Source organism: Pedobacter sp. MR2016-19, from assembly GCF_014947265.1.
Classification (GTDB): domain Bacteria; phylum Bacteroidota; class Bacteroidia; order Sphingobacteriales; family Sphingobacteriaceae; genus Pedobacter.
The window spans coordinates 1-57,671 of the sequence record NZ_JADCNK010000019.1; the positions used below are offsets into that span (position 1 = coordinate 1).

A 57,671-nucleotide genomic window follows, 5' to 3' on the forward strand; every position below is an offset into this window, starting at 1 on the left:
ATGAGCGAGGACTTGGAGGGAGAGCAGGACTTTCATAACCTAAAAGCACCGAACCCAGCTTTTCCAAATAATATTAAACACCTTAAAGCGGGTTTAAACCTGGCACCAGCAAAAATAATTTAACCACAGATAAAAAGGATGGACACAGATATGAAAATCCGTGAACAGTGATTTCTAATTTACAGCAAGGCGATAATCATTAACCGGTTGGCCTGGCGAATCATGGCCAGAAAATTTGGCTATATTTTACTGCTGTTTAGTTGATCTTAACCAAATGAGCTTATTGTGATGGGAGAAACTGTAAATATCATTCCACCAGGTTGCCCCTCCCCGGCATGAGGACATTAATAGCCGATTCTTTTTATCCAGTACCACATCACAAAAGCCTGAACATTTCGCCTGGGGTGCATTGGGCTCAGCAAGTATGCTAAAACGCTTCGATTTGGGATTGTACAGATAAATACTAAAAGTGCGGTAAACCCCCATACCTGCGTCTGGTATGGAAAATGCAACATCTTCAAAACCATCGAAATTGTAATCGGCAATCGTGCCATGCCGCTGTGGATCTGGATGATCAAATCCTGGAAGCTGGGTTTTAATTGTATTACCATCGCTATAACTGAAGGTGAGCAGGTTGTCGGATGTATGCCTGAAGGAAATCAGTACGTCATGAAGAAGATACTTGTCAATTCTTACTTCGTCTCCGGGTGCTATGATCTGCTCCAACTGAAAACGTCTGCCATCTTTAGCCCGTTTGTACCATACACCTGATAATTTTCCAGCCTCCCGGGTAAGTCCGTAACTGCCGGTTGCCTTTCCTCCAATCACCTCATCCCATACATAAGTTATTTTGGATTGCGCTGACTTTTCCTGGCTGCTTAAGGTTTTTAGCTGTAAAGCGATAAGGCCTTGCTGACCATGATATTGGACAAATGCGCCCTTACCATCAGTACCAAAGTAAATATCCAGCCTGAAAGGTTTCGTTTCATTTGTGGATTTAAGCGAAAATGGCTGGGCTAATACCCGGAAAAACAGTAACACGAACAGGGTTACGGAGAGCAACTTCTTAAGCATCTTTTTTTAGTTTTATATCTCTCTTTGGAATTATTGTGCCATTAATTTTAAACAACTGAGCACTAAAATAATGAATCCTTTTCATGATCTATAAATTATTAGCAATGCAAAACCAGCAAATTTATGCTTCCAATACACTCGATTATATCATAAATTGATATGCTAACTGCTGTTTTCTACAATCGTGTCTCTTAAAATCAAACTTTAGTCTTTCTTAAATGTTAACCATTAAATCTAATTAATGGATTATGACAGAAGAGCAAAAAACAGAAGCTATAAAATTAGTGAAACAAGGCCTTGAAACCATACAGGCACGTGAATATAGAGAAATTGCAGAGATCCCTACAGAAGGCAAACAACAATTTGAAATAAAGTATAGCTTTGTTAACGAGGGAGTAGAAGGGATTTTTAATATTATTGGAAATACCGAGGCTAATGGCGCTGAAGCGGAAGTTAGTTTAGTGAGCGAATTTACAGATGATCCACTGCATTCAATTTCTGATTTAACCAAGGAACAGATTAACACCGATTTAAGAAGTGCGCAGGATTTCTTGAATAAGAATTTAAACATTGTCTAGTCGCCAACCATATATAATCCCACACATTAATGCTAATGTCTCAAAATATGCGTAGAGAAAGTTGCGCTATTTTAGGAAAAGTGGGAAAAGGCATAGACAAATAAAATACGCCAATTGAGGAACAAAGGCTCTTCATACCTAATAATTAAGTAGTTCCACCAGCATTACTTGCAAGGTCTCCACCAACATCTTCCTCATCATCTGTTTTGCCGGTAAGGCCACGCTGTACTTCATTGTCATCAACTTGTTTTTCCTCATTCGGACTTATTTGCGACTGGCCATTGCGGTCTTCAGCATCCGTGTCTCTTGGTTCAATGTTATCATTCATAATAATGTTATCATTCATAATCGTTTTTCTTAATAAAACATGCAAATGGCGATAAGGTTTAAACAATTAAGGCAATTTTAGATCATGGGGTTAAAACAGGTGTGTATTATCAAAATCCAATCTTTTTTTTATGCTGTTAAGCATTTCTTTTCAGCTTTTGCGAACCATTAGTCGCTTAAACTTGTTATCTGTATATACTAAAATCCGAAAAACATGAAAGATCCAAAAGAACAAGAAGAGGAAAATGTAGAACAGCAAACTGAAAATACACAAGATTCCAATTGGGATGAACACCAGCGTGTAGATGAAGAAGGTAATGAACTTGATCCTGAAGACATAAAATAATAATACATTATGAAAAGAATATTAATGGTGATGACTTCTCATCGCGACATGCAGAACACTGAAGATAAAACCGGGGTATGGCTTGGCGAATTTACCGATCCCTATTATGAATTTATTGATGCAGGCTATCAGGTAGATCTGGTGAGCCCTAAAGGAGGACGACCGCCAGTAGACGCAATGAGTGAGCTAACTGAAAACATTACCGGATCTAACCGTAGATTTCAGGATGATGATCATGCAAAAAACGCCTTTTCGCATACCAGCACCTTGAACGGGATCCAGGCTAGTGACTATGATGCGGTGTTTTATCCCGGCGGGCATGGGCCACTTTGGGATTTAGCAGTCGACAATAATAGCGGTATCCTGATTCATGACTTTTTAGACGCTGGCAAACCCGTGGCAGCGGTATGTCATGGTCCGGCAGCATTGCTTAGTGCCGAAAACATACGTCCTGGTTTTTTAAAGGGCAAAAGGATTTCGGCTTTTAGCAATACAGAAGAAACGATGGTTGGCCGTGGTGACCATGTTCCTTATCTGCTGCAAACAAAAATAGAAGAACTGGGGGCTGAAATAAAAAATAGTTTAGTGCCCTTCCTTTCCCATGTGGAAATTGATGGGTTGTTAATTACCGGACAGAATCCATTATCATCAGGGCCTGTTGCTAAAGCACTTATTGAACGGCTTGCAGATAATCCACAACAGCAATCGGAATAATCGCCAGAAACAGTACTACCAGAAAACAATGGAGAACATTGATTACACCTATAAAACATAAGCAATGGAAAACATTAATGGCATTGCTGGCGAGGAAACATATTAAAATTTAGCAGATACAAAATTAAGAAAGAAAAGCTTGGTGAGGATAGTGAATATCCTGGAGGCATAAGACTTTTTTTTAAGAAGGGTGATCGTTTTATCACCCTTCTTTTTGACAGGAAAAACCTCCTTAAATTTTTATCGATAACAAATGAGATCATCGGTTCCTCCATCAATTGATTTGGCATGCTTATATTATATAAAAAGGTCGAAGAGAATATTCCGACCTTAATATAATTTATTCCTGATTATTTAATGACTTACGATGGAACGATGACATATAAACATATTGATGACCAAGTACTAGCTGCCTCATATAATCCCCTTCTGTAATCCTGGTTTCCCATCAAAGGGTTTTCAGATCTATCATAGTAAACCTGAATCATTCGCAATAAATCATCATAGGCAGGACCGGAAATCTGTAAAGATTGCTTAGCTACTGTTTGTGTTTTCCCATTAACAGTTTCTTGTACCCATACAGTCCCTACATCAGCCAAATATGTAGTAAAAGCATCAATATCGTTAAATGCAGATTTGAAACCAGCATTGTAATCGGCACTTTCCAAGGGCCACCACACTGTTGTAACCTTGCTAAATCCTAATCCAAAAATGGAATTTCCAGTTCCGCCACCTGGACCAACTTGAGCAGAAACGCTATTTGTATGCAACATTCCAATACAGATAACAAAAGCGATAATAAATAATTTTTTCATAGTAATTTTAATTTACATAAACATATCTAAATCTAATTATCAAAACAAATCTGTACATGTAAAATTCATGATATGAATTAAAATAATACAATTAACACAAACTAATATGTAAATATTAGAATAGTTGTTCCTCACTGGCGCAAGCATTAGTTCTATCAATAAAGCACTATCCTTGCAACCAAAACTCAATTAATAAGCTGCTTTTAAATATCTATAGTGGACTTTACGATTCGCCATCTTCACCTGTAGTGTAGATTAGACTATAAAGTAAATTTACTTTTAAGGTATATCGGAAAAATGTTAACCACAATTATTTATTAGGCCTTTAAATAACCAAGTTGTGAAACCTTATCCTTTTTATTTTAATTAAAATCAACAGATAAGCTTATACCCCACTCCTCTTAAACTGATGATCTGTATTTCAGGTTCGCTTTTTAAAAGCTTGCGCAGGTGTGCCATAAAAACATCCATGCTACGGCCATTGTAAAAACTGTCTTCTCCCCATATTTTGATCAAAGCATCCTGCCGTTCCAAAATGCTATTGCGATTTTTCAACAGTAATTCGAGCAGAACGGTTTCTTTATAAGAAAGTGAATATTCACCTACAGAAGTTTTTAATCTTTGGGCAACCGGATCGAGTTCACAATTCATGAACTGGTATTTTCTAACGAGTTCATTTTCTTCCTTTTGCGTATGTCCAAATCTCTTTAAAAGAGATTCCATGCGTACCAGCAGTTCATCAATACTAAATGGTTTTTTAAGGTAATCATCTCCACCACTTTTAAATCCCATCACCACATCTTCAGTAAGGGCTTTTGCGCTCGAAAAGATAATCAGGATATGGGATCCGATTTTCTGATTTCGGTAGCCAGCTTATAGCCGTCTTTTTGCGGCATCATGATATCTAGTATCCAGATATCGGCGATGAATTCCGGGTTGACTTTGAAGGGATTGAATACGTCATGGACCAACACCTTGGATAAAAGCCATGATAATGGCGCTTTTACGTCATCAGCTGTGGCGGATGATGCGCTAATCGTGATTTATCATGATCGGTTTATAGCGATTAGCCAGCAACTTATTTAATGGGTAAGATTTATATTTCGTTTTTGTTAACAAAAAATATTGATAGGTTTCATCCTGGCATTGTAATTCAGCCCCGATCTTTTTAGCTGTACGTAATGAATTTTCGTTTCCAGGGAGGATACGTATCTCTAAGTTTTGGAAATGCATTTTATGAAAAACATAAAATAAAATCCCTGTTAGCAGCTTGCTGGTAAGTAGCATTTTTTTTGTGTCTATAGTATCAGCAACCATTATACCGAGTTCTGCAGAATCATTGGTAAGATTCTTGATCAATGCCACGCCCAGCGCCTCGTCATTACTTATAACCATAAAAAGATGAACCTTGCTGCTTTCAATCAGGTTCTCCTTAACCCAGTTAAGATGGCTTTCGTAAGGAATTTTGGCGCTATCACTCATCCCCATACGAACCTCCTGACGATTGATCAGGCTGTACAGCATGTCAGCATGCTGCGCCTTGAAACAATGTAGAACTGTATTACCAACAAGAATGCTCATAAGTATCGCTTGACTATTTGGCAGGCATTGATCAGCTGTTCCAGATCAACCTGGTAGTTAGGGAATAACCGGATATATCTATCATAAAAGCTAACGATAATTTTATTAGCCAAAAGCTCGTTGACAACCGCGCTCATATTATCAGGAGACCCCATATCAATGTTCCATAACGCGCCCTTACCGGATAAGCCATGTGCAGGCAAATGCTTTAAAATACAATCTTCTATGCGGGCGATATGTAAAGCCACATCAAGTTGGTTAAAAGCATTCAGGGTGGCGATTATGGATGAACATGCCAGGGGGTGGTTAAAATAAGTACCTCCTCCACGAAACTGTTGAAGAATAACAAAATCGTCTTTTAGTAAAATTGCGGAAACCGGAAAACCGTTACCCATTGCTTTTCCGGTTAAAACAATATCGGGTTTCAGGCCATAGGTTTTATGGAAAAAGGGAGTGCCTGTTCTGTAAAACCCGATGAGGATCTCATCATATATTTGGATCACACCGTAATGCGCAGCTAACTCCTCTAAACGACAATAAAATAACGGAGACGCTTTAAAACCGCCCCCACTCATCTGGATAGGTTCTATAATCACAGCTGCAACATTGCCAGATCGCATATGTTCTTCGCAAATGTTGAGTATATCGCTTTCGTCTTTTTCACCAACAAAAGGGATCTTAATTATTTGATCCGGTGTACCTGGATAGGAGTCAAAACCGAGCTGGCTTGCAAACAAGGTTTTGCCATGCATGCTCTTAGCAAAGCTGATGATCTTAGGCCGCATTTTTGAAGTCAGAGCCATCTTTACTGCGATTTCAACTGCGTTTGCGCCTGAATTATAAAATCCGTAAACATAATAACCATCCATATAGTTTTCCACTACCTGTTTCGCCTGCGCAAATATTTCCGTTTCAACAAAGCCCGGCGAGCTGTAATTCTGAAGCTGCTTTACTTGCTCTTCCATAACGCCGGCAAAATTATGTCCGAGGGAAACGGAACCATAACCCATGCAGAGGTCAAAATATTTTTGTCCGGAAGCGTCAACCAGGAAGTCGCCGTAGGCGGCTATAATTTGCATTTTTGGCTCATTCATTGATTTGTGGGTTAAGGTTTATCAGGTCATAGGTTAGGATCAGATCATATTCAAATTACTAGAAATTTGGTTTATCATTCTCAAAGTCATACATCCATATCGGCCTGAAATATTGTTGCTGGTCTGATGTTAACGAGTTTAATACCGCCGTGTTGAAACCCGGTTTATGAAACTGCATACCAAGATGGTTGTAAGAAAAGAATGCAGATACTCTCGGCTTACCTTCATTTTGCCAGATTGGACCGCCATGGGCCACATTTTCTGTAAAGATGATGGCAGAGCCCTTTTTGCATGTTATGTGGTGTAAAAATGGTGACTGTTCTCCATTTTTCAGCGAAACCATACTTTGTGGTACATTATAATTTGATTTATGACTGCCGGGTAAAAAGCATGTTCCACCGTCTCCTGCTTCAACATCATTGAATTCATATACTACGCGCAGCATCCCTGAATAAATATTGCCGTTGCTGTTAAAATACCGGAACATTGGCTCGGGTGTAGGCCCCCCATGATGAAGGTCCATTGGATGCCGGCCTCCTTTCTCGCGCCATATTACATAACCATAATCCATTCTTACATGTGGACCCAAAAGAGTATTCAGCACGGCGACAACTTTCGGAGGGTTGATCAACTGTGCTAAATGTCCGCCCGGTACGCAACGCTCTTCTTCCGGAAGAAGCTCTGGAGTAAATTTCATTTTAAATATCTGGTCCTTAATTTGTTCGCATTCATGAGCGGGGATTACGTCTTCAAGAACTAAAAAGCCGTTAAGGTCAAAAAGAAATTTTTGTTCGTCAGTCATGTTTATCATTTAGTTCGCAAATTATTTTGTTTATGTCCAGGCCTGCCAAACTGCCGGTTTTCATTGCATTTAATACATGTGCTTTAAAAGGATGATCAGCAAATTGACTTATATAGACATAAATAAGCATATTATAAAAATCCATCAGCAGCATCAGAGAAGCGGTGTCTACTACAGTTTTGCATTGCTTTTTATAGCCTGTCAGAAAGTTTTTGATAAAGTTCTCACCGGATGTTTGATAGTTATCTTTGCCCGCTAAACTAAGAAGCGTTACGTGGATAGTTATGGCTATATCGTATAAATATGGGGCCAGCATACACTCATCAAAATCAAACATATAAAGCTTGTTATCATAAAAGTGCATGTTCGATTGCGTAAGATCGCCGTGTATTACGCCCCATTCATTTTGAATAAGCTGGCTTGACTGTATTTCGGCCCATTTATTTTTCAGCAATTCAAGAATATGTGGTTCTTTTTTTATCCGTTGTTTGGCAAAATTTATCAGCACATCTCCGTCTAATCTCCGGTAATAATGTTTTTGGGAATCATATTGCCTGCTAAAGTTACGGAGCGAACCCATCGTTTCACCCCAAAGCTGAATAATGTCTGTTTGCGCAATTATATCCCGGTTTAAAGGCAGCCCTTTAATCAGTTCAAACATGCACACAATTACCTGTTGACCGTCTATCCAGAGTTGTTCAGCCAACTTATTATCAGCAGATCGGATCACTTTTGGAACAGGCACTTTGCCCCGCATAAATTGCATAAATTCAATCTCACCCAGTACAGAATCCATATCGCGGTGCTCAACCGGGGTAACACGCATTACCGCCGGTTCTGCATTGATCGTCACCTTATAAATATCATGGTTGGTACCATTTAATTTATGTTGCGGTTCGGCTCCCCAGAGTGAGGCTGCCGCATTGATCACCATATCAGAAAAATTAGAATTCATTAATCATGATTTGTTTATCGGTATAACCCGGTTCAAGTACTTTGTGTGATATCATTGCGCGGCGAAGATGTTTGTCCACCTCCATTCCGATATGGGTTATATTGTATTTTTCAACCACTGCTTCCCTTGCCTGCTGCGACATCGCCGCCAGTTTTTCAGGAGAGAATGCTATTTCATGCATGCACTTATAAAACCCTAACCAACCATTTCCGCCACGGTTAAGCAATCCATTTTTTTGATGATTGACAATCTCACTTAATCCGCCAGTATCATTGGCAATAACGGGTAAGCCCGCTGCCATGCCTTCCACAGCGATCATCCCAAAGGGCTCATACCTTGATGGCACCAGCATCACATCTGCAATCGTAAACAAATTCGCTAGATCTTCCCGTGTTTGCCACTCTAGAAGATGATAGTTTTCCTTAGGAACATCTTTAAGTAAGAACTCAAACTTTTCGGTAGGGCCGATAGCGATAAGATAGACGTCTTTTTTATCACATACCAACCTTCTGAAGGCACGGAACGCAATGTCGGCACCTTTGATATATTCAGAAAAGCGGCCGGATGTTAAAAAAACAATCGGTTTGCAACCATTGATCAACGGGATCTGAAACGTGGGATTGCTCCTGTTAACCTCAAGCCCCCTTATTTCGATGCCATTGCTGATTACGGCTACCGCTGATGAAAGTTTAAACCCGTGATTAAACGCACTGCAAAGCTCATTAACTGAGATAAAAATATTGAGAGCGGCACCCGAAGCAGCTTCTACTTGCGGTTTAGAAAGCAGGTTTTGCTTTGCAACCGACATTTTTTCGATGCCCCCATAAGGCGCAAACAATAATTGAAAATGGTTTACAATGGTCAATCCCGGCAATTGCTCTCTCAAATATTTTACGATAAAGCAGCCAAAGTGTAGCCCGCCAAGATTGTAGATGATATCGAAGTCGTATGGGTTGACATTGGTGATCAGGAAGTGCTTCAGGTTATCCACCGTGTTGTATATGTCATCAGGTACAGCAATGTGCAATCCCGGATCAGCATCATCAGTAGCGCGTGCCAACAAGGTCAAATCGTGAATTTTGCAAAGTTCATGGATCAACAAATGCGCAAACACTTCAGACCCGTTCCGGAAGAAGCTTCTATAATATTCGGTAATAACAAGTATTCTCATCAATTCGCAGAATTTATTTGCTTAAAAAGATCTTTGTGATTGCCCCATCGTTGAACAAACCGCTGATAGTTTTCAGCAAAGCGATCGTTTCTTTGATTATTATAGTGCAACACACTGGCATTACCGGCATAAACACATTTAAAATCCCGGCGACGGGCCTTCAAACAGAGATCTACATCTTCCATTTGGCTTCCTTCATACATTTCATCAAAACCGTTTACGGCAATCATTACTTCTCTTTTTACGATTAGAAATGTGGAGGGCAGCCAGGTCACTTCTGAAATATATTGATATCTGCCGTCGTCACTTTCTCCAATTCCGCGGGGTACCGGCCGTTGCTTTTCGTTAAAAAACGGATCGGCGCAGAAAATCTTTTGGTCCTCAGTTATCAGTCGCGGACCGATAAGGCTTGCATTGTGTTCAGCCATTACGGCTAGCATGGTATCCAAAGATTCTTGGGATGTGATCTCGGTATCATCGTCCATGAAGCAAACCAACGGTCGTTTGGTCAAACTAAAGCCGTTGTTGCGGTTAACCGAGCTCGACCGTTTTTCATCGATGACGTAAATAGCATCATCCTTTATACCAATCTTATGTAAAGATTGGATGCACCTGTTAAGGATTCTTTTTGAGTAACCTTTTTCAAATTTGAAAACCCTGGCAAAGAGTATCGGCTCGTTCAACTCATAAAATAAAACCTTGATAGTTGCCGAATTATGCCGGGCGGGCATGAAAGTAAGTGACAAGTTGAGATCCTGACCGCCGGGCTGTGTTACCCACTCGATTGGAATAGATACGGCTCTTGAAATTTCCTGTTTTCCTTTCCATTCTGCCTTGCCTGCAGCAACAACTTCACCTGTACCTGGTCTTGTTATTTGAATCTGCAGCGCACCTTCAACATGTTGTTCGCAACTAAAGCTTAATTCAATACGTGAGAAAGGAACCAATTCGGCAGGAAACTTTTGCACGAAGGAAGTGTAACCTGTCAGTTCAAAATATTGCGGCATCTGCCCTGAAACGGGCCGTCTTTGCGCGTAGTGTAGTTCTTTCTCATCAGCTTCGTAAAAAGCAATAACAAAATCAATCATGTCTTTTGTAAAAGCAGGTATTGGCTTCTGCTCATAAATAAATGGCGGTTGCGCGTTTACCCGTTGCAGCGGAAGGCCGATGCGGTCTATCGTTTTATCGGCCAGGCGTCTCCACATTTCATATGCACCTTCAGGTTTAAGCAAGTGGCTTGTGCGTTTAGAATTCAGCCTGTAGTAGTATAGCACTTTGTCGTAAAGTTCGATAGCACCCTTTTCTTCAAGCTTTAAGTAGATATCACAATCTTCACCGGCATAGTAAAAGTCGGAAAAACCCTCCCAGCCACTGGTGGCAGCGTATGCCTTGCGGCTAAGTAAGGTAGGCTGGCAATGGTTATGCAAATCGGTCACCATGCCATGCTGGTACTTGCGGTTCTCAAAAGGGAACCACTCGTCCATATCAACCAAAACTCCATTTTCATCAATGTATCGACGCTTTGCCCTGATAATACTGGCCCATGGTTTTAAGATCGCTTCACTGGAAAGGTCTTCAACAATTGTAGCGCCTAACATGTCATCATCATCTAGTGGTATGATATAATCTTCAACAGCAGCGGCACTTAGTGCATTGCGCGAGCGGGCGATTCCCTGGTTGGGGAAGAAGAAAACTCTCAGTTTGGGATGATCCAAGTCCTGCACGATATCCAATATGCGTCGTGACAGGGCGTCACCTCCATCCCACAAAAGATAATAAACCCAACGGTTGGAGGTTTGATACAGTACAGATTCGATACATGGAATAAGCCAGGCACCTTTAAAAACAGGAGTTTCTATTGATACGAAAGGTAAATTACTTCCGGGATTTGGTAATTGAGCATCATGTGTGGCCCATTTAATTAACCGTAGTTTGAACTGTTCGAGATATACGTCTTGTTCGCTGCTTCCTAACTCTTGTACGTTGCACTGGGGTATGTTTTCCATTTTAAACACATTCCATGGAGCCGCACCTCCTATTGATCTACCGGCATTTATCAATTCTTCTACCTGTGATCCTGCTTTCTTCTCCCACTGAAAGCGACCTTTATAATCACAGTTGATGCACGTATTTGTTTTCCCGGCCAAAACGGCGCACATACCCTTATACATTAATAACTGTTCGTAACTGTTTTCAAATAAGTTAACCCCAGCTTCAATTCCTTTAACACCAGATGGGCACATCAGCAATTCCCCTTTTGAGTTGATGACAATGGTTTTATTAGCTATTTCGCAGCATGGCGAAGAACCTTTAAATTGGGAAGTAACCTCTTCAGGTAACGAAGGACTGCTTGCTTTTGCAGGGCCAAACAAAGGTTCGCCAATATTGATATTTGAGCTTTTTAATTCGATAAACCTGCGATGAGTATAAAGCCCCTCATTGCTTTCGGGCCATATTGAAATATTGATCTTCGACTCAGGGTGCGCAGCGTTAAAGCTGCCTATTATTTTGCTGACAGCGGCCAGTTTTTCTTCTTCGTTATTGCAGGTTATTACCAGGTTGCCAAATCCCCTGAAATTGATGTAGGCAATTATTTCAGGATATAGATCTTCCAGCGATATAACAAAAAACAGATTTACCGATCGGGCGTAACTCCATGAGGCAAAATGATCAATTGTATTTTGGGTATTATGCAAGGCCAACTTCATTTGCACATAAACGCTTATTGCAATGGTGTTACCGTTAACCAGTTTTTTACAAATTGATTCAATCTTTTCAAGCCCCGCTTTACTGATCAGCTTGGAGGAGTTCTCTGTAATATCTTGATCATCAACAAGTAGAATAAAATCCATTGGTTATTAATTAAAGGGAATCAGTTTATAAAAGTGCTCTGCGCCTTCTGTTTCTTCGCCAGGTGTAAGGGTAGAAGCAGTAATATTTCTTTTCAAAATGTGACTTACCAGCGAACGGTTAACCGGGTTGAACGCAGAGAAATGGATATCGTAAAAGAGTTCCTTAATCCTTATCTGCGCACTAACGTCTTCAAAATGGTCAGCAATCTTTACAAAAGAGCATTCTGTTTTCCATAAAAAATCATCGATCAGATTGTAAGTTGCCGCATAAGGAAAATCCTGGTAAAGGAAAAAATCGATACCAGGAAAATAGTCGTGTTTAAAAAAATCGAGAATGATATTGTGCAAGATCGCGTTATCAGGATGATTGCCGATCGCCGCCGGGGCAAGTATAATTTGAGGCTTGAACTCGTTGATAACATTGTACACAGCATACTTCAGCGCTGCTGCAAGGTCGGCAGGCAGACCGGGCATGGAGCCTGTATCCCATCGGCCTTTTCTAACATTAAAATCCGGATAGTTTAAAAACTTGTTGGTACAATTGCAAAGCTTCGCAGAGATCTCCGCTTCATCGTGCCTTATGGCTGATATTTCCTCATCACTTTTAAATAAACCAGTAAGTGTGCAATCCGCAGTATTCGAAAAACAGATAAGATTTAGAATTTCCTTATCCTGCCACTTTAAACAGGCACCTCCAACAGAAAGATAGCTTGTTTGCGGATTAGGTGCAATCACCAGCACCTTTTGGCTCTTGTTACGATCGACTTTTTGAACTAACGGAAATGGAAGTTCAACTATAAAAGGGGTCAATTCTGTGAGCAATGCTGCACCTGCATGCGCTGAAATATCTTTTAGAGAGGTTAGTCCGTTACATAGCCGGCATACCTGCTCCTCTTCAGTTGTGACAGGGCGTAACTTTTGACTGCCAAAATATAATTCGTTTTGTATGACAGTGACGTGTGGCAATAAAAGAGGGTAGATATCCCTGCTGCTTGTTTGATCCATCGAAAAAATTTATGAATTTGCCAACATGTTCAAATCGTGCATATACACGGTATTTATTCTAAAAATAGGATCCTTAATAGTTTGTTTAAACTCCTGATGCAAGGGGTGCGAAACAAGCTGCACGGCCCGGCTTAGGTATTCTTCTTCTGAGTAAGTGCCCCAATTGAGGATTTGCTTAAAGCAAATAAAATCTGCAGAAACCTTCAGTCCGATCTCTACAAAGTCTTTCATTTCCCTGAAATTATTTTCCTGCACTACAAAATGCAATTCAAAGGATTTTATCTTTCCCGCTCTTCTTAATTCGCCCACAAAATCGAGGTTCTCCAATAGTACATCCCAGTTTCCGCCGCGGTTCAGCATATAAGTGGGTGCACTGCCCGCATCAACAGAAATGTCTATTTTAGCAACGGCTGTATTACAAATAGATCCCCAGGTTTTAGGTGTCAATAAAAGACCGTTAGTTGATAACGTAATGCGAAGTCCGGAGGCTGTAGACGGATCAAAACTGCGCAAAAATGAGTGAAATAATTGACTACCGAAAGGATCGCCGCTACCGGTGATGATCAACTCCTTCACATTTTTTAGCGACTGGTTTACTACACGGTCATGAATGATTTCGGCATTTTCTTTAGACTTTCCTTTAAGTACTACCATGCCTTTCCTGCAAGATGGGCAGCTTAAATTGCAGGAACGGTCGTATGACATGTTAATGGTAAGCGGCCCCTGCTCAACGCGGGTGATATGATTATCAATAAATTCCCTGTGCCTTGGGCTTTTGATTTCCTCTTTTAGGGGCAGGGAATTGCTTTGCAAATAACCGCATGTTGCCTCACTGCAATACTTGAAACTGCCGTCAAGAATAGATTCGCGGATGGCTATCGCACGGGGAGAATTCCAGGTGTCCATAAACGTATCAGAAACCAGGTCTCCTGCAGCTTCGGGTAATGTTTGCGGACAGCATAGATACATTTGGCCCAACGGGTCTATCTGTGCAAAGTCGAAAGGGAACTGGCAAAAACGACCTAGAAATTTATTATGGTGATTCTCCGGTTTAGGCAGACCGATATTGGTTGAAGCTGTTGCGTCTACCGGAGGCAGGCCCGCTAATATTTTTTGTAATTCGATACCTAAAGGATCGGGGCTTCCCGGCGCATTTAAAATATCAGAAATTCCGACATTGTAGATTACAGCAACACTTTCCGGCGGAAGCTTTGACTGCAGTTGCGCAACCATACGCTCAACCGTTTGGTTTATAAGCGTACTGAATGGAACGGATGTGCTCTTCTCCTTTTGGCGCTCGATATAAGTTTTAAATATGATTGCAAGCTCGGCTTTATTTGCCGATGGCCTTCCATTCCAGTAATTCGAAAGGAATTTTAATGGTGACGGCGCATTGTTTTCGGCTTCGCGCAGGCATATAGCAGCAACTTCCGTTTTGATGTTTAGAATGGCATTTTCAAATAATTCCCGCAGGTCGTCATCTTTAACTACCCTTTTGCAGATTTCGGCCCAATGGCTGTTTTCGACAATTTCCTTTATCATCGCAGTGCTATTTGTTTTTTCAGTTCAGAAGGGCAGAAATCGCAATTTCCGCATAAAGTGTCGTAGTTGCCTTTTATAAAACCCGAGAGCTTTTCAAATTGCAGTTGCTGCAGGGTTGTGCTGTTAATATTACCATGAGCAGTAACCCGTTGATAATCCATCGCGCAAAGGCGCATGGTGCCGTCTGCAGAAATAAAGGCTAAATTCTTAGCGATCTTACAAAGGTTGTCGGTTTCATCATGATCTTTAAAAACATCAACCACCACCCGTTGGTCGCCGGCATATCTGGTAAAGAACGAATCCATTTTTACTGATTTCATGCCCGCTCCAAGCAAGCCAGCCCGGTTATTCACGGGGTGCAGCCATATCTGCGTTGCCGAACTACCCCGCCAGTTCTCTACAAACTGATCAACCTCGTGCTCATTTTGCTCACAAACTACAAAGCTTACGTTCACTTTGATATCGGCGTTTAATTCCTTCTTTATTTCGAGCGCTCGTTCTATATTAGCTTTTACTTTATGGAAGTTCTTCATACCCATCACCAACTCATGGGTAGATCCGGTAGCGGCATTCACGCTGAAATTAATGCTTTTTAACCCGGCCTTAACCAATTGCCTGAAGATGTTTTCGTTCATCAGTGCCCCATTACTCGTCATAGCCACGTAGGCGTTTGCGGCGGTTAGTATTTCGACGATCTGTTCGATTTGCGGATGCAGGAGCGATTCGCCGATACCACACAATACCACCAGTCGCTGCGGGCCATTTTTAATATTATTGGCTAAGTTTTCAACGGTACTTATGGCGATAAATGATTTCACATCGGGCATTACCGAGCGCGGGCAAAAACCACAAGTAGCATTACAGCGTGAAGTGACCTCCAAATCTATAACGAGTTTATTTACATCGCTCATTGTTTGATATTGGAAAAACTTATTTGCCGTTATCACCTCCCGCTTTTTAACAGCGTGAGTATATGCTGCGATTGCGGTTTGGAAGTTGCCATCGAGTCCAAATTTCCTGTCTTTAATTTCCCAGCCCCATGGCGTAAATCGATGGTCTATATTTTTAAAATGCCCCAGTGCTTCCTCTATCTTAAATTCAAGTGTGAGGTTTTGGGTAGATAGTCTTCTTAAGTAAAGAGGTGCATTTATCATGCCTACTTTTGTGCCTGCCTGGTCGATATGATGGAATAAAAGTGTATCCTCGCCTGCGTTCCGCAATGAGGAATCTGCAACGTATCCACCCAATTGGTGCAATAGTTTCTTTTGGATGATATAGGGTTGATTAACCTCAAAGGTATCATTTGATATACCGTCGATAATGTAGCGTTTCCTGGCTTGGAGCGGGTGTTCTACCAACCCAATGATCTGTGTGTTTCCGCGAAATACCAAGGTTTCAGGATTGGCGAAAACAGCTCCGGCAAAGCGCCGTAACGAGTCGGGCACCAGCATATCATCATCATCAATCGGAAATATAAAATCGCCGGTAGCTTGCACTGCCAGATCATGCCTGGTTGGCCCAGTACCTTTGTTTACCTGGATATAAGAAGACACCCGTGGATCGCTGATTTTCGACAATACCATTGCGATCTTTTCCAGTTCGGCAGGTGAAGGGCCATCTACCGCGATAAGCAGTTCCCAATTGGGCCATATTTGTGCAATTACCGAATTGATCATTTGTTCAACAAAGGCCGATTTAAATACCGGGCAAATGATGCTGAATTTGGGGCCCTCAAAAGCATGATCGCCATCAGCCGGTAATTTAACCCGGGCAAAATAGTGATGGGTTTTTATCCTGAACTGCGACGGCACGGCAGATTTGATCTCTTCTCCTTCTCTTGCCAACAGGGTTTCGTAATCAGCAGCAAGTGCTTCGGCGGAATTAAGTATCATATTTCCAGCCCACTCACGGCCATCAAAATTAAAGCCGCTAAAATTCATCCGTTTTGACTGAACATCATTTGTGCGGCCATTAGCGATCAGAAAGAACTCTGTTGTTTTGTAAGCTGTATTTGTTTCAGCAGCAAGCGATTTCGCAGGAGCTAAATAGCAGCAAGAAGTAACGGAATTATTTCTGTCTTCATTTTCATCGTTGCCAAAAATAAAGTCTGTGCCGGGGTCGGATAAATTGTAAGCCGTATTTTTTGAGGGCGAAAAACCTGTAATAGCGGTTATATCTTTCAGCCCTGATAAAACCACATCGTCAATAAACAGTACGTTTGCGGCTGATGATTTACTAAGGTGTTTAGATATAGTTTGGCCCGCGTGGTCATCAATTGAATATTCAATTACCGAACCGGAATGCCCATCCAATAATTGAGATAAGTTAAGGTTGCGAACTTTTTGCGTTTTGCGAATCAGTATGTCGATCATGGTCAAATGGGGTCATGTTTACCTGCGAATTCCATTTTTAATAATAGTTCTTGATGCCCAGCCATATGGCTCCATCGTTCAGTGAACTTGTCGAAGTTGCGCCATATAATGCGATGCTTTTCCTCCGTTGCTTTCTGCCTGTAGGTAGAATGTCCGTAGTGAAACACAAAGCAATCTTCAATAATTGCCAGTTTATACTCTATTTTTCTTATTTGGCAGCACAGATCCAAATCTTCAAAGTAACCATGCTCATAAACGTCATCAAAAATGCCAAGGTCCTCAAAAAATTGCCTGTTAATGGCAAAACACATTCCTGTTAAATAAGAAGTGTAAGTAAATCCTTTTTTCAGGCCGGCAGCAGCGCTATTTAATAGCTGCTTTTGATCGTCAGTTGGCAATGGAAATTCAAATCTCAAATGCTGTAACGATTCTCTGAATTGAAAAAGATCTGTAGGATGGTTAGATACCGGCCCTGCAGCCTTAACATCAGTAAAACGCTCTAACACTTCTATTAGCTTACTGTCAAATGCAATAGTAGGTATAGTATCATTGTTCAACAATATCACATACTTGCTTTCACAATGGCGCATTCCTTCCCTTACGGTTTTCTTGAATCCTTCATTGAACTCCTTCTTTATAAATTTAAAAGCAGCCTCGCAGCGATTCAGGTAGGAAAGTACTTTTTCACATTCATGCGCGTCTGAGCCATCGTCCACAACAACCAGGACGCAATCAAGCGTCATAGCGTGGATAATAGAATCTAAACACTGTATAGTTAACTCACTTTTATTAAAAAAAGGAATTAAGACATCTACCATGGATGATGCGTCCGAAAACTATAATAAGAAAAAAATGGGCAGCAAAAAGCTTAGCGTTGTTGAGCAGCAAGAATTGCACGTCTGCAAATAGCTGCTTTAATAGCACTTGCAACCTGCGCATGATGAGCGTGAATTGCCTTTTGAAGTTGCGCCATTTGAGCATGCTTCAAAATAATCGCTTCGGCTAAAGTCTTCATTTTCACGTGCTGACGGATCACTGAACGTGCAGCTTCAGCGCATTCTGCATATTTCGCTGCTTTTTGTTCTTCCAGAGAAAGGTTAGCATTTTTTGACTTGGCTGAAACAAGCAATTTTACTTTTTCAACCATAGTTTTGGCTTCGTGGTGCTCCAACTGAACAGCTGTAGAAAGTTTTGCCATGGCAGCGTGATGGCTATGTAATGCGGTTTGTATCAACCCCATTTTCATGTGTCCGTAATGTAAAGAAAGGTTTGCTGCTTCTGCCTGAGCATGTGTTAGATGAACAATGTCAAGGTCGTTAAGATAAGAGTGGTTTTGCATGATTTGAGAAGTTTAGATGGTTTTGCTATTAAACAATCAGTTAAATAATTGTCGAACAACAAGTTGAAGATACGAATAATTTATTTAAATACAAGTAAATACTATTTTTTTTTACTTGATCACTTGATTTTTATTTAGCAGGAACATGGTGGTTGAAAACATCATCAAGCACCATTGCCGGCGTTGGCAGGTTCTTCTTTCTTTCGCTTTTCCATTGGCGGCAATTATCAATCACTTCAGTTCTTTTCTGCTCAGAGAACAGCATATTGCGTATTGACGAAAGAACTTCTGCTTTGTCCAGAATCTCTGCTTTACCATAGCAATGCCCCAGTTCGAAAAGCTGTTCAAACTCTATACATACGTGATACATACCGTATGGCCATACCCAAAACGGAAACGCTCCCCCTTTAAAAAACGATCCCGAAAGTAATGCATTGTTTTTTCCCGAATTCATGAGCAACATTGCGGGCGTTTCTAATTGTATAGATTCTACAATGCATGATATAAAAGAATCCGTAAGGTAAAGGTCTGATGCATTAATCAGGCTTAGAAAATCTTCGTAAGGTATTGGTGGCAGGATAACTACATTTTCCAAGGATTCAAATTCAGGGATTTTTTCAGGTAAAATGGTGAGCACCTGTATACTGTCGGCTGCCAGTTCACTAAATATTGCGCCCAGGTAACCGAAGTAATTGGGGTAATGTTGTTGTATGAAGTAAAAACGATCCTTAGAAAGCGGGTAAAAAATCGTCTTCATACCGGTTTTGCCGTTCCATTTAGAAATAACCTCAATAGGGTCTATCAACGTTGATTTATTATAGACAGATTCGGCAAAAAAATGTCGTGCATTTGGGGTTAACGGTGGGATAGACATGTACCGCAAAGCATATACCCAATCCGGTACGGAAGAAAATGGTATAATGTGGCCCGATTGCGGCATGATATGATTAAACCCCGATTCAAACGGATCAAAAGAAAAAACCGGTATGTTTACATCCTCCTTGTTTAAAACAAATTTTCCGAATTTACAGCTGTTATGCCCTGGCAGGTTCCAAAAGGAATTAGTTGCAAAAATTATCGCCTCGGCAGCGAATTGGTCAACAGCTTCCAGGATAGTTTTCCTGATGTCGCGGTCTTTGTTAAAAACCAAGTAACTATCCAGACTGCTTATGTACGGCACCAGGTCCGGATCAAGAACAAAACTGTAACTATAATTTTGCCGGCCCAAATCTCTTATCCAGCTAAGGCACAAAGCAAGATCGCCCATGTTGGTTTTGGACGTAACAACGTAAAGGATTTTTTTTTTCATGATTATCAGGTGTAGGTAATTGTCGTGGAGATGACACCTTAAATTTAGCAAAATTATCTTCTACAGCAATAATCTTAGACAGCGTGTCAGTAAGTCGCTTTTAAGATGTGGAATGACATACACGCAGCCACTATTGAGGCATTTCCCAAGGCTCGTTTCTGAATTTTCTTTCCTTTATTATGGGAACACGTTTTTTTCACAAGTTTAGGGATAGCAGAAGAGTTTCGTCGCTACGACCTTGACAAGGTCCGAAAATTAATTGGCTGTTTACAGCTTATTGGGGGTAGGCCTGCTGGTTAGTTTTTCTGGAAGCACGGACTTTTCATAACCCTCGGCAGTCTTTTCCTACTAATGGCAATTGGTTTCAGCGTGAGGGTAAAAATGCAGCGCTTCACTTTTTTTTCGGTGAATTTGATGAAGAGCATAACTCAGCTCAAAGATTTCTCCATTGCGATGCGCTTCAGTCGAAAAGGACGAAAGTTTTATAAAATTTATCTAAATCTTAACTTCTTAGAGCCTGTTTAAATTTTTATAACAAATATAAATAGCCTTTTGCTGTCACAAGAGCGTAGTCGATTGCTTTATTAACGCGTCGAAATGGTCTTCGACTACGCTCAAACTGACATACGAAATAAATTTTATTTAATTTTAAACAGGCTCTTAATTATTTAAATGGCTTATGATTAAATCGGTTAATCACGCCAATCGCCCAACTCCAAACGCTACAAGCCCAATCCGGAATACAATTAACAAATAAGCTTATACCCCACTCCCCTTAAACTGATGATTTGTATTTCAGGTTCAGTTTTTAACAGCTTGCGCAGGTGTGCCATAAAAACATCCATGCTGCGACCATTGTAAAAACTGTCTTCTCCCCATATTTTGATCAAAGCATCCTCCCTTTCCAAAATGCTATTGCGATTTTTCAACAGTAATTCGAGCAGAACGGTTTCTTTATAAGAAAGTGAATATTCACCTACAGAGGTTTTTAATCTTTGGGCAACCGGATCGAGTTCACAGTTCATGAACTGGTATTTTATAGCGAGTTCACTTTCTTCCTTTTGCGTATGTCCAAATCTTTTTAAAAGAGATTCCATGCGTACCAGCAGTTCATCAATACTAAATGGTTTTTTAAGGTAGTCGTTACCTCCGTTTTTAAATCCCATCACCACATCTTCGGTAAGGGCTTTGGCACTCAAAAAGATAATGGGGATATTGGGATCAGATTTTCTGATTTCGGCCGCTAATGTATAACCATCTTTTTGCGGCATCATGATGTCGAGAACACAGATATCGGGCTTTTCTGCTATAAATTGTTTCCAGGCAAGCGCTCCATCAGCAGCAAGATTGACCTCATAACTACTGCTGGTTAAACCATCGAGGACAATGCGCGCCAAAAAAGGCTCATCTTCTGCATACAAAACCTTAATTTTCTTCATACAATGGTAAAATGATCATAAAATTACTTCCCTTTCCTATTTTGCTCTGCAGCGCAACACGTCCGCCGTGGAGCTCTACCACCTGTTTTACATAATGAAGGCCAAGTCCCGAGCCTTTCACATTGTGTATATTATCCTGGTTAAAAATCCTGAAAAAGCGCTCAAATACCTGCTGCTGATAAATTTCATTTATCCCCGGACCGTTATCTTTAAAACTGATTGTTAATTCATGATCAGCAATGCTACAGGATACCTCAATTTTAGCATGAGGAGGAGAATATTTCAATGCGTTATCGATCAGGTTATAACATACATTCGAAATATGCATGGCATCACCTTTGATAAAAACAGGTTCATCCGATTGCAAAAGTATAAGTTCCGCATTTTTTTCCTGCACCTGTATATCCATGGCGTAAATAACCTGTTGCAATAGTGGCTGAACATCGAACAGGCTAAACTGCAGTTTCGTTTTCCCCAGGTCCATTTGCTCCTGTTTAAGTATCTTTTCAATCATCGACTGTAGACGCTGCAATTCATGGCGGCTGATATTGATATAATTCTCCAGCTTTTCGGGTTCATCAATTAAGTGGTACTTGCTGATCGATTCGAGGGCCACAGCAATTGTCGAGATCGGGGTCTGGAGTTCATGCGTTATATTGCTGGTAAAAGTCATCTTCGCCTGTGCATAAAGCTGCTGATTTTTCATCAGTCTGATAAGCAGGTAAAATGCCGCAGCCGTTAGCACCAACATCATAAACGACGAAATGAGGTAATACTTCATCTGATAAATGATCAGCCAGGTAATGATTGGCACCACCAGCTGATACCTATTCTGAAACTTAAGGTTATAAGTATATTTCCCGCTTACGAAAGCAGAGGAGGCATTAGCAATCAGCTTTCCTTTCACCAGTTTCCCATCCGAATAGTCGTAAAGGGCATAATTTCTTTTGATAGGCGTACCCAATTGATCGAGCTTATGGTTCACCAAACTATCCATTACTTTCAGGTCGCGCTGATCTTGTAAAGAAACTTCGCGTTGCGATTTGCCATCGGTAATGGCTGAAGATTTATGATCGAATTTCAATTTAGCATCATTCAGAAACGACATTTTCATTTCCACTACCGAGCTATCATTAGTAATCCCATAATGGAACCGGCTCCGCAGATTGTCGACCTTTAGTTCATCAAAAGCCTGCCTTAGGGCCAACCACTCCTGAGAAAGGAAAAATTGCTGAAAACGGGCACTTTTCTCGTGCCCTTTGGCAATGCTCCTATAGGTGATCTGCCGCGAAGCATCACTAACGATAGATTCGAGCATTGTACCAACGGATTTTTTTTGTGCCAGGTACAATTGTCTTATCCATGCGCACTGCAGGCATAGACTAATGATCAGTGTAATCACCGCCAAAGGAAAAACATATCTGGACGTTATCCATTTCATCCCCCTAAATTGAACAATTCATTTTATCAATGGAAGCGTGGGCGGAAGATTTAACCATATTTAACCGAGATTAACCTTGCTTTACATGCAGTACAATTAGTTTTGAAACATGAAAAAGTTAACCTTACTCCTATTCTTCTGCTTTCCTTTAATTGCTTTTGCACAATTGCGTAAAGGTTTGGTAACCGATAAAACCGGCGAACCGATTGATGGGATAACCATTGCCTTGCGCCATGCAGATTCGACCGTAGCCATTCAGATTTCAAAAAACGGCCTGTTCAGTTTCCAGCTGCCGTTTAAAGGCAATTACGTATTAATGTTGAAGGCCGTTGGATATAAGGATCTGAGCAAAGCCCTAAATCTTCCGATGGATTCGGTAACCATAATGATGATTAGTGACGATAAAACCCTGGATCAGGTAACGGTATCCGCTTCAAAACCGCTTATTGTAAGAAAAATCGACAGGGTGATATTCAATGTCGAAAACAGTATAGTGGCCAGTGGTGCTACGGTTTGGGATGCACTGGGTAGAGCACCGGGCGTACAAACGCGTTTTGATGGCGGGGTAACGGCGAACAATAAAGGCGCGGTCATTTATATGGATGATAAACCCATTAGGTTATCGGGTGAAGATCTGGCGGCCTACCTCCGCAGTTTGCCTTCGGACAATATTGCCAAAATAGAAATTATGGTTAATCCAACCGCCAAATACGATGCCCAGGGTGGTGCAGTAATCAATATTATTTCTAAAAAACCAAAAGGTGACGGCTTTAACGTGGTACTTTCTGCCGGTTATACCCAATCAACCTATAGCAGCTATAACCCAGGTATGGTATTCAATTATCGAAAAGACAAGCTGAATGTATATGGCAGTTACGGTTATAGCAGACGCAAAAAGGACCACACAGAAAATGAATATGTCATTTTCGACTCCCCTGAAAACTACTCGGACTGGCGGAATGATAAATCGGGAATACGCTCGGGGAATGCGAATAGTTATAAAATCGGTGCCGACTACAACCTCAGCAGCAAACAGGTGATCGGTATTTTGGTAAATGGCTACAATGGGAACAACAACAGGCCGAACCAGGTATTAACCACTATTGTAAATAACCATAAACCATTACCTGATTCTATCCTCCATACGCAAAACGTTTCTAATGGAAATGTTTACCAATATAGCTTTAACCTTAATTACAAGATTAAACTGGATACCAATGGCCGGAATATTAACGTAGATGTGGATTATGTACCTTACCAGAACAAAAACCGCCAGCAGGTTGATACTTACGGTATATCTGGTAACGGCAATCCGCTTCCTGATCAATACCATATCTTTACGCCTTCTGATCAACATATTGATATCTATTCCGGAAAAATAGATTATACGGATAAGTTCTGGAAGAAATGGACCTTTGAATCGGGTCTAAAATACAGCAGTATCCGTACGCGCAACAGTTTTGATTTTTACAATAATCCAGCTACCGGTCCCGAATTGGTAAGCAGCCGCAGCGACCGTTTTGAATATGCCGAAAATATATCAGCCATTTATGCCAGCATTACAGGAGATGTAGGCAAGTGGAGCTTTGAGGGCGGTTTGCGCAGCGAATACACCCGAACAAATGGGAAATCGACCGTGTTAAACACCAACAATCATAATAACTATTTTAAACTTTTCCCGACACTTTTTGTGGTATATAAAATAAATAAAGACAATGAAATCAACCTTACCTATAATTCGAGAATCAGCCGCCCCGAATATTGGAGACTTAACCCTTTTAAATCTTACACCAGCCCCTACACCTATTTGGAGGGCAACCCAGCATTGCAACCTGCATTTATTTACAATGGCGAACTGGGTTATACCTATAAACAGCAATATAACATTTCATTTTACCTAAGGCGGGTGGTTGATTATTTTAGTAATATTACGGTACAGGATAATAGCTCAAAACTATTTTATGATACCCAGCGGAATCTGGATTTGAGTCAGGAAATAGGTTTTTCAGCATCTTTTCCGATCAAGCCAGCTACCTGGTGGGAAATCAACAATTATGCACAGGGCTCCTACCGCCAGGAAAAGTCTGGATATTTACAGGCCCGCTACGATTATCATGTTTGGGGCATTTACCTAAGTTCTAACCATGCTTTTACATTAAATAAAGCTCAGGGTTTAAAAGCAGAAATCAGCGCCTGGTACTCTTCTCCTACCATACAGGGCATTTATAAACTTGCAAAGCTTTATGATGTGAGTGCAGGTATGAGCAAAAGTCTGTTAAAAGGTAAAGGAACTTTAAGGCTGGCGGTAAACGATATCTTCTATAGTAATGCCTATCGAATTGACGTAAACTATGAAAACCAACGCAATGGTTTTTATGAGAAAAGTGATACACGCAGTGCTACTTTAAGTTTCTCGTACCGATTGGGCGGTAATCCTACAGCAGCGAGGAAAAGAACTTCGGCAAGTGAAGAGGAGAAGAAACGTACGCAGTGATTAGTTAATTGTTTAAATTGGTTAATCGGTTAACTGATGATTGGTTAGTTGTTCATTAGTTCATTTGTCATTAGTAACTGTAAACGACCAACTGAGCACTCCTTCGACTACTCTACCATAGACAGAATCCCATAGAATAGTCGTCATCTCGACTGTAGCGCAGCGAAATGGAGAGATCTATGTAGCGCAGTTCCGAATTTTAGTAAAAAATATCTATATACACAGATTTCTCGACTGCGTTACACTCCGCTCGAAATGACGACCGTATTATAAAATTTATCTAAATCTTAAATTCTTAATTTTTAAATGGTTCATGATTAAATCGGTTAATCCCTCCAAACGCCCAACTCCAAACTTATCTACCTGCACTCAATCGAATGTCCATAACTGCGCGTATTTTTGGGAGAAAAAAATGGAATGCCCAAATCGGCGGAGCGCATAATGAGTAAAGCGCCCATAAAAAGCATTAGCCAGGGAATAAGCTTATTGGTGTTAAAACGGATGTATTTTTTCAAAAAGATTCCACCAAGCGAAATCATGAGCATTAAGGGTGTAGTACCCATACCGAAAAGAAACATAAAAGTAGCACCCGTTTGAACATTGCCTGTATTTAATGCCGTAGCCAGGGCCAGGTAAACCATGCCACAGGGGATCATGCCGTTAAGCATACCTGCAAACAATCCCCATAATTTTAAGTTGAACACCTTCCCCATTAATTTACTCAGCGGGTTCATGGCCTTTAACTGGAGTATCGAAAACCGGTTTCTATAGCTTTTATTAAATTGTAAGGCGGTGAATAGGATTAATACAGTACCAATAAGCATACTCAACGTTTTCTGATCACTGAACAGGCGTATGCTGTTTCCTAATATACCAACCAGCAAACCTAAAATTGTGTAAACAGTAATTCTACCCAGCTGATATAACAAAAGCTGAACTGCACTCTGAAAAAAATCTTCTTTTCTGAAGGGCATGCCCAGCATAATGGGTCCGCACATTACTGCGCAGTGGAGGCTTCCAAACAGTCCCATTAAAAATGCCAGTGGCAGATAGTCTGTCATAAGGTAATGTCGTTTTTAAACAGATATGCTTTGCCCCCAGCATGCCATGAAAGGTTGATAAACCACATTCCCTTAGCCATTTTTGTTTTATCTACCAGGATAAGATGCGAAATTCCGGTGGTATTTCCTTTCAGTTTAACATCATCATCGCTGTTGTCAGGTCGCATCAATACCAGCTCGTATTGCGCACTGTCTTTTAACTGTATTACAATTTGGGTATGGGTAATGGTAATTTTAGGCCTGGTATCATCGTTTAATACATTCTGTTTGGCATCGTATTCGGCGTTGTAATTGATTCCCTTTTCGTAATAATTTTCTTCAATCAGGGCATCCCTACCGTGCACATGGAACATGTAAATCACCATCCCCACGATAAACATCATAAATGCAAACATCCCCATTACTATTTTTGTTCCCCAGTTCATACGTTTTGTTTTTAAATTTAATGAGAGCGTTTTGAATGAGTGAGTGTTTAAAGGCCAATCGCAGAATCAATCGTTCAATATTCAATCATTTTATAATTCTATCATTCTCTAATTTTATCACTCTATCATTCAATCATCCTTTAATTCAATCAATCTCTCACTCTATCATTCTCTCCTTCAATCATTCCCTTCCGGCTGTGCGAAAAAACTAGTTGTCGCGGTACTCAAAACCTCGCCATTGGCAAGCACTTCGAAAACCGCATCTGTTTTGTATTTTTTAATCGAACTATTTTTCCTGATCAAAAAGAAAGTAAGGTGCACAGTACCTTCTTTTGGTAAAACAGTTGCCTGCTGAATAAAATCAATCTGATCACTACTATCCGGCGACCTGAAAGTAAATTTCACCTCCTTATTGGTTTTGTTCACCAACTCTGCATTGTACAGGTTACTGGTTTTATCCGTTCCCCTGCTTTGGTATAAAGTACCGCTGGCCCTTAAAACCGTGGTCTGGATGTTTTCTCTCTGATAAATAAGCGAAGAAAAAACCATTAATACCACGAATAAAACCGCAGCATAACCATAAGATTTTAATCCAATTTTATTTGGTTTCCGCTCTGCAATAAAATCCTGGTTAAAGAAACCGATCAGGTTTTTGGGTTTGCCTATTTTCAACATGACTTCATCGCACGAATCGATGCAGGCGGTACAATTCACACATTCAAGCTGTGTTCCCTGGCGGATATCGATCCCCGTAGGACAAACCTGTACACACAATCCACAATCAATACAATCGCCTGTTTTTTGTTCCAATGTATTTCGCTGTAAACGTCCGCGAGGTTCGCCCCTGGTAAAATCGTAGGCTACTACAAGGCTCTGGTTATCGAGCAGTACCCCCTGAAGCCTGCCATAAGAACAGATTACGGTACATACCACTTCGCGTACGTAAGCGAATACACCATAAAATATAAAAGTAAACAGCCAGATGGATATAAAACCTGAAACATGGCCCGCAATGGGTTCAGTGATGATTTTAAACAACACATCAGAGCCGATCATATAAGCCAGAAAAGTATTGGCAATGGCAAAAGAGATCAGCTGGAAAATAAAATGTTTGCTTCCTTTTTTCCATATCTTTTCGGTGTTCCAGGGTCCTTCATCCAGTTTCTTCTGCTTACTGGCATCGCCCTCAATCCAGTATTCTATCCTACGGAACACCATCTCCATAAAAATGGTCTGCGGACAGGCCCATCCGCACCACAGCCTGCCCAATACCACTGTAAAACAGACAATGAAGATGATAAAGATGAGCATGGCGAGTGCAAAAAGGTAAAAATCCTGTGGAGTAAAAATCAATCCAAAGAAAACGAATTTCCTTTCGACGAAATTCAGCAGCACCAATTGCTCACCGTTAAGTTTTAGAAACGGACAGGAGAACAAAAATAAGAGCAGTACATAACTTACCCATTTGCGGTAGGTGTACAATCTACCTGACGGTTTTTTAGGGTAAATGAAATTTCTGTTCCTGCCCTTACTTTCCGGTTTATTTTTTGGTAACATCGGCTTGGTTTACACTATCTTTCGCTGCTTTCATCTCATTGTCTTTTAAGCCTTTCGCTTCGTATTTTTCGCCCTGTGGGGCTTTGGCACCCGCTGGATTGCTTCCTTTTAACGACAAAATAAAATTAGCCACAGCACTGATCTGTTTAGGATTAAGGTTTTTCTCCCAACTGATCATTCCCTTTTCCGGAACGCCATATTTAATGGTTTTAAACACATTGTTGATGCCGCCTCCATGTAACCAGTAATCGTCGGTTAAGTTAGGGCCAATCACGCCCTGACCTTTATCGCCATGGCAAACCACACAGTTGGTGTTAAATATGGTTTTTCCATCTGAAAGTACCGTTGGGCTGTTATCAAACTTTACGGAATTTTCATCAATGGTATTAGCCGATTTTTCGAGGTATGCTGCTTTTTCTACCTGCGCTTTGGCCATTTCATTTTCGTATTCTTTATCCTGCAGATCGCCATAGCCACCAATGTGGTAATAAAAGAGATAACCTGCAGCGAAAATCATCGTACCAAAAAACAGGAAGTTGAACCAGGCCGGTACCGGGTTATTTAGCTCCTTAATGCCATCATAAGCATGATCAATCACCAGGTTCTTTTCTTCTTCAATGGGTTTTAAACTCAATAATTTTGCCCATAAAGAAGGTTTTACCGTTTTTTGTTTCAACCAGCTATCGTAATCGAGTGCCTCCTCCTTTACAGGTCCGCTATATTTAGTAGGGTTTAACTGTTCCTGATACATGACCTTAAAGGCATTGAGCAAGGTTAGCGAAACAAAAAGCAGTACCAATGCAAAAAGCAAAAGCAGTATAATGAGTATTTCAGTTTGGCTAAGTCCTAATCCAGGCTGAGAAGGTACTATAGCTTCTGCTGTTTTTTGTTCAGCAGCGTAGCTTGCGGCTGATAAAAACAGTGAAAATAACAATAGTTTAATCTTCTTCATATTGATTGGTTTTGTGGTCTTGAAAAGGAATTTCGCTCATGGTTTTGATATGGTTCTTGCTTAATTTGAAGAGGTAAACACCAACAATTACAAAAAACACCATGAACATGAGCAGAGAGGTAACGAGGTATATTTCGCCACCGGCTAAATCTTTGATCTGATTGAACATATTTTATTGATTTGAAGGAATGGTTTCTTTATTGGCTTTGATATCGGTACCCAAACGTTGCAGGTAAGCGATGATAGCCACAATTTCACGATCGCTTTTAACTTTGATGTTGTTCTGCTTCAGGTCTAACGCAATTTTTTCAGCCTGAATTTTTAAATCCTCATTGGCGTGTTTATCATAGCCTTCGGGATATGGAACGCCTAATGTTTGCATAGCCCTGATTTTACTTGCAGTAGTGCTGATATCCAGTTGTTGTTCAATAAGCCATGGATATGGCGGCATAATACTTCCCGGTGACATTGAAGTAGGATCGGCCAGGTGATTGTAATGCCAGGCATCAGAATACTTTCCTCCTACGCGGTGAAGATCTGGTCCGGTACGTTTACTGCCCCATAAAAACGGGTGATCGTAAACAAATTCTCCAGCCTTGCTGTACTCTCCATAACGTTCGGTTTCTGAACGGAAAGGTCGAACGGTTTGCGAATGGCAGTTTACACAACCTTCCCTGATGTACAGATCCCTGCCCTGCAGCTCGAGCGCGCTATATGGCTTTACACTTGCAATAGTGGGCACGTTAGATTGGATGGTAAAAGTCGGCATCATTTCTACCATCCCCCCAATCAGGATAATGATCAGCGAGAGCACCATAAATTTCATTGGTTTACGCTCCAGTACCCTGTGCCATGCTTTATCGGCAGGACTACTATCCACTACAATTTTGGATAATGGCATGGCTTCGGCTGCTTCGTTGGCTACAAGTTTAGCGCCCAGCATGGTTTTGGCCAGGTTATAGGTCATTGCAATTACCCCGGTTAAATAGAGTGCACCACCGATTGAGCGTAAAACATGCATCGGGATAATCTGCAAGGTTGTAGCCAGGAAATTAGGATATTTCAATAAACCTTCAGGTGTAAATTCTTTCCACATCAACCCTTGTGTAAAACCTGCCCAATACATCGGAATGGCATAAAAAAGGATACCCAAAGTACCGATCCAAAAGTGGAAACCTGCCAGCTTTTTAGAGTAGAGTTCAGTTTTATAAATACGAGGGATTAACCAGTACAATACACCGAAAGTTAAAAAACCATTCCAGCCCAAAGCGCCAACATGTACGTGGGCTACAATCCAATCGGTAAAATGCGCTACCCCGTTAATCTGTTTTAACGATAATAATGGGCCTTCGAAAGTAGCCATACCATAAGCGGTAAGGGCAACCACCATAAATTTAAGGGTCACATCTTCTCTTACTTTATCCCAGGCGCCGCGAAGGGTTAATAGACCGTTGATCATACCGCCCCAGCTTGGTGCAATTAACATGATGGAAAAAGCAACGCCTAATGATTGTGCCCAACCCGGTAATGAGGTGTATAATAAGTGATGGGGACCAGCCCAGATATAGATAAAAATGAGCGACCAAAAGTGCAGGATACTCAGTTTATAGGAGTAAACAGGTCGACCCGCCATTTTAGGTAAGAAATAATACATCATGCCCAGATAAGGCGTAGTGAGGAAAAATGCTACGGCATTATGCCCATACCACCACTGCACCAACGCATCCTGAACGCCCGCATACACATAGTAACTTTTCATAAAAGAAATGGGCAGCTCAAAAGAGTTTACAATGTGCAATACTGCGATGGTAACAAAAGTGGCAATGTAAAACCATATCGCCACATAAAGATGGCGCTCTCTCCTTTTAATAATGGTACCAAACATGTTTATACCAAAAACCACCCAGATGAGGGTAATGGCAATATCGATGGGCCATTCGAGTTCAGCATATTCGTGTGAGGTGGTAAAACCCAGTGGAAGGGTAATTACGGCCGATAAGATGATAAGCTGCCAGCCCCAAAAATGAATCTTGCTGAGCACATCGCTGAACATCCTGGCCTTGAGTAAACGCTGAAGCGAATAATAAACGCCCATAAAAATGGCGTTCCCTACAAAGGCGAAAATCACGGCATTGGTATGCAAAGGCCTGATCCTGCCAAAAGTGGTGTACTGGTTACCCATGTTCATTGCCGGCTTAAAAAGCTGCATGGCAACAAGCAGTCCAACAGTCATCCCTATAATTCCCCAAACCAGGGTGGCAATGCCAAAGTTTCTGACAATCCTGTTATCGTAAGTAAATTTTTCTAGCTGCATAATCGAAGCGGAATTTTGTATGTTTTGTACACCAAAGGTATCCTGCAACCAAGAGATAAAGGATGATGGCGGTTAGCTGGAAAAGTGATCTTCTTCACTTTTTTCGGCAATCACTTCATCGTCGAACAATACGCGGATGCCAGGGGTATGTACATCATCGTTCTGACCGGTTTTATAAGCCCAAAAGAAGGCACCCAGAAAAATGAGTGCCATTAAAATGCTGCAGCCAACTAAAAAGTAGAGGATATTCATATCAGTTTATTTTTACGGGCAAACCAGCGGGTAGCCAGGGTGGTGAATAATATGATGGTAACAGTACTAACGGGCATCAGCACCGCAGCAACCAATGGATAAAGTGTTCCCTGTACGGCATAATAAATACCAATACAGTTGTAAGCAATAGCGATGGCAAAACTTATTTTAATCACTTTAAGTCCATCTTTGCTGAGCTGGATGAAATGAGGTAGGAGGTTCAATCCGCCACCCTGCAGAATGGCATCGCAGCCTGGGGTAAAATTATTGATGTTATCGGTTAAGGCGATCCCAAAATTGCTCTGCTTTAAAGCTCCGGCATCATTTAAGCCATCACCAAGCATCATTACGGTATTCCCGCTTTCCTGGAGGCTTAAAACGGCGTCCAGTTTTTGGTGCGGACGCTGCCGGAACCTGATGGTGCTGCGTTCCGGAAAAATAGTCCTCAGCATGGAATGGTCCTTATCTGTATCACCCGATAACACCTGCAGGTTAAATTTAGAGAGTTTTGAAACCAGCTGAGCCAATCCGGGCCGCCATTGCTGTTTGATATCAAAACAACCTTTATAAGCCCGGTCGATCACAATATGCACACCGGTTTCCCCAACCGATTTTATGGTTACAGGCAACATGGACAAATGTCCGGCATAAATAGTATGATTATTGATCCGGGCAGATAAACCTTTACCCACCACTTCTTTATAATCGTTAAGTGAATAAAATCTTTCAACGTTTAAAGCCTTTAAAATATGCCTGCTTAAGGGATGGGTCGAGTTGCGCAACAGCGAAGCCACAATCAGTTTTTCTTCGTTTGTTAAGGCCCCACTAAAGGAGATTTCGGCATTTTCATTACTGGTTAAGGTACCCGTTTTATCGAAAATCAAGGTATCACATTTGGCAAGTTCTTCAACCGCATCTGTATTTTTTACATAAAATCCTTTTTTATCAAAAACAGATAAGATAGCAGATAAAGTGAAAGGCGTACTTAAAGCGAGTACACAGGGACAGGCCACAATAATAACTGCGGTAAATGCCGACCAGGCCTTGTGGCTATCGTGCTGAAACAACCAGTAAGCTGTAGCCGAAAATGCAATCAGAAAAACCCCGAGGCTGAAATATTTTGCGACAGAATCGTTAAAATTCTGCTTTTCGATGTTGTTTTTGTAGTTGTCGTTATTCCAGAGTCCGGTAAGGTAGCTCTGTGAAACCGGTTTGATCACTTCGAGTTCTATGGCTTCGGTGGTTTGCCTCCCACCTGCATAAATAATTTCGCCCAGTACTTTATGTATCGGCTCCGATTCGCCGGTAACAAAACTCATATCCACCCAGGCATCACCCTTCATTAAAATGGCATCTGCAGGCACCAGTTCTCCATTTCTAATCCACAACCTATCACCGATTTTAATATCGTTGATGGATACGGGTTTTTCTTTACCCTGCTGTAAGGTAGTAACCGCAATAGGGAAATAAGAACGGTAATCGCGGTCGAAAGAAATGTGATGGTAGGTACGCTGTTTAAGCCATTTCCCCATTAAAAGCAAAAACACCAGACCTGTTAACGTATCGGCAAAACCTGGTCCGGTGGCAAAGATGACTTCAAATGCGGTGCGTAAAAACAATACCGCAATAATCAGTGCTAAAGGCGTATCTAAATTGATGTGTTTGTGTTTAATACTGGTAATGGCCGAGGTAAAATAATCCTGCCCGCAATAAAAAGCCGCTGGAATGGAGAATGCCAGGTTTAACCAACCGAATAAGGACTGGAACTGTTTTTCAAAACCTGATAAACCAAAATATTCGGGGAAGCTAAAAAGCATCACATTGCCCATTAAAAATCCTGCGACAGCAATTTTTAATATCAGGCTTTTATCAACCGAACTACTGTGGGCCTTTACTACATCCTGCAGACTTATTAAGGGTTCGTAACCGATCTGATTTAAGGTTTCTACCAAATGTTTTAGCGAAATTTCTTCATGGTTGAAGTTGATGGTTACCTGCTTTTTGAGAAAATCGATTCGTGAGCTGAAAATAGCGGGATTGATTTTATACAGGTGTTCTAATAACCAGATGCAGGAGCTGCAATGGATGGCGGGAATATAAAAGGTAATGATGCACGAACTTTCATGTTTGTAATCGAGCAATTGATCGATAATTTTAGGGTCGTCGAGGTATTCTAAATGGCTTTCATTTTTTAATTGCCTGCCGGGGTTATTGTTGTACACATAATAATTGCATAGGTTGTTTTCTGAAAGGATTTTGAAAACAGCCATACAGCCCGCACAGCAAAAATCTTTATCATCTGTTTGATATTTTACCTTGGGCAGATCTTCCCCACAGTGGTAGCAAATGGCTTTGGTTGTGGTTTTACTTTGATCTTCCATTGTAATCTTTTCTTATATTGATGAACTGAATAGTTGTGTTTTAGGTTGCTTAAGCCATAATTTCTCGTCGAATGCCATACAGACATTTCTCAGGAAGGATTTTCCTTTGGTAGTAATCCTGATTTCTTTTTCAGTTACCCATACCAGTTTATCGTGCAACAAAGGCAAAAGCCGCTCAGATACCTTTTTTGGAATACCCTCGCTGTAAGCAGTTTTTGCCCTGCACATGATATTGAGAATGTGTTTTCTTACAGCGAGATCTTCATCTGTTAAAAAATGTCCTTTTTCTACAGGTAATAATTTCTGTGCTATTTTATCTAAATAAGCTTCTACCGTTTTAGGGTTCTGCGCAAAGGCTGTCCAGCTATCGCTGATCGACGAAACACCGAGACCGATAAGTAAATGGGTATGCTGACTGGTGTAACCCATAAAATTCCGGTGGAGTTTATCTGCTGCCATCGATTGAAACAAAAGATCGCTTTTCAGAGCAAAATGATCCATCCCTACATCCTCATAACCAGCCTCAAGCAGCAACTTTCTGCCAAACTGGTAAAGCGCAAATTTTTCATCTCCGGCGGGAATATCTTTTTCGGTGTAATGCCTCTGTCCGGGTTTTAACCAAGGCACATGGGCGTAACTGTAAAAAGCAATGCGGTCTGGCTGCATGCTAATCACATCGCTTATGGTGCGCTCCAATCCATCAATACTTTGCCCGGGGAGCCCATAAATCAAATCAAAATTGATGGAAGTATAACCCATTTCCCTTGCCTCGCCAGTTACGTTAGCTACCTGCTCAGGTGTTTGAAAGCGGTTGATTAAAAACTGAACTTTGGGGTCAAAATCCTGTATCCCCAAACTCAATCTTCTAAAACCAAGCTGGTAGAGTGCTGTTAAATGCGCTTTGGTGGTATTGGCCGGATGCGCCTCAAAAGAAAGTTCGGCATCGGGAACCAAAGTAGCATTTTGCATAATGCCGTTAATAAGCAGTTCGAGATTTTCTGCACTAAAAAAAGTAGGCGTTCCTCCACCGAGGTGAAGTTCTCTTAATTTAGGTTTCTCACGCAATGCACCTACATACATATCCCATTCAGCAAGTACAGCCAGGATATATGGTACTTCTACCGAGTGGTTTTTGGTAATACGGGTATTACAACCACAATAAGTACACAGACTTTCGCAAAACGGAAGGTGGATATACAAACTGATTCCTTCCTCTTTATAGCCGGCATAAGTATTGGCCACGCTGCCCAGCCAACTATTTGCATTAAAGTTCTCAATATCCCAGTACGGAACAGTTGGATAACTGGTATAACGTGGAGCGGCTACGTTATATTTTTTAAGCAATTCGGCACTTTCCATCTTTACAGTTTTTTAGTGGTTGCACACTCGTTCTGGCAGCAGCAGGCTTTGCCCACGCATTTACCAGCGGCCCACTGATCGAGGTTTTTGATAACCTGCTCCATCCTCGCTTTGGTATCAGCCTGATCGGCAAGCAATGGCACATTGGCAATCTTGATACCGGCAAGCCCCGCAGCAGGAAGGTCGAGATGATCTGTTTGTGAAGATGAAGTTGCAATATATTTGATACCGAGCGCTCTAAGTTCCAATATCATATTACCACTCAGCTCATCGTTATTAAAAACCAAAAGGGCCTCTTTGCCGGTTGCAAATGAAAGCGTATCGGCTGTTAAGCTATTGGCAATTATGGTGATATCGTGTTTTTTATAATTGGCCAGTACCAACCATTCCTTTTCATCGGGCTTAATGTTATAAGCTATAGCTTTCATATACAGTGTTTATATATACAAAACTATGAAGGAAGCGTAAGGCAACAGGTGAGAACGCTTAGAGAAAAAAATGATACTGGTTACATTTTAAGTGTAGAGTTGAGCGTTTGGCGTTTGGAGTGGATGAACAGCTTTAAACAAAAAACAAATGACCAATGAACTAATGTTAAGAAGATTGCTTCGCCTCCCGCTTACCCGGCCTCGTAATGAAGAATGTGGCTTTGAACTAATTAAAACTCAGCCAATTTTTATAATGCAATCGTCATTCCCACGCAGGTGGGAATCTTAAAGCACCACACCAATTTGGTAGCCATTTTGACCTGATAGCTATTGGATGAAGCGTAACAAAATAGAGAAATCTTTGAGTTAAGTTAAAAGATTTCTCCACTGCGGTCGAAATGACGATCTCTGTGGGAACTAATCATCAATAAACTTATTCTCAGGAGATTGCTTCGGCTCCCACTAACCCAGCCTAGCAATGACGAATTGGGCTGTAAACCAATGACTAGTGAACCAATGACTAATGAACGCTACTGTTTAATATTCCTTAGTTTTTCGATAGATAAAATATTAATGGCATTACCGGTTTTATCGATCAGTTTTTCATCTTTAAAATCAGCCAGCATTCGGCTTACTGTTTCGCTGGCGGTACCCACCAGTGCGGCCAGGTCATCGCGGGAGATGCGGATGGTGCAGCTATCAGCCGTGCCATCTCCAAATTTTGTTGCAACCTGTAATAAGGCTTCGGCTACCCGTTTTCTAACTGAGGAATAGGCCAGCTGGAGCATCTGTTTTCCTTTATCACGCACATTTCCGGATAACAGACCGATAAATGTTTTAGATACGGCCTGGTGGCTGAGCAGGTATTCCATAAAATCTGCTTTGGGAATATGGATAATTTCTGATTCGGTTAGCGTTGCGGCATTTTCTGCATATAGCTCGCCATTGCATAAACTTTCGTAACCAAAAAAGTCTCCATCATGGTAAAGCCCTGAAGAAAGTTCCCTCCCATCTTTAAAACGTTTGTAGGTTTTCACCTGTCCTTTATTAATGTAATAGAGGTGTGTGGGTTCATCGCCTTCAATATAAATTATCTGTTTGCTGTTTACCGCTCTCGGTTTACCTTTTTTGCGCAGTTCATCCATTACCGTTTCACTATTACCTTCTGTTGAATTAAAACTAGTGGCCTGCTGCTTTTTTTTAAACCTGCTTTCTATCGCCCTGAAAAGTTCCGTATCATCAAAGGGTTTGGTGAGGTAATCATCTGCGCCCATTTCCATGCCTTTTCTCATATCTGCACGCTCCGTTTTTGCGGTGATGAAAATAAAAGGAATATTGGCCGTTTTAGGATTTTTGTTCAACAGGTACAAAACCCCATATCCATCCAGTTCAGGCATCATAATATCGCACAGAATTACATCAGGTAGATGATTAACAGCCATTTCAACACCGATTTTTCCGTGTTTAGCCATAAAAGTTTTATAACCTGCCAGATCAAGCACTTCAGCAGTACTTTCCCTGATGTCGTCATTATCTTCAATGATTAAAACTTTCTTGTTCATGGGATAGATCTTAAATTATAAAATTATTTTTAAAGGGAAAGGTAAGTGTAAATACCGTACCCGAATGCTGCTCGCTATTGCAGGTTACCGTGCCGTTCATCAGGCCAACATATCTTTTTACAATGTTCAGCCCTAGTCCTGTTCCCGGAATATCGCCGGTATTGTGTGCCCTGAAAAATGGTTCGAACAGATTGCCCTGATCGGCTGCCGGAATACCAATCCCATTGTCTTTAACCTCTAAAATCAGTTCATCATCCTTTAAAATGGAATTGAACTGGATGAGCGTATCCTCGCCGCTGTATTTGATCGAATTTGAAATCAGATTGATGATGCAATTCTTCAACAGGTTCGGATCCAGGTAAACCTCTGCGGTTGTTCCGGTATGCTCGTAAATAATATGCTGGTTCTGTTTGGTCATCATTTGCATCTCTTCTGCTATTTCTTCGGCAAAGCTGATGATGTTAAATGCTTGCACCGAAGCCTCCACTTTTCCGGCCTCGAGTTTCTCAAGCGAAAGGAAATCGTTTAATATTGTAGTGAGGTTATTGATGGAATTTTTGATTTTTAAGGTATGCTTCTCCACATTGGCCACATCCTGTTTAGTGGTATATTTATCAATGAGAGATGCTGAAAGCTGAATCGAACTGAGCGGCGTTCTAAACTCATGCGAGGCCATAGAAACAAACCTGGTTTTGAGCTGGTTCAGTTCCTTTTCCTTTTGAAAGAGTGCGCGCATATTTTCCTTGGCCATTTCCAGTTCCGACACCAGCTTAACCAGGTCCTGTGTACGTTCCTTTATCTTAACTTCAAGTTTTTCAGTATAACTTTTAATCTGCTCTTCGTTGGCTTTTTCTTTGCTCAGGTCGTGGATAAAGCCTGTATAAATTTTACGGTCGCTAAATTTGATCTCGCTCACCCCCAGCCTGAACGGAAATACAGAGCCATCTTTACGCTTGCCAGAAACCTCCCTCCCGATGCCGATAATGTGTTTATGCCCAGTATGTTCGTATCTGGACAGGTATCCATCATGACGTGAATGATCGGGTTCAGGCATCAGAGCTGAAATGTTCTTACCTACCAATTCTTCCCTGTCATAACCGAAAAGCTCAAGTGCAGCAGGATTTAAATGTTCTATAATCCCCCGGTCATCAATGGTAATAATCCCATCAATAGCGTTTTCAATAATTGCATCTAAAAATTTCGACCTATCCATTATGCTTCAAGTATATCTCCGTAAATATAGATAAAAGTATTACCGATCTTTTTTCTTAGCCAACAATCAGTGTATCTAGTTTATTTTTCGAACTTGCCAACTGTTCATATAATTGCTTAAACTCATCAGAAGCATGATCTGCCATTTCGCTAAAGAGTTTTTTATAATAATTGATTCCTTCCGACAGCTGCTGTTTAAAACCATTTAACTGTTTCATTTTTTTATCGCTGAAATGCTGCAACTGTTGTTTAATATCTTCCTGAAGGTAATCGATATAGAGGTTAAGTTCTTTGATAAAAACATGCGGCCGCTCTACCTGCTCCAAGAGGTTAATTTTACCATAAATATGCCCAACCATCTCATCAAATGAGTATACATCGGAGAAATAGGCCAGGTTTGGCCCAGGACAGATGGCCACCGCCTTATTTTCTTTGGGTTTAAGGATATTGTATTTCAGGTAAGTGGAAGAACAAAGTCCTTCGCAAAGACATACTTTTCCGGTAACCTCGTTAAATTGCTTTTCGTATTCTTCAGCAGTCAGTCCGGCTGTTTTAAGGCTCTTGATCTTTAAGTGCTGATATTCACGCGATGCGGTGCAAATGGCCTCTTCGGTAAATTCGGTATTGTTGCAGAGGTATTTCTTGGTACATGGACTTCCGGGCCGGCCCTTTTCAATCCGCTCGGTCCGCTGCTGTTCTATGGTGCTGTTCTTAAAATTATTAAAACGGATCCCCAGTGGAGAGGCATTGCTTAAATAAAAATCCTGTGCTGTTGCGCCGGTAAGCTGTAATAAGGTATCTGCATCTACATTGGTCACTTCCGGCACCAATAAAAAAGGACTTCCCCAGCCTGTGGCATCAAGATGGTAATGTTGCAACAAAAATTTATGTTCTGCCGCGGTTCCGATTCCGCCTTGCACCGTGATCTTTTGTTTAAGTTCCTTTTCGACTGGAATCCCCTTTTGCATCAATGCAAGCTTATACATTTCAAAAAGTTCGCGACACATATCGATTTTTTTAGTTTTAAATTCCTCCAGAATCGGTCCCAGCAGATAGCCTTCTGTGGCAAATGCATGGCCACCACAGTTTAACCCGGATTCGATCCTGAACTCTGATACCCATAATCCTTTTTTGGCCAAAAATTTGGCCTGGATCAAAGCTGACCTGAAATCACTTACTTTTAAGATAATCCTCTTTTTTAATGAAGCATTTTCGCCTGGAAAAAAGTCGGCAAAATGCTCCATATAGCTGTATAATTTGGGGTTCATTCCTGCGGAAAGTACTACTGAGGCATTGAGTTTACTTTCTGCAAAACCACGTAAAGCCGCTAGTGCATCCGTATTACCATCACCAGTGTATTCGCCATTAACATAGTTCATTTTATCCACCTTGGCCATAATGTTAACATCAATATTGCCCATACGCATCGCATTTTTCAGTACGGATTGAAAGCTTTGTTTGGTTTCCCCTTCAGGATATTCCATCATCAGTTCGTAACCATGCTTTAATTTTGAGTGATCCGGTAAAAGTTCGAAATAGCGACAGATATCATTCCCCTCGGTAAAATTCTGTTGTTTTAAAGCTTTGAAATCCTGGTTAATGCAATCAGATAAAAAGTTGAGGTATGCGGTAATGCGTCGGCTACGGCTATCGGTTTCACCTTTAGCAATCGACTCGAAATCCACAGATCTGTTTTGTGAATGATAAGCACGCATTCGCTCCACCAGTTCATCGTCAACAATAGAGAGTACGGAAGAAATGCCATACCTGGCAACTTTTAATGGAGTATCAATAGAGTAACCCAGGCCTAAAACGGGAATATGAAAGGAGTGTAACATGGTGTTTTTTGATGTAAAATGCCCCCCGATATGCGAAGGATCAAATAATTTCTACAGCAAAACTACCTTGCTTTAATGGATGCAGTGATGATAAGGCTCAAACCAAAAAATGAGCGCGATCACTTTTTGGTTAATGCTTGTTAATGCATCCTGTTAATACTTCACCTCACAAATGAGCTTCTATGACTTTAAGGATCATTTCCTTTTGCGATTAAAAAAAACCGACGTTTTACAAAACTATATCAGTTTATATTTGCTATACAAAAACAATATCTTTAACTAAATAATTAATCAGCAATGAAAGCCATAGGATTTAAAACCTCACTCCCAATAAGCGAAAACGAAAGTTTTATCACATTTGAAACACCTGTTCTGCAACCAGAAGGACGCGACCTGCTCGTAAAAATAAAGGCCATCAGCATAAATCCGGTTGATTTTAAAATCCGCCAGAACAGCGCGAAAGACATGGTACTGGATACACCCAAAGTAATTGGCTGGGATGCTGTTGGCACAGTTGAAGCCGTTGGCGCAGGCGTTACCTTTTTTAAAGCCGGAGACGAAGTGTATTATGCCGGAGATTTAACGCGAAGCGGCTCAAACACCGAATACCAGTTGATTGATGAACGTATTGTAGGTTTAAAACCTACAACATTAACTGTCGCCGAAGCAGCCGCCCTGCCGTTAACAGCGCTTACCGCCTGGGAATCACTGTACGACCGCATCCGCATCAGTGAGCAAAAAGATAAAGGAAAAAGCATCCTGATTATTGGTGGTGCAGGCGGCGTTGGCTCCATTGCCATACAACTGGCGAAGAAAATAAGTGGCTTAAAAGTGATTACGACGGCCTCACGACCAGAAACAAAAGATTGGTGTAAATCCATGGGGGCCGATGTAGTGGTAAATCATAAAAACCTGGTTGAAGAAGTACGTGCAGCAGGTTTTAAGGAAGTGGATTTTATACTCGATTTTGTAGACCTGAATAGTTATTGGGATGACCTGGTTGAGTTGATTAAACCGCAGGGCCATATTGTATCGATAACAGGCTCGGCCAATCCAATTGCACTAAACAAATTAAAAAACAAAAGTGTTACCTTTTCGTGGGAGCTGATGTACACACGCTCCATGTATCAAACTGATGATATGGAACAGCAACATCACATTTTAAATGAACTGGCTAAGTTATTGAACAATGGCACACTTAAAACTACCTTAAATCAAACCTTGAAGGGATTTACGGTAGAAAACTTAAAAGAAGCCCACCGTTTATTGGAAAGTGGCAAAACTATTGGTAAAGTGGTAATCGAATACTAGAAAAATCTTAGTCAAAAAAAGAGAGAAGCTTAACCGGCTTCTCTCTTTTTTTATGTTTTGTTTCGGTTAAACTTTGGTCCGGTTTTCTGAACTTCTTTTCAACTGCGCATTAATGCGTTCCAAAACGTCGTAAATATCGAAAGGTTTGCTGATGTAATCATCCGCAAATGCATCAATCGCTTTTTGCTCGCTATTATTCTGTGCAGACATTACAATAATCGGAATGTGTTTGGTAAAAATATCCGTTTTTAAATCTTCGCAGATTTCTGCTCCGTTTCCATCTGGTAACATTACATCTAATAAGAAAAGATCAGGCATTGCATCCTGGATATTTTTCTTCAGCTCTGCAAAAGATGAGGAAAGCTGTAATTCAAAACCCTCTTCCTTTAGCAGGATTTCAATCACGTTTCTGATCTCCTGATCGTCTTCTAAAATGTGTATTCGTTTTTTTTCCATGTTCAAATTATATGTTTGGGATGTACCGTTCGCGTGGAACGCGCTACACGATAGTTACAGTAACACCCAAGCCCTCTAAATGTTTTACAATTTGTTCAGAAATTCCTTTATCTGTGATAATATGGTCAATTTCTTCTAATCCGCATATCTTTCCAAAACCTCTTTTACCAAATTTGGTAGAATCGGCCAGTACAATTGTTTTTTGTGAAGCACCAATCATTTTGCGGTTTAAATGCGCCTCCATAGCATTCGTGGTGGTTAATCCGAAATCCAGATCAATGCCATCTACCCCTAAAAACAATTTGTTGAAATAAAAATCCTGTAAAACCTGTTCGGCATAAGCGCCCATTACTGAGGAAGAACTTTTTCTCAGCAGCCCACCCAGTTGGATCACTTCGATACTCGGCTCGCGCATCAATTCCAAAGCCACATTTAATGCAGACGTAACCACGGTTAAGTTTGTTGCCGGTGCAATGTTCTTCGCAAAATAAAGCACTGTGGTACCCGATGCAATCACAATAGAATCGTTATCGTTCAGCAATGCTGCTGCAGCTATCCCGATTTTATTCTTCTCGGTAGATTGTATTTTCTCTTTCTCATTAACCGGACGATCTACCGTATATGGATTGTTTACGGTTGCACCTCCATGTGTTCTAAATAGAAGGCTCTTATCTTCAAGTAGTTTTAAGTCCTTTCTTATTGTTACCGACGACACTTTCAGTTCCTTACATAAATCAACCACATTGATGTACTGATCACGTTGCAGGCGACTTAAAATAAACTGGTGCCTCTCAGCCAAATTCATCATAATATATTTAATTAGCGTGCTGCAAATTAGTAATAAAAACATGCTTTAAAATATTTTATACAAATATTTAATAAATTTTTAACGTACATATTATATTATTTCGCTTACTATTTCTTATAATTGCGAATTGTTTCGTTTTATTACTTTTATATATAAAAATGAAAAGATTACATCAGCCGCTGGTAGCAGAAAACATAAATTGGGACTTGATCATCATTGGTGGCGGGGCAACGGGCTTGGGCACAGCGCTTGATGCGGCCAGCCGTGGTTACAAAACCTTATTGGTAGAACAGGCTGATTATGCAAAAGGAACATCCAGCCGGAGCACAAAACTGGTGCACGGAGGTGTACGCTACCTGGCCCAGGGAGATATTGGACTGGTAAGGCATGCCCTTAAAGAACGTGGATTATTACAACAGAACGCTAAACATTTAGTACATAAAGAAGCGTTCCTGATCCCATGCTACGATTGGTTTTCCATTATAAAATATTTAACCGGACTTACCCTGTACGATTGGCTGGCAGGAAAATACAGTTTCGGAAAATCCAAATTTTTCTCTAAAAAAGAAACCTTAAGTATGATGCCTGGCATCAAAGAGAAGGGGTTAAAAGGAAGCATCAGGTATTATGACGGAAAGTTTGATGATGCGCGTTTAGCGATCAATATTGCTCAAACAGCCATTGAGAAAGGCGCTACATTATTAAATTATACCAAAGTAATCGGTTTATTAAAAAATGGCGAAACCGTTGCGGGAATTGAAACAGAAGATACCATTACAGGCTTAAAAGCACAGTTTAAAGGCAAAGTAGTGATTAATGCCACAGGTGTTTTTGTAGATGATATCCTGCACATGAACAATCCCGATTCAAAAAAGATGGTTCGCCCAAGTCAGGGTATGCATGTGGTATTGGAAAAAAGCTTTTTAAACAGCAAATCGGCCTTAATGATCCCGAAAACTTCTGATGGGCGCGTATTGTTTGCGGTTCCCTGGCATAATCATTTGCTTGTGGGCACAACGGATACCCCATTAAATGAACACAGCCTTGAGCCACGGGCTTTAAAAGAAGAGGTAGATTTTATTATGAGTACTGCGGCAAGCTATTTTAACCGCATGCCCCTTGAAAAAGATATCTTAAGCGTGTTCTCTGGTTTACGACCATTGGCCGCCCCTACCAATGGTGATGGAAATAGTACCAAAGAAATTAGCAGGGATCATAAACTGATTGTTTCCGCAAAGGGATTAATTACCATAACCGGTGGAAAATGGACCACCTACCGCCGCATGGCTGAAGAAACGGTTGATTTGGCCATTACTCATGCAGGTTTAGAACCGAAAGCATGTGTAACTGAAAATCTCAGTATCCATGGAAGCCAAATGATTAAAGAAGATCATCATTTATCGATATATGGCTCAGACCGAGATAAAATTGAGACATTAATTAAACAAAATCCAAGCCTCAATCAGCAGTTACATCCATCTTTTCCTTTTGTAGAAGCCGAAGTAGTTTGGTCGGCACGAAACGAAATGGCAGAAACCGTAGAGGATATTTTAAGCAGAAGGCTTAGGATATTATTTATTGATGCACAGGCTGCGAAGGATATGGCGCCACGGGTAGCCTCCCTCCTGGCCAAAGAACTATCGGCAGATGAAAACTGGGAGGCCGGTCAAATTGAAACTTTTAACAAATTAGCAGATGGTTATATTTATCATTATTCAGCACCTGAAATAGCTGAATCAGCTTTAGCCCGCTAACCAAATTCTTAATTATGAGCAGATACATCTTGTCTATCGATCAGGGAACCACAAGTTCGAGAGCCATTATTTTTAACCACGACGGTGAAATTGTTGCCATAGCGCAAAAAGAATTCACGCAGATTTATCCGAAAGCCGGATGGGTGGAGCATGATCCAATGGAAATATGGTCGACACAATTAGCCGTTGTTACCGAAGTAATTGTAAAAGCCAGTCTAACTGTACACGATATTTCCGCCATAGGCATTACCAATCAGCGCGAAACCACAGTGGTTTGGGATAAAGAAACCGGAATGCCCATTTATAATGCCATAGTTTGGCAAGACAGGCGTACTTCTGCCTATTGCGACGAAGTTAAAGCCAAAGGTCTGGCGGGTCAAATCCAGGAGAAAACAGGCCTCATTATCGATGCTTATTTTTCTGCAACCAAAGCCCGGTGGATTTTGGAAAATGTAGAAGGAGCACGCGAAAAGGCTGAAGCAGGAAAACTGGCTTTCGGCACCATAGACACCTGGTTGATCTGGAAATTGACAGCAGGCGAAAAACATGTTACCGATGTAACCAACGCCTCACGTACCATGCTTTATAATATACATACCCTTAACTGGGATGAAGAACTGCTCGAATTATTTTCCATTCCAAAAGCAATGCTGCCGGAGGTAAAATCATCAAGCGAGGTTTATGGCGAAACTGCCGGAAGAATACTGGCAGCTAAAATTCCAATTGCAGGTATAGCAGGCGATCAGCAATCGGCACTTTTTGGTCAGATGTGTACCGAAATCGGCATGGTAAAAAACACGTATGGCACAGGTTGTTTCATGCTGATGAATATAGGAGAAAAGCCAAAAATTTCTGCCAACAATCTCTTAACCACCATTGCCTGGCAAATTAACGGCCAGGTTAATTATGCACTTGAAGGAAGTATTTTTATAGGCGGTGCGGTTGTGCAATGGCTTAGGGACGAAATGGGCTTTATTTCAAGGTCTGCAGATGTAGAAACCCTCGCCAAAAAGGTAAAAGATACCGATGGTGTATATGTAGTGCCCGCTTTTGCAGGCTTGGGTGCTCCACACTGGGATCAGCATGCCCGCGGAACTATAACAGGATTAACCAGAGGCACAAACAAATCGCATATTGCAAGGGCAGCCCTGGAAAGTATTGCCTATCAAACCATGGATGTTTTGAAAGCTATGGAGGCCGATGCAGGCGTAAATATTGCCGAACTCCGCGTAGATGGCGGTGCTACGGCCAACGATTTATTAATGCAGTTTCAGGCCGATCTGTTAAACTGTAAAGTAATCAGACCAGATGTAACAGAGGTTACTGCTATTGGTGCTGCATATCTGGCCGGATTGGCTATCGGTTTCTGGGAAAGTATCGATCAGATCCGTTCGCAATGGAAAATTAACAGAACCTTTGTTGCTGAGGAAGGAATTGATAACAGCGAAAGAATAAAAGGCTGGAACAGGGCTGTAAAAGCGGCCAGGGTAAATGCAGAGGGCTAATAAATAACTGTTATCGAGGCTGTAACATAAATTGTAATTCAATCGATTTTGTCACATTGAACCTGTCGAAACGTCTTGTAAGACATTTAAAGCAGGTCCTTCGACAAACTCAGGAGGACAATTCTATATTTATGAGACAGCATCTTTGCCTTATATAACTCGATGCTTATTACAGATTGCGTTAATTGAACTATAAATTAATTACAAATCGCTTAAAATTTTATAATGAATGTATATCTCTCAGAGTTTATTGGTACAGCACTAATGATTCTTTTAGGAAATGGTGTAGTAGCTAACGTAGTACTTAAAGGTACTAAAGGCAATAACAGTGGCTGGATTGTGATTACAACGGCTTGGGCACTTGCCGTATTTGTAGGAGTTGTTGTTGCCGGCCCGTATAGCGGAGCACACTTAAATCCAGTTGTAACCCTCGGACTTGCTATTGGAAAAGGCTTTAGCTGGGCATTGGTTCCATTTTACATCATGGCACAGTTAGCTGGCGCAATGACAGGATCTTTTATGGTTTGGCTCATTTACAAAGACCATTTCGATGCCACTGATGATCAGGGTTTAAAGGCCGCTCCTTTTGCCACCTCCCCTGCCATCAGAAATGTCTCCTCAAACTTGTTATCAGAAATTATCGGCACTTTCGTTTTAATATTTGTGATTTTTTATTTTACAGATGCCAGTATGGGTACGAAAGAAACCGTTACCACTCCTATTGGCTTAGGCTCAATTGGCGCAATGCCGGTAGCATTTTTAGTATGGGTAATTGGTTTGGGTTTAGGAGGAACAACTGGATATGCCATAAATCCCGCAAGAGATTTAGGACCACGGATTGTTCACTTTTTAATCCCAATGAAAGGAAAAGGAAGTAGCGACTGGAGTTATGCCTGGATACCAATTGTTGGTCCGATAATAGGCTCCGTATTAGCCGCACTAGCGTTTTTACTGATTAGTAAATAATGGCATTTGAATTAGTTGTGTAGTCAGATGTTACCATCTGACTATAAACAAATCTAGATCCATTAACCAAAAACTAGAATTAAAGAATTTCAGTTCCAAAACTTATTTGGTGTCAGATGGTAACATCTGACATCACGAATAAGTAATTAGTTCTTTCATAAGAAATTAAACAAATCGCAAGTTCAGGGACAATAAAAATAGGAAAATCGTCATCTCGACTGAAGCGCAGCGAAATGGAGAGATCTATCTAAACAGAGTTAGTTTCGCAGAGCCTTCGGGTTCCCGACTGCGTTGCTCTTCGCTCGAAATGTCGCCCCTAAAGACCAAATAGTGCCTTTCAAATATTTCCCATTAATTATAAATCGCCTTTATTGAAAGGATGCGTGAATAATTATAGTTTATGTCCTTAAATAATTACCTTTGAAATAGATCAATCTTATACGCTAACCATTCAAAATTGCAAGCATACTTCCTCGTCGTTGATACCGAAACTTCAGGCCTGCCTAAAAATTGGACGGCACCTTATTCTAAAGAAAAGAACTGGCCCCATATTGTCCAAATTGCCTGGATTATTTATGATCAATCCTATCAGGAAATTAAACGGGAGAATCACTACATTAAAAATACCGGTTTCACCATTGATAAGGCTGCATTAAAAATCCATAAAATTACCCCTGAATACCTGGATAAGCACGGTGAAAACAGAGAGAAAGTAATGTTGAAGTTTTCTGAAGATATAAAACAATATAAACCTTTAGTGATCGGACACTTTATTGAACTTGATTATCACATGGTAAATGTTGAATTATACCGCATCGGAAAAGAAAACACATTTAAAAACCTGACATTTTTCTGTACGATGAAGGCAAGCGCGCCCTATATTACCAATACGGTGATCAGTCATTTAAAACTGGATAAATTTTATACCGTTTTATTTAATGAAGTACCCGAAAATATCCATAATGCTTTATCTGATACGATAAACACAGCAAGGATTTTCTTTCATCTTCTAAAAACAGGAAAAATTAGCTTAACTTCAGTGTACCATCAGGAACATACTTTTAACCTGGAGAAGAAAAAGGAAAAAGAATTTTCGTTTAAAAGAATTTTACAGGGACTTTTTAATGGAAGATAAACTAGCTGATCAAATTTATACCGCCCGTATTGGAGACATTACTTTCAAAAAGATAGTGAGTTGCAGTCCTGGCACACCTATTTTTGAAGCTGCAATTAAAATGTCTGAACAGAAAACCAGCTGCCTATTTATTAAAAATGATCAGGACGCTTATCTGGGCTTCGTAACCGATATTACTTTAAGAGATAACGTAATTGCCAGACAACTGAATGCAAATTTGCCAATTGACGAAGTAATGGACACAGACATTGTCACCATAACTCCTGATGCCTATGTTTATGAGGCGATATTGATGATGTTCAGCAAAAAATCGCGCTATTTATTGGTCAACGATAATGGTAATTACGTAGGTTTTCTAAGCAGGAATCGCCTGTTAAGCGAGCAGGCAGAATCTCCGTTAGTTTTTATCCAATCGGTAAAATCGGCCGTAAATACCAGCGATTTAAAACTAAAATGGCAGAAAGTACCAGGCATAGTTTCTCAGCTACTGACCAGAGGTGTGCATTCGAAAATTGTAAACGAGGTTATTACCACTATTGCCGATACCATTTCCTTTAAAATTATTGAGGAGGTAATTGCCAAATTAGGACCACCACCTGCAAAATTTGTATTTATGGTTTTGGGTAGCGAAGGGAGAAAAGAGCTTAGCCTAAAAACCGATCAGGACAATGCCATTATTTACGAAGATACCGGAGAAGACAATAGAGCAGCGGTGCGTACTTATTTTCTAGACTTTGCTACCCAGGTATCTGATAAATTAAATTTTGTGGGTTTTGTATATTGCGATGGTGATTATATGGCCACCAACCCTAACTGGACGCATTCACTCTCGCACTGGAAGTATAATTACAAAAACTGGATAGAAGAGGCTTTACCTGAGGCTGCTGTAAAATTTGCCGCATTTTTCGATTGCAGGGCAATTTACGGCGATTTAGCTATTATGGAAAGTCTAAGGTCTTTTGTTGATGAGGAGCTACAAAAACCTATCGAAAAATTCTACGTATACCTGGCAAAAAATGCCTTACTCTACGAGCCGCCCCTCACTTATTTTAGAAATATTAGAACGCAAAAAATCCATAAAAAAGAAGTCTTTGATATTAAAACAGCCATGACCCCTATTGTAGACTTAGCCAGGGTTTATGCTTTACAGAACAGGATTTTTCAGAAAGAAAATACCGGCGAGCGTTTAAAGGCTTTAAAAGAACTGGGTGTTTTTAGCGAAAAACAATTTACCGAACTTTCGCAATCGTACTATTACCTGATGGGTTTAAGATTAAAACACCAGGCTAGTCTCATTATCAATGACCAGGCTGCTCCCAATAACTTTATTGAAATTGATAGCTTGACTAAAATTGAAAAAGTAACACTGATTGAAATCTTTAAAATTATCCTCAATTTTCAAAGCGGAATCAGAATGAGATTTACGAATAGTTTGGGTTAAGCGTTTTCAGACTTACGAGGTCTGATAGGCAATGTACAAATAGACCTCGTAAGTCTATCCATAAGTCTCCATCATTTCGAGCGGAGTACAACAAAGTCGAGAACCCAAGGGCTCTGCGAAGCAAAATCTATTTTGATAGGTCTCTCCATTCCATTGCGCTCATTCGATAGCTATCGGATCGAGATGACGACCGCTTTAGGATAAATCCATCATATTTAACTACTTTCAGTAGCTATCATTCCATTATTCGCGTTGCAAGACTTACGAGGTCTGATGGGCATAGTGCTTGCAGACCTCGTAAGTCTGTTTAACAAAAAAAGGTTCCGATTTGCATCGGAACCTTTTTTAAATATGATCATCGCCTAAGCGAAAATTTCTATTTTACTGCATCAATTACAGCTTTGAAAGCTTCTGGGTGATTCATTGCTAAATCAGCCAATACTTTACGGTTTAAACCGATTTCTTTTGAAGCTAGTTTACCGATCAATTGAGAGTAAGAAATACCGTGTTGACGTGCACCAGCGTTGATACGTTGGATCCACAATCCGCGGAATTCTCTTTTCTTAACTTTACGGTCACGGTATGCATATTGCAAACCTTTTTCTACTGTGTTTTTAGCAACAGTATAAACCTTACTTCTTGCTCCCCAATAACCTTTGGCTAAATTAAGGATCTTTTTTCTTCTTCTTCTCGAAGCTACTGCGTTTACCGAACGTGGCATGTTGTTGTTGTTTTTTGGTAAGCGGCGTTCCGTTTAACCGAAAGCTTAAAGCCTGATACCTGGTGAATTAATAAATTACTTTCCGATGCAAAGCATACGTTTAACGTTACCCATATCAGCATCAGATACGATACTTGTTTGACCTAAGGCACGTTTACGTTTAGTGCTCATCTTTGTTAAGATGTGACTTTTGTATGCGTTGTTTCTTTTGATTTTACCTGTTCCAGTAAGCGAAAAACGCTTTTTAGCACTGGAATTGGTTTTCATTTTTGGCATAACCTGTTTTTTAATTTATAAACCTATTTTTATTTTTTTGCTACTTTAGGCGCAACTGTAAGGAACATACGTTTACCTTCTAACTTAGGTAATAACTCTACTTTTCCTACATCTTCTAAAGCCTGGGCAAATTTTAATAATAAAATCTCTCCCTGCTCCTTGTAAACAATTGCTCTACCTTTAAAATGCACATAAGCCCTAACTTTCTCACCGTTCTCTAAAAAGCTTACTGCATGCTTTAATTTAAACTGGAAATCGTGGTCGTTGGTGTTAGGACCAAAACGAATCTCCTTAATTACAGTTTGTTTCGCATTAGATTTAATTTCTTTCTGCTTTTTCTTTTGCTCGTAAACAAATTTACTGTAATCAATAATTCTACAAACTGGCGGTACGGCATTCGGAGATATTTCTACCAAATCCAATTCCAGTTCATCAGCAAGTGCCAAAGCTTTTGCCAAAGGATAAATCCCCGGTTCAACATTATCGCCAGCTAAACGCACTTCGGGCGATTTAATATACTGATTAATGTTATGCTCTGCTTCTTTTTTCTTAAAAGGCGGACGTGGTCCCCTGTTAAATCCTGGTCTTCCTAATGCCAAATTTGTACTATTTTAATTTAAACTGTTATTTCTTTTCTTAATAAATTGTTGAACTCTTCCAACGTCATTTCGCCTAAATCTCCCTCAACATGTTTACGGACAGAAACTTTTCCTTCTGCCATTTCTTTATCACCGATAATGAGCATGTATGGGATCTTTTTAACTTCCGAATCGCGTATTTTGCGACCGATTTTCTCATCACGAAAGTCAATCAGCCCGCGAATATCGGAATTATTTAGTTCATCTAAAACTTTTTTTGCATATTCTTCATATTTTTCTGAAATAGGAAGAATAATAAATTGCTCCGGACTTAACCATAACGGGAAGTTTCCGGCACAATGTTCGATTAAAACGGCAATAAATCTTTCTAATGAACCAAATGGCGCACGGTGAATCATTACCGGTCTGTGCTTCTGGTTATCGCTACCAGTATATTCCAATTCGAAACGCTCTGGCAGATTGTAATCAACCTGGATAGTACCCAATTGCCATTTTCTACCTAAAGCATCTTTTACCATAAAATCCAGCTTAGGGCCATAGAACGCAGCTTCGCCATATTCTACAACAGTATTTAAGCCTTTTTCTGCAGCTGCTTCGATAATTGCATTTTCAGATAGTCTCCAGTTCTCGTCAGAACCAATGTATTTCGATTTATTATCAGGATCTCTTAACGAAATTTGAGCAGTATAACTTTCAAAACCTAATGATTTAAATACATAAAGCACTAAATCGATTACTTTTTTAAACTCTTCTTTAACCTGCTCTGGCATGCAGAATAAGTGTGCATCATCTTGAGTAAAGCCACGTACACGGGTTAAACCATGTAATTCGCCACTTTGTTCATAACGGTAAACTGTACCAAACTCAGCAAAACGAACCGGAAGATCTTTGTAAGAACGCGGTTTTGTTTTGTAAATCTCACAGTGGTGCGGGCAGTTCATCGGTTTTAAGAAGAACTCCTCTCCTTCCTGCGGCGTTTTAATTGGCTGGAACGAATCTTTACCATATTTCTCCCAGTGTCCGGAAGTTACATATAAGTTTTTATGACCAATATGTGGAGTAACAACCTGTTCGTAACCTGCTTTAGCCTGTGCTTTGGTTAAAAAGTTAACCAAACGTTCGCGCAAAGCAGTTCCTTTAGGCAACCATAAAGGTAAGCCCATCCCTACTTTTTCAGAGAAAGCAAACAATTCCAGCTCTTTTCCTAATTTACGGTGATCGCGTTTTTTTGCTTCCTCAATCATCAAAAGATATTCAGTAAGCTCGCTCGCCTTAGGGAAAGTTACCCCATAAATACGGGTTAACTGTTTTTTAGTTTCATCACCTCGCCAGTAAGCGCCAGCCACATTCATCAGTTTTACTGCTTTTACAAAACCAGTATTCGGAATATGCGGACCGCGGCATAAATCAGTAAATGAACCCTGGGTATAGAAAGTAATTTTACCATCCTCAAGGCCATCAATTAAGTCTAATTTATACTCATCGCCTTTTTCGGTGAAGTATTTTACCGCATCAGCCTTACTTACACTTTCGCGCACAAAAGTTTCCTTTTGTTTAGCCAGTTCGATCATTTTGGTTTCAATGGCTTTGAAATCATCCGAAGAAAATTCGCGGTCGCCAAAGTCTACATCATAATAGAAACCAGTTTCAATTGCCGGACCGATACCAAATTTAGTGCCTGGATAAAGTGCTTCTAAAGCCTCAGCCATTAAGTGGGCTGATGAATGCCAAAAAGTTGATTTCCCGGCAGTATCATTCCAGGTTAACAATTTCACTGATGAATCAGATTCGATTGGTCTTGTTGAATCCCAAACCTCGCCATTAACCTCAGCGGCTAATACGTTACGGGCTAAGCCCTCAGAAATTGACAATGCGATTTGATGGGCAGAAGTGCCCTTTTCGTACTGACGGACAGAACCGTCAGGTAAAGTAATGTTAATCATCTACAACTATGATTTAAAGTTTGAATTAAAAGTTTTAAAGATCACTTACAATGTGATTTTATTTTGTGCAAAGGTACGAAATTTATCCTGCTATTTAAACAGAGTGTCTTAAAATTCTACTTTGGCTGAAGCCCTACTTCGTTGAGGAATGTTTTCTGTATTGCCAATACGCGGTCAGGGTAAGCGTTGAGTTCTTCATACTTAACCATCAGCTGATCATGTAGTTTTTTCTTTTCGTCAGTCGTTTTTGCCTGCAGCATTTCCTTTGCCTTTTTCCCATAATCGTTTATAGCGGTTAGGTAGGCTACAACCTCTTCATTAAACTTTTTGGCTGCTTTACTGGGTTTCAAATCTACAATATCAGCAAGTTCCATTTTTGAATTATTGACCAGGTTTTCTGCTTTATGCGACAAGGAAATAGAATCCGGGAATCCTTTGATATAAACTTTCGAAGTATCTTTAAAAACGCTGTCCGCTTCATCGATTTGCCTCATCTGACGCAAAAAAATTGAAGTTACTTTTTCATTATAGGCATAGTCACTGGTTGATGATGTGCAACTGAACAGCAGCATTAAAGAAAGGAAAAGCAAAACAGGTTTAAAAGATTTCATATTTTGTTATCGTTTAATTTTTATTTAAGTATTTACTACCGCCTTGGTTCATCTCTCAACAGCCTTGGTTCGTGTCTCCGTAACTAATCATAACATTAAAGCAAAAGTTTGGTTTTCAAATATTTACGCAATGGAATATCTACAAACCTCATAATGAGATAAGCCAGCACGATTAAAATCAATACCGAAACAGGAATAACTACCCATAAGGTTGGCATTGCAGGTTTAGCCACGGCCACATAAGTTAAAAATACCCAAACAAATGGATAATGCGTCATATACAAGGGATATGATATTTCACCAGAAAGTTTGCAGATATTTTTTGAAGCAGGATTTAGTGCTGCCCCGGCGCCTAATGCAACCAAAAACGGAAAGTAAAACAATACAATGATCGGCTCGGTAATCCAGTTATAAGCATCCCTATAAGGAAAAAGGAAGGCTATAAGCAAGAGGATTATCATACCCAGGAAACCAAGTTTATTTTTAATGATCCAATTGAAACGGTAAACCAGCATTCCGGCTGTAAATGAGTACAGTACTCTTGCTCCTCCATCCCAAAAGTTTTGTCCGCCCCAGCCACCACCTAAATTGCCGTTGGGAACCTTTACACCTATATAAATAAGGCTTGCCGCCCCAACTAATGCAAAAGCAGTCAATACTTTTTTATTTAGTTTGTAAAGCACGAGGATGTAAAAGATATTAGCAATATATTCCCAAAAAAGTGACCATGCCGGTGCATTTAAACAGAATAGATTGGTATAACGCTCTGGCATCACCGGATAAGGAATCAGGAAAGCTGAAGTTAAAAATAACAAAGCCGTTTTACCGAAGCCATAAATACTATAAAAATCGCTAAAAGGATCGAATAAAAAGGTTAACAAACCTAAAATAGAGCCAATCACGACCAGGGGATGCAAACGGATCAGTCTTAACTTAAAAAACTGCAACAGTCCGATATTTTCTGCTCGTGTATCGTAAGCGTATGCAATTACAAAACCCGATAAACAGAAAAAGAAATCAACCGCCAAAAAACCGTGGGAAAGAAAATTCTTATTGTAATCGGTAATGGCGATTTCCATAAAGTGATAAATTACCACTACAATGGCAGCTATGCCTCTCAATCCGTCTAAAATTTCGAAATGTGGCCGGGTTGCTAATAAGTTTGTTTTGTTCTCCACTGTAATCAATTTGGCTAATTATATCTTATTCCAATAATAGCTATTCTCCATCTAGATGCAAAAACTAAAGAGAAGCCTTTCAAAAATGATACAAAAAAGCCCTGAAAACTGATATTTTCAAGGCTTTATAATAAGACTTCAGAAGTTAGCCTTCAGGCTGGCCGAAAGCACAAATTTCGGAAGTCTTGCAGAATGAATTAATTCATTCCAAATGCTCTTCTCTGACCACCGCCAGGTCTGTTCTGCCTAAAACGTTTCATCATATTTTCCATTTTAGTTTTGTATTCTTCATCGGTGATCAATTTTGCTTTTTTAGGTGCAGTTACATCTTTTGTGCTCACATTTCTATACTCAATACTTTTAGCAATTGAACTGTTACCTCTACCTTCGATAGCTAAAACGGCACCTTCTGTCCACATATTTGGGTTTGGAGAAAAATCAAAACCTAAATCTTTTGTATACCAGATTTTAGTTTCTTCAACAACATTTTTATCCATATCCAATATCTTGATCGCTCGTGTAGATCTTACAATCGCCTGATGACAAGTAAAACCGATAATCTGTTTTGTCGAATCTGTTTTCACCACTTCTATTTTTGGTGCCGGAGAAGCTTGCGCCTTCGTGGTATCTCTGGCGTTGCCACCACCCATCCTCATCGAACCAATCGGACCAGAAGTAGATAAGGTTAATTTACTCGGCATGTAATAAGTGGTATCGTTTAAATCGAAAACCTCTGTCAGACCTTTATCAGCGAAAGTATAGTAATACTCGCGGTTGCCGCCACCACCACCAAAACGCATCATCATACGGCCCATTCCGCCACCACCGCCACCTGCACCATTGCTGTCTTCCGTTTCTTCAACAGGCATATAACTGGCGTTTGTAGCCGTAAATAATAACTCGAAATTGGTTTTGCTAGACGAAGGCATTCTGGCTTTCATCTGGTCGGTTAGCTGTATACCGCTGGCTGATGCCATCGCCGCCGGATCGATGGTGTTTTCGAATTGTATTGCTCCGGAGGTCTTTTTTTGCGCATTTGCAACGCTTGCAATCGACATGACTCCTAATAAAGCGATGAATATTTTTTTCATTTTGATGATTTTGTTTTGTTCTTTAGATAAGAAATCCTGTAAAAGGTTTAACAAAGGTATTGCTGATTGTAACGTAAAGTTTGTTAAATGTGTTAAAATCAATGGCTGAATAGGGTGTTTAAAGGAAGATGTAATTTGTTTTTTACAATAGAGCTTGTTTTTGAAAAGCAATTGCAGTGGTTTTGATATGAGCCCTAATAAAAACCGTAAAATGCAAATTAATTTGGGCGTTCCCTAAGCTGCGCAAAGGTCGGGCTTTTCAGGGCTGCGCTGCGCTCCGGTACCGATGAAGGATCGGTACTGAACCCTTACAATCCCTAACGCGGATTTATCGCGCAAAACCATTCTCCTCGGTATGTGTCCCACAGACAATGGAATAAGAGTTAAACCTCGCAGGTTTTAAAAACCTGCGAGGTTTAAATTAGTATTCTGTACTTTCCAACCAGCCATTACATAATACATCGGCTATATGCATGGTTTTAATCGCCAGATTATTTTTATCAATATAACCCTGAAGATGTAAAAGGCAGGATAAATCGGTAGAAATAATATAATCAGCTTGTTGTGCTAAGGCGTGGTTAACTTTTTGCTCGGCCATTGCAGATGAAATGGCATCAAACTTTACGGCAAAAGTACCTCCGAAACCACAGCACATATCGTTATCTTCCATCTCGATCATTTCTAAACCGTGCACTTTTGAAAGCAACTGGCGGGGTTCATCTTTAATTTTACATTCGCGTAATGCGCTACAAGAATCATGATAAACGGCTTTGCCTTCTAACTCTGCACCGAAATAATCCTTTTTAGCTACATTTACCAGGAAATCAGAAAGTTCCCAAATATTCGATTGTAAGTTACGGCATTTGTTATGTACAATGGTATTGGTAAAAAGATCGTTAAATCCACCTTTCACCATCCCTACACAAGATGCCGATGGGGCCACCACATAGGTATTTTCGTTAAAATCGTTCAGAAATTTTGTACCCACTTCTTTAGCTTCATCCCAATAACCCGCATTGTATGCCGGCTGACCACAGCAGGTTTGTTTCGAGTTGTATTCTACTTTACATCCTGACTTTTCTAATAACCTTAGCGTATTAAAAGCGGTTTCGGGATATAACTGGTCTACAAAACAGGGAACAAACAATTCTACTTTCATCAACAAATTCTTTAGTCTGCAAACTTACAATTTTGCGGTTTCATTGCGCTCGATTTTTTTCAGGAATACTAAAAACACCAATCCCACTATAAAAAATGATGCCAAAGCGATGATGGATTGGCGCAT

Annotated in this window: 52 protein-coding genes (1 of these 52 running past the window's edge); 10 read left to right on the forward strand and 42 right to left on the reverse strand. The window is 40.5% G+C overall.

Annotation, left to right across the window (positions count from 1 at the left end; all coding sequences use genetic code 11):
• Positions 1-246: 246 nt before the first annotated feature.
• Positions 247-1,074, reverse strand: a complete 828-nt coding sequence (locus tag IM793_RS19530; RefSeq protein ID WP_193424255.1) for a hypothetical protein — start codon at positions 1,072-1,074, stop codon at positions 247-249.
• A 248-nt stretch (positions 1,075-1,322) separates the two neighbouring features.
• Between IM793_RS19530 and IM793_RS19535 the strand changes: the two genes are divergently transcribed.
• Positions 1,323-1,652, forward strand: a complete 330-nt coding sequence (locus IM793_RS19535; RefSeq protein WP_193424256.1) for a hypothetical protein — start codon at positions 1,323-1,325, stop codon at positions 1,650-1,652.
• A gap of 145 nt (positions 1,653-1,797) precedes the next feature.
• On the opposite strand, the gene IM793_RS19540 is transcribed toward IM793_RS19535, so the two are convergent.
• Complete coding sequence (locus IM793_RS19540; protein ID WP_193424258.1) at positions 1,798-1,998, reverse strand: hypothetical protein; 201 nt, start codon at positions 1,996-1,998, stop codon at positions 1,798-1,800.
• Between the two features lie 195 nt (positions 1,999-2,193).
• Here IM793_RS19540 and IM793_RS25030 point away from each other — a divergent pair, with 195 nt between their 5' ends.
• Both IM793_RS25030 and IM793_RS19545 read left to right on the forward strand, forming a co-directional pair.
• Positions 2,194-2,325 (forward strand): hypothetical protein, encoded by a 132-nt coding sequence (locus IM793_RS25030; RefSeq protein WP_255512124.1) that lies wholly within the window; start codon positions 2,194-2,196, stop codon positions 2,323-2,325.
• A gap of 9 nt (positions 2,326-2,334) precedes the next feature.
• Entirely contained in the window at positions 2,335-3,039 is a 705-nt protein-coding gene (locus tag IM793_RS19545) for a type 1 glutamine amidotransferase domain-containing protein (RefSeq protein WP_227256324.1), read from the forward strand.
• A gap of 362 nt (positions 3,040-3,401) precedes the next feature.
• On the opposite strand, the gene IM793_RS19550 is transcribed toward IM793_RS19545, so the two are convergent.
• The 16 genes from IM793_RS19550 to IM793_RS19625 form a co-directional block, all read right to left on the reverse strand.
• On the reverse strand, positions 3,402-3,854 hold the full coding sequence (locus IM793_RS19550) for a hypothetical protein (protein WP_193424260.1): 453 nt from the start codon (positions 3,852-3,854) through the stop codon (positions 3,402-3,404).
• A 372-nt stretch (positions 3,855-4,226) separates the two neighbouring features.
• Positions 4,227-4,646 carry a response regulator transcription factor gene (locus tag IM793_RS19555; protein WP_193424262.1) on the reverse strand — a complete coding sequence of 140 codons (420 nt, stop codon included), beginning with the start codon at positions 4,644-4,646 and terminating at the stop codon, positions 4,227-4,229.
• 240 nt (positions 4,647-4,886) lie between these two features.
• Positions 4,887-5,435, reverse strand: coding sequence for a GNAT family N-acetyltransferase (locus IM793_RS19560; RefSeq protein WP_193424264.1), 549 nt, complete (start codon positions 5,433-5,435; stop codon positions 4,887-4,889).
• Entirely contained in the window at positions 5,432-6,529 is a 1,098-nt protein-coding gene (locus IM793_RS19565) for an aminotransferase class III-fold pyridoxal phosphate-dependent enzyme (RefSeq protein WP_193424266.1), read from the reverse strand. The genes IM793_RS19560 and IM793_RS19565 overlap by 4 nt, the downstream gene beginning before the upstream one ends.
• Before the next feature lie 58 nt (positions 6,530-6,587).
• Positions 6,588-7,331 carry a phytanoyl-CoA dioxygenase family protein gene (locus tag IM793_RS19570; protein ID WP_193424268.1) on the reverse strand — a complete coding sequence of 248 codons (744 nt, stop codon included), beginning with the start codon at positions 7,329-7,331 and terminating at the stop codon, positions 6,588-6,590.
• Positions 7,324-8,286, reverse strand: a complete 963-nt coding sequence (locus tag IM793_RS19575; RefSeq protein WP_193424270.1) for a phosphotransferase — start codon at positions 8,284-8,286, stop codon at positions 7,324-7,326. Before IM793_RS19575 ends, IM793_RS19570 begins: the two co-directional genes overlap by 8 nt.
• Entirely contained in the window at positions 8,276-9,457 is a 1,182-nt protein-coding gene (locus tag IM793_RS19580) for a glycosyltransferase family 4 protein (RefSeq protein WP_193424272.1), read from the reverse strand. Before IM793_RS19580 ends, IM793_RS19575 begins: the two co-directional genes overlap by 11 nt.
• Positions 9,457-12,309, reverse strand: coding sequence for a glycosyltransferase (locus IM793_RS19585; RefSeq protein WP_193424274.1), 2,853 nt, complete (start codon positions 12,307-12,309; stop codon positions 9,457-9,459). The genes IM793_RS19580 and IM793_RS19585 overlap by 1 nt, the downstream gene beginning before the upstream one ends.
• Before the next feature lie 6 nt (positions 12,310-12,315).
• The gene (locus tag IM793_RS19590) at positions 12,316-13,314 is read right to left on the reverse strand and encodes a PIG-L deacetylase family protein (RefSeq protein ID WP_193424276.1); all 999 of its coding nucleotides are present in this window, start codon (positions 13,312-13,314) and stop codon (positions 12,316-12,318) included.
• Positions 13,315-13,323: 9 nt separating this feature from the next.
• Positions 13,324-14,856: an SPASM domain-containing protein gene (locus IM793_RS19595; protein ID WP_193424278.1), complete on the reverse strand. Its 1,533-nt coding sequence runs from the start codon at positions 14,854-14,856 to the stop codon at positions 13,324-13,326.
• Positions 14,853-17,228, reverse strand: a complete 2,376-nt coding sequence (locus IM793_RS19600; protein ID WP_193424280.1) for a radical SAM protein — start codon at positions 17,226-17,228, stop codon at positions 14,853-14,855. Before IM793_RS19600 ends, IM793_RS19595 begins: the two co-directional genes overlap by 4 nt.
• Before the next feature lie 2 nt (positions 17,229-17,230).
• Positions 17,231-18,046 carry a glycosyltransferase family 2 protein gene (locus IM793_RS19605; protein ID WP_193424282.1) on the reverse strand — a complete coding sequence of 272 codons (816 nt, stop codon included), beginning with the start codon at positions 18,044-18,046 and terminating at the stop codon, positions 17,231-17,233.
• Between the two features lie 50 nt (positions 18,047-18,096).
• Positions 18,097-18,567, reverse strand: coding sequence for a hypothetical protein (locus tag IM793_RS19610; RefSeq protein ID WP_193424284.1), 471 nt, complete (start codon positions 18,565-18,567; stop codon positions 18,097-18,099).
• Positions 18,568-18,697: 130 nt separating this feature from the next.
• Positions 18,698-19,876 carry a DUF6365 family protein gene (locus IM793_RS19615; protein ID WP_193424286.1) on the reverse strand — a complete coding sequence of 393 codons (1,179 nt, stop codon included), beginning with the start codon at positions 19,874-19,876 and terminating at the stop codon, positions 18,698-18,700.
• A gap of 746 nt (positions 19,877-20,622) precedes the next feature.
• Complete coding sequence (locus IM793_RS19620) at positions 20,623-21,315, reverse strand: response regulator transcription factor (protein ID WP_193424288.1); 693 nt, start codon at positions 21,313-21,315, stop codon at positions 20,623-20,625.
• On the reverse strand, positions 21,302-22,756 hold the full coding sequence (locus IM793_RS19625; RefSeq protein WP_193424290.1) for a sensor histidine kinase KdpD: 1,455 nt from the start codon (positions 22,754-22,756) through the stop codon (positions 21,302-21,304). The genes IM793_RS19620 and IM793_RS19625 overlap by 14 nt, the downstream gene beginning before the upstream one ends.
• A 109-nt stretch (positions 22,757-22,865) precedes the next feature.
• On the opposite strand from IM793_RS19625, the gene IM793_RS19630 reads away from it, so the two are divergent.
• A complete protein-coding gene (locus IM793_RS19630; protein ID WP_193424292.1) occupies positions 22,866-25,250 on the forward strand; it encodes an outer membrane beta-barrel family protein in 2,385 nt (794 codons plus the stop codon).
• 359 nt (positions 25,251-25,609) lie between these two features.
• Here the strand turns inward: IM793_RS19630 and IM793_RS19635 are convergent, their stop codons facing one another.
• From IM793_RS19635 to IM793_RS19695, 13 genes are all read right to left on the reverse strand, one after another.
• A complete protein-coding gene (locus tag IM793_RS19635; RefSeq protein ID WP_193424294.1) occupies positions 25,610-26,311 on the reverse strand; it encodes a sulfite exporter TauE/SafE family protein in 702 nt (233 codons plus the stop codon).
• Positions 26,308-26,736: a FixH family protein gene (locus IM793_RS19640; protein ID WP_193424296.1), complete on the reverse strand. Its 429-nt coding sequence runs from the start codon at positions 26,734-26,736 to the stop codon at positions 26,308-26,310. Before IM793_RS19640 ends, IM793_RS19635 begins: the two co-directional genes overlap by 4 nt.
• 177 nt (positions 26,737-26,913) lie before the next feature.
• The gene (gene ccoG, locus IM793_RS19645) at positions 26,914-28,293 is read right to left on the reverse strand and encodes a cytochrome c oxidase accessory protein CcoG (protein WP_193424298.1); all 1,380 of its coding nucleotides are present in this window, start codon (positions 28,291-28,293) and stop codon (positions 26,914-26,916) included.
• The gene (locus tag IM793_RS19650; protein WP_227256325.1) at positions 28,277-29,245 is read right to left on the reverse strand and encodes a cbb3-type cytochrome c oxidase N-terminal domain-containing protein; all 969 of its coding nucleotides are present in this window, start codon (positions 29,243-29,245) and stop codon (positions 28,277-28,279) included. Before IM793_RS19650 ends, ccoG begins: the two co-directional genes overlap by 17 nt.
• Positions 29,232-29,414: a hypothetical protein gene (locus tag IM793_RS19655; RefSeq protein ID WP_132397247.1), complete on the reverse strand. Its 183-nt coding sequence runs from the start codon at positions 29,412-29,414 to the stop codon at positions 29,232-29,234. Before IM793_RS19655 ends, IM793_RS19650 begins: the two co-directional genes overlap by 14 nt.
• A gap of 3 nt (positions 29,415-29,417) precedes the next feature.
• Positions 29,418-31,559 (reverse strand): cytochrome-c oxidase, cbb3-type subunit I, encoded by a 2,142-nt coding sequence (gene ccoN / locus IM793_RS19660; RefSeq protein WP_193424300.1) that lies wholly within the window; start codon positions 31,557-31,559, stop codon positions 29,418-29,420.
• Positions 31,560-31,631: 72 nt separating this feature from the next.
• The gene (gene ccoS / locus IM793_RS19665) at positions 31,632-31,811 is read right to left on the reverse strand and encodes a cbb3-type cytochrome oxidase assembly protein CcoS (protein ID WP_193424302.1); all 180 of its coding nucleotides are present in this window, start codon (positions 31,809-31,811) and stop codon (positions 31,632-31,634) included.
• Positions 31,808-34,192, reverse strand: a complete 2,385-nt coding sequence (locus tag IM793_RS19670) for a heavy metal translocating P-type ATPase metal-binding domain-containing protein (protein ID WP_193424304.1) — start codon at positions 34,190-34,192, stop codon at positions 31,808-31,810. The genes ccoS and IM793_RS19670 overlap by 4 nt, the downstream gene beginning before the upstream one ends.
• A gap of 12 nt (positions 34,193-34,204) precedes the next feature.
• A complete protein-coding gene (gene hemN / locus IM793_RS19675) occupies positions 34,205-35,551 on the reverse strand; it encodes an oxygen-independent coproporphyrinogen III oxidase (RefSeq protein ID WP_193424306.1) in 1,347 nt (448 codons plus the stop codon).
• Positions 35,552-35,553: 2 nt separating this feature from the next.
• On the reverse strand, positions 35,554-35,979 hold the full coding sequence (locus tag IM793_RS19680; protein WP_193424308.1) for a lactate dehydrogenase: 426 nt from the start codon (positions 35,977-35,979) through the stop codon (positions 35,554-35,556).
• Positions 35,980-36,509: 530 nt separating this feature from the next.
• A complete protein-coding gene (locus IM793_RS19685) occupies positions 36,510-37,541 on the reverse strand; it encodes a response regulator (protein WP_193424309.1) in 1,032 nt (343 codons plus the stop codon).
• Positions 37,542-37,551: 10 nt separating this feature from the next.
• Entirely contained in the window at positions 37,552-38,754 is a 1,203-nt protein-coding gene (locus IM793_RS19690; protein ID WP_193424310.1) for a PAS domain-containing sensor histidine kinase, read from the reverse strand.
• Positions 38,755-38,809: 55 nt separating this feature from the next.
• Positions 38,810-40,591, reverse strand: a complete 1,782-nt coding sequence (locus tag IM793_RS19695; protein ID WP_193424311.1) for a hypothetical protein — start codon at positions 40,589-40,591, stop codon at positions 38,810-38,812.
• 297 nt (positions 40,592-40,888) lie between these two features.
• On the opposite strand from IM793_RS19695, the gene IM793_RS19700 reads away from it, so the two are divergent.
• Positions 40,889-41,902: a zinc-binding alcohol dehydrogenase family protein gene (locus IM793_RS19700; protein WP_193424312.1), complete on the forward strand. Its 1,014-nt coding sequence runs from the start codon at positions 40,889-40,891 to the stop codon at positions 41,900-41,902.
• Between the two features lie 66 nt (positions 41,903-41,968).
• Here IM793_RS19700 and IM793_RS19705 read toward each other — a convergent pair whose 3' ends face one another.
• Together IM793_RS19705 and IM793_RS19710 are read right to left on the reverse strand one after the other, a co-directional pair.
• Positions 41,969-42,358, reverse strand: coding sequence for a response regulator transcription factor (locus tag IM793_RS19705; RefSeq protein ID WP_025144721.1), 390 nt, complete (start codon positions 42,356-42,358; stop codon positions 41,969-41,971).
• 43 nt (positions 42,359-42,401) lie between these two features.
• Positions 42,402-43,166 (reverse strand): DeoR/GlpR family DNA-binding transcription regulator, encoded by a 765-nt coding sequence (locus tag IM793_RS19710; protein WP_025144720.1) that lies wholly within the window; start codon positions 43,164-43,166, stop codon positions 42,402-42,404.
• A 158-nt stretch (positions 43,167-43,324) separates the two neighbouring features.
• On the opposite strand from IM793_RS19710, the gene IM793_RS19715 reads away from it, so the two are divergent.
• The 5 genes from IM793_RS19715 to IM793_RS19735 all read left to right on the forward strand — a co-directional run bounded on the left by IM793_RS19715 (position 43,325) and on the right by IM793_RS19735 (position 49,967).
• On the forward strand, positions 43,325-44,920 hold the full coding sequence (locus tag IM793_RS19715; protein ID WP_193424313.1) for a glycerol-3-phosphate dehydrogenase/oxidase: 1,596 nt from the start codon (positions 43,325-43,327) through the stop codon (positions 44,918-44,920).
• A gap of 14 nt (positions 44,921-44,934) precedes the next feature.
• Positions 44,935-46,425, forward strand: coding sequence for a glycerol kinase GlpK (gene glpK, locus IM793_RS19720; RefSeq protein WP_193424314.1), 1,491 nt, complete (start codon positions 44,935-44,937; stop codon positions 46,423-46,425).
• 225 nt (positions 46,426-46,650) lie between these two features.
• Positions 46,651-47,391, forward strand: coding sequence for an MIP/aquaporin family protein (locus IM793_RS19725; protein ID WP_193424316.1), 741 nt, complete (start codon positions 46,651-46,653; stop codon positions 47,389-47,391).
• A 457-nt stretch (positions 47,392-47,848) separates the two neighbouring features.
• Positions 47,849-48,526 (forward strand): 3'-5' exonuclease, encoded by a 678-nt coding sequence (locus IM793_RS19730; RefSeq protein WP_193424318.1) that lies wholly within the window; start codon positions 47,849-47,851, stop codon positions 48,524-48,526.
• Positions 48,516-49,967, forward strand: a complete 1,452-nt coding sequence (locus tag IM793_RS19735) for a DUF294 nucleotidyltransferase-like domain-containing protein (RefSeq protein ID WP_193424320.1) — start codon at positions 48,516-48,518, stop codon at positions 49,965-49,967. Before IM793_RS19730 ends, IM793_RS19735 begins: the two co-directional genes overlap by 11 nt.
• Before the next feature lie 376 nt (positions 49,968-50,343).
• Here the strand turns inward: IM793_RS19735 and rplT are convergent, their stop codons facing one another.
• The 9 genes from rplT to IM793_RS19780 form a co-directional block, all read right to left on the reverse strand.
• Entirely contained in the window at positions 50,344-50,688 is a 345-nt protein-coding gene (gene rplT, locus IM793_RS19740) for a 50S ribosomal protein L20 (RefSeq protein WP_025144714.1), read from the reverse strand.
• A 75-nt stretch (positions 50,689-50,763) separates the two neighbouring features.
• Positions 50,764-50,964 (reverse strand): 50S ribosomal protein L35, encoded by a 201-nt coding sequence (rpmI, locus tag IM793_RS19745; protein WP_108198956.1) that lies wholly within the window; start codon positions 50,962-50,964, stop codon positions 50,764-50,766.
• A gap of 29 nt (positions 50,965-50,993) precedes the next feature.
• The gene (infC, locus tag IM793_RS19750; protein WP_056872808.1) at positions 50,994-51,563 is read right to left on the reverse strand and encodes a translation initiation factor IF-3; all 570 of its coding nucleotides are present in this window, start codon (positions 51,561-51,563) and stop codon (positions 50,994-50,996) included.
• Positions 51,564-51,580: 17 nt separating this feature from the next.
• On the reverse strand, positions 51,581-53,506 hold the full coding sequence (thrS, locus tag IM793_RS19755; RefSeq protein ID WP_193424322.1) for a threonine--tRNA ligase: 1,926 nt from the start codon (positions 53,504-53,506) through the stop codon (positions 51,581-51,583).
• A gap of 116 nt (positions 53,507-53,622) precedes the next feature.
• A complete protein-coding gene (locus IM793_RS19760) occupies positions 53,623-54,117 on the reverse strand; it encodes a hypothetical protein (RefSeq protein ID WP_193424324.1) in 495 nt (164 codons plus the stop codon).
• Positions 54,118-54,212: 95 nt separating this feature from the next.
• Entirely contained in the window at positions 54,213-55,295 is a 1,083-nt protein-coding gene (locus tag IM793_RS19765) for an acyltransferase (RefSeq protein ID WP_193424326.1), read from the reverse strand.
• A gap of 197 nt (positions 55,296-55,492) precedes the next feature.
• A complete protein-coding gene (locus tag IM793_RS19770; RefSeq protein ID WP_193424328.1) occupies positions 55,493-56,386 on the reverse strand; it encodes a hypothetical protein in 894 nt (297 codons plus the stop codon).
• Between the two features lie 421 nt (positions 56,387-56,807).
• Positions 56,808-57,545 carry a (Fe-S)-binding protein gene (locus tag IM793_RS19775; protein ID WP_193424330.1) on the reverse strand — a complete coding sequence of 246 codons (738 nt, stop codon included), beginning with the start codon at positions 57,543-57,545 and terminating at the stop codon, positions 56,808-56,810.
• A 24-nt stretch (positions 57,546-57,569) separates the two neighbouring features.
• Positions 57,570-57,671, reverse strand: partial view of an MFS transporter gene (locus IM793_RS19780; protein ID WP_193424332.1) — the end only. 1,206 nt of this gene lie beyond the right edge of the window; 102 of the gene's 1,308 nt are visible here — the last part of the coding sequence; the start codon falls outside the window, past its right edge; its stop codon occupies positions 57,570-57,572.

Coding starts and splice junctions, on each gene's coding strand:
- IM793_RS19530 (WP_193424255.1), bottom strand. CDS start 1,074: ATGCTTAAGAAGTTGCTCTCCGTAACCCTGTTCGTGTTACTGTTTTTC.
- IM793_RS19535 (WP_193424256.1), top strand. CDS start 1,323: ATGACAGAAGAGCAAAAAACAGAAGCTATAAAATTAGTGAAACAAGGC.
- IM793_RS19540 (WP_193424258.1), bottom strand. CDS start 1,998: ATGAATGATAACATTATTATGAATGATAACATTGAACCAAGAGACACG.
- IM793_RS25030 (WP_255512124.1), top strand. CDS start 2,194: ATGAAAGATCCAAAAGAACAAGAAGAGGAAAATGTAGAACAGCAAACT.
- IM793_RS19545 (WP_227256324.1), top strand. CDS start 2,335: ATGAAAAGAATATTAATGGTGATGACTTCTCATCGCGACATGCAGAAC.
- IM793_RS19550 (WP_193424260.1), bottom strand. CDS start 3,854: ATGAAAAAATTATTTATTATCGCTTTTGTTATCTGTATTGGAATGTTG.
- IM793_RS19555 (WP_193424262.1), bottom strand. CDS start 4,646: ATGGGATTTAAAAGTGGTGGAGATGATTACCTTAAAAAACCATTTAGT.
- IM793_RS19560 (WP_193424264.1), bottom strand. CDS start 5,435: ATGAGCATTCTTGTTGGTAATACAGTTCTACATTGTTTCAAGGCGCAG.
- IM793_RS19565 (WP_193424266.1), bottom strand. CDS start 6,529: ATGAATGAGCCAAAAATGCAAATTATAGCCGCCTACGGCGACTTCCTG.
- IM793_RS19570 (WP_193424268.1), bottom strand. CDS start 7,331: ATGACTGACGAACAAAAATTTCTTTTTGACCTTAACGGCTTTTTAGTT.
- IM793_RS19575 (WP_193424270.1), bottom strand. CDS start 8,286: ATGAATTCTAATTTTTCTGATATGGTGATCAATGCGGCAGCCTCACTC.
- IM793_RS19580 (WP_193424272.1), bottom strand. CDS start 9,457: ATGAGAATACTTGTTATTACCGAATATTATAGAAGCTTCTTCCGGAAC.
- IM793_RS19585 (WP_193424274.1), bottom strand. CDS start 12,309: ATGGATTTTATTCTACTTGTTGATGATCAAGATATTACAGAGAACTCC.
- IM793_RS19590 (WP_193424276.1), bottom strand. CDS start 13,314: ATGGATCAAACAAGCAGCAGGGATATCTACCCTCTTTTATTGCCACAC.
- IM793_RS19595 (WP_193424278.1), bottom strand. CDS start 14,856: ATGATAAAGGAAATTGTCGAAAACAGCCATTGGGCCGAAATCTGCAAA.
- IM793_RS19600 (WP_193424280.1), bottom strand. CDS start 17,228: ATGATCGACATACTGATTCGCAAAACGCAAAAAGTTCGCAACCTTAAC.
- IM793_RS19605 (WP_193424282.1), bottom strand. CDS start 18,046: ATGGTAGATGTCTTAATTCCTTTTTTTAATAAAAGTGAGTTAACTATA.
- IM793_RS19610 (WP_193424284.1), bottom strand. CDS start 18,567: ATGCAAAACCACTCTTATCTTAACGACCTTGACATTGTTCATCTAACA.
- IM793_RS19615 (WP_193424286.1), bottom strand. CDS start 19,876: ATGAAAAAAAAAATCCTTTACGTTGTTACGTCCAAAACCAACATGGGC.
- IM793_RS19620 (WP_193424288.1), bottom strand. CDS start 21,315: ATGAAGAAAATTAAGGTTTTGTATGCAGAAGATGAGCCTTTTTTGGCG.
- IM793_RS19625 (WP_193424290.1), bottom strand. CDS start 22,756: ATGAAATGGATAACGTCCAGATATGTTTTTCCTTTGGCGGTGATTACA.
- IM793_RS19630 (WP_193424292.1), top strand. CDS start 22,866: ATGAAAAAGTTAACCTTACTCCTATTCTTCTGCTTTCCTTTAATTGCT.
- IM793_RS19635 (WP_193424294.1), bottom strand. CDS start 26,311: ATGACAGACTATCTGCCACTGGCATTTTTAATGGGACTGTTTGGAAGC.
- IM793_RS19640 (WP_193424296.1), bottom strand. CDS start 26,736: ATGAACTGGGGAACAAAAATAGTAATGGGGATGTTTGCATTTATGATG.
- ccoG (WP_193424298.1), bottom strand. CDS start 28,293: ATGTTACCAAAAAATAAACCGGAAAGTAAGGGCAGGAACAGAAATTTC.
- IM793_RS19650 (WP_227256325.1), bottom strand. CDS start 29,245: ATGAAGAAGATTAAACTATTGTTATTTTCACTGTTTTTATCAGCCGCA.
- IM793_RS19655 (WP_132397247.1), bottom strand. CDS start 29,414: ATGTTCAATCAGATCAAAGATTTAGCCGGTGGCGAAATATACCTCGTT.
- ccoN (WP_193424300.1), bottom strand. CDS start 31,559: ATGCAGCTAGAAAAATTTACTTACGATAACAGGATTGTCAGAAACTTT.
- ccoS (WP_193424302.1), bottom strand. CDS start 31,811: ATGAATATCCTCTACTTTTTAGTTGGCTGCAGCATTTTAATGGCACTC.
- IM793_RS19670 (WP_193424304.1), bottom strand. CDS start 34,192: ATGGAAGATCAAAGTAAAACCACAACCAAAGCCATTTGCTACCACTGT.
- hemN (WP_193424306.1), bottom strand. CDS start 35,551: ATGGAAAGTGCCGAATTGCTTAAAAAATATAACGTAGCCGCTCCACGT.
- IM793_RS19680 (WP_193424308.1), bottom strand. CDS start 35,979: ATGAAAGCTATAGCTTATAACATTAAGCCCGATGAAAAGGAATGGTTG.
- IM793_RS19685 (WP_193424309.1), bottom strand. CDS start 37,541: ATGAACAAGAAAGTTTTAATCATTGAAGATAATGACGACATCAGGGAA.
- IM793_RS19690 (WP_193424310.1), bottom strand. CDS start 38,754: ATGGATAGGTCGAAATTTTTAGATGCAATTATTGAAAACGCTATTGAT.
- IM793_RS19695 (WP_193424311.1), bottom strand. CDS start 40,591: ATGTTACACTCCTTTCATATTCCCGTTTTAGGCCTGGGTTACTCTATT.
- IM793_RS19700 (WP_193424312.1), top strand. CDS start 40,889: ATGAAAGCCATAGGATTTAAAACCTCACTCCCAATAAGCGAAAACGAA.
- IM793_RS19705 (WP_025144721.1), bottom strand. CDS start 42,358: ATGGAAAAAAAACGAATACACATTTTAGAAGACGATCAGGAGATCAGA.
- IM793_RS19710 (WP_025144720.1), bottom strand. CDS start 43,166: ATGATGAATTTGGCTGAGAGGCACCAGTTTATTTTAAGTCGCCTGCAA.
- IM793_RS19715 (WP_193424313.1), top strand. CDS start 43,325: ATGAAAAGATTACATCAGCCGCTGGTAGCAGAAAACATAAATTGGGAC.
- glpK (WP_193424314.1), top strand. CDS start 44,935: ATGAGCAGATACATCTTGTCTATCGATCAGGGAACCACAAGTTCGAGA.
- IM793_RS19725 (WP_193424316.1), top strand. CDS start 46,651: ATGAATGTATATCTCTCAGAGTTTATTGGTACAGCACTAATGATTCTT.
- IM793_RS19735 (WP_193424320.1), top strand. CDS start 48,516: ATGGAAGATAAACTAGCTGATCAAATTTATACCGCCCGTATTGGAGAC.
- rplT (WP_025144714.1), bottom strand. CDS start 50,688: ATGCCACGTTCGGTAAACGCAGTAGCTTCGAGAAGAAGAAGAAAAAAG.
- rpmI (WP_108198956.1), bottom strand. CDS start 50,964: ATGCCAAAAATGAAAACCAATTCCAGTGCTAAAAAGCGTTTTTCGCTT.
- thrS (WP_193424322.1), bottom strand. CDS start 53,506: ATGATTAACATTACTTTACCTGACGGTTCTGTCCGTCAGTACGAAAAG.
- IM793_RS19760 (WP_193424324.1), bottom strand. CDS start 54,117: ATGAAATCTTTTAAACCTGTTTTGCTTTTCCTTTCTTTAATGCTGCTG.
- IM793_RS19770 (WP_193424328.1), bottom strand. CDS start 56,386: ATGAAAAAAATATTCATCGCTTTATTAGGAGTCATGTCGATTGCAAGC.
- IM793_RS19775 (WP_193424330.1), bottom strand. CDS start 57,545: ATGAAAGTAGAATTGTTTGTTCCCTGTTTTGTAGACCAGTTATATCCC.